Source organism: Streptomyces sp. SDr-06, assembly GCF_003324565.1.
Classification (GTDB): domain Bacteria; phylum Actinomycetota; class Actinomycetes; order Streptomycetales; family Streptomycetaceae; genus Streptomyces.
Window position 1 is genome coordinate 1 of the sequence record NZ_QOLA01000025.1, and the last position, 57,100, is coordinate 57,100.

The following is a 57,100-nucleotide window of genomic DNA, read 5'->3' on the forward strand; positions in this document are numbered from 1 at the left end:
CGTCGCGGGCCTCGCCCTCGGCGCGGCCACCGGACAGCTCACCCTCGGCATCGCCATGGCCGTCATCGGCACCGCCATGGCCTGGGGCGACCAGTGGCTCATCCTCCGCACCCTCCGCCACGCCCAGCTCAAGGCGGCCTGACCCCGCCGGGGCTACTTCCCCCGCGCCAGGATTCCCCGGTTCTCCAGGAACGTCAGCACGTGCCCGCACTCGCGACAGGCCAGCGCCATCAGGTAGCTCTTGCTCGCGAACATCTTGTCCGGCCGGAAGAACCTGGCCACGAGGTACGAACTCCCCGAGTGGCTCGTGCTCAGCTCGACAGTCTCAAGCCCCCCTTCGCACAGGGGACATGACGCCGGAGGCGCGGGCGGAAGGTGTGGTATCGCCATGGCGGGATCCTACGTACGGGCCCCTCAGGACGAGGTGACCTCCCCCAGGAACCGCGTCCACGCCACGGCCCCCACCAGCAGGACGGGCCCGTCCGGGACCTTGCTGTCCCGCACCGGAACGACCTCCCCGCACCCGTCCGCCACCTCGACGCAGTCCCCGCCCTCGTCATTGCTGTACGAGGACTTGCGCCAGGCTCCGGCGGCCACCTCGACGCAGCTCCCGCCGTCCGCGTTGCTGTACGACGACTTGCGCCAAGCGCCTTCGGCCACCTCGACGCAGCTTCCGCCCTCCGCGTTGCTGTAGGACGACTTCCGCCAGCGGGCGGTGGCCAGAGAGCGCGATATCTTCATGCTGCGTAGTCCTCCATCGCCGCCCGAATCAAGGACAGGGACGCGTCCGGCGACAATGCCACGGCCCTGCCCAGATCGTAGGTCTTCGCATAGCGGGCGACCAGGGCAGGAGCGTCCAACAGCTGGCCGGAGTGCGCGTTTTCGGTGTATACGGCCGGAGGCGCGTCAGTGAAGGACATGAGAGCGAACATGCCGTTCATCAAGGGGTGTGCTCCGGTGGCCAGCGGAAGTACCTGAACCAATACTCGATGGCGCTCGATCAACTCGACGATGTGAGCCAGCTGTTCGTACATCACCTTGCTTCCACCGACCGGTGTGCGAAGCACGATCTCGTGCAGGGTGAACCACAGCTCGGGGGACGTTGGGTTGTCCAGCAGCCGAGACCGGTCCTGGCGGGAGGTGACGTTCTTTTCGATGTCCTCCTCGGTGGCCAGCGGCCTCGCCGCTCGTGTGTAGGCCCGGGTGTAATCCGGGATCTGAAGCAACCCCGGCACGATCATCGGCGCGTACTCGCAGATCGCGGAGGCCATCGCCTCAAGCTCCGCCGCCAGGCGGAAGTACTCCGCGTGTTGCGAGGCCTGTTCCATCGCCTCGCACATGCGGGTCAGGATGCCGTCCGTGTGCAGCGCGGCATCGAGGAGCTTGGCCATCTCCTTGGTCGGGCGGCGGGTCGCGGCCTCCATTGGCCGATGTACGTGCCCGAGCAGAAGACGAGCGCGCCGAGCTCCTCCTGGGAGAGCCCCGCCGCCTCCCGCTTGCGGCGCAGTTCGGTGCCGTAGAAGGCGCGGGGTGAGTCCCACGGGTTGAGGTCCTTGGGTCGCATGCGCAACTCCCTGGTGCAGCACAGCTGTTGGACGAATCAGACGTACTGCTGACCGAGGATAGCTGCGTACAGTCACGTCACGCGCACGGAACGTGAAATCACCCGTATGGCGCCAGTCGGTGCGGCAAGCCATTACATATGCCGCATTACGGCTACTTTCCTCAGTTATGGGAGTTTCGAGTTCCGTGAAGCGGATGCTGGTCGGGCGGCCGCTGGACACCAGCAGGCTCGGTGAGACGCTGCTGCCCAAGCGGCTCGCGCTGCCGATCTTCTGCAGCGACCCGCTGTCCTCGGTCGCGTACGCCACCGAGGAGATCCTGCTCATCCTCGCGCTCGGCGGGGCCTCCCTGCTGCATCTGACCTGGTACGCGGCGGCGGCCATCGTCTTTCTGCTGGTGGTCGTGGTGGCCTCCTACCGGCAGACCTGTTACGCCTATCCGGGCGGGGGCGGCGCCTACATCGTGAGCGCCGAGAACCTCGGGCCCACCGCCGCGCTCACCGCGGCCAGCGCGCTGCTCGTCGACTACGTCCTGACCGTCGCCGTGTCCGTGGTGTCGGGCGTCGCGGCCATCACGTCCGCGATTCCGTCCCTGGCGGACCATCAAGTCGCCCTGTCCGTAGCCTTCGTGGTGGTGCTCACCGTCATGAACCTGCGCGGGGTGCGCGAGTCCGGGCGGGTCTTCGCGATCCCCACGTACGGCTTCGTGTTCGTGATCTACGTGATGTTCGTGTTCGCCGCCGTACGGCTCGCCACCGGTGCCACCATCCGGGCCGAGTCCGCAGCGCTGCCCATCCAGGCGGCGGGGACGTACGCCGGGATCGCCGTCGTGCTGCTCGCCATGCGTGCCTTCGCCTCCGGGTGTACGGCGCTGACGGGCGTGGAGGCGATCAGCAACGGCGTACCGGCGTTCCAGAAGCCGAAGAGCCGCAACGCCGCCAACACGCTCGCCGCGATGGGCCTGTTGTCGGTCACCATGTTCGCCGGGATCACCGCGCTCGCCATGGTCTACCAGGTCCATGTGGCCGCCGATCCCACGGAGTTGGGGCTGCCCGCCGGTACGGCGACGTCCACCGCGCTCGCGCAGATCGCGCGGGCCACGTTCGGGCATGTGGACATCATGTTCTACCTGGTGCAGGCCTTCACGGCGGGCGTGCTGGTGCTTGCCGCCAACACCGCGTTCAACGGCTTCCCGATGCTCGCCTCGATCCTCGCCCGCGACCGGTACGCGCCGCGCCAGCTCTACAACCGGGGCGACCGGCTCGTCTACTCCAACGGTGTCGTGCTGCTCGCGCTGGCCGCCATCGCGCTGATCGTGGCCTTCGACGCGCAGCTGACCCGGCTGATCCAGCTGTACATCATCGGCGTCTTCGTCTCGTTCACGCTGTCCCAGGCGGGGATGGTCAAGCACTGGCGCAAGGAGCTCGCCACCCCGGAGGGCCGGGAGCGGCGGCGGCACATCCACCGCTCGCTCGCCATCAACACGGTCGGCGCGACGCTGACCGGGCTCGTCCTGATCATCGTCCTGATCACCAAGTTCACCCACGGAGCCTGGCTGGTCATCATCGCGATGCCGCTGCTTTTCTTCGGCATGAAGGGCGTGCGGCGCCACTACGAGCAGGTCGCGCGGGAGGTCGCCGTCGAGCCGGACGCCAAGCCGCGCCGGCCCGCGCGCCACCACGCGTTCGTGCTGGTCTCCAGTGTGCAGGCGCCCACCCTGAAGGCGATCGGCTTCGCCCAGGCGCTGCGGCCCGACACGCTGACCGCGCTCTCCGCCGCCGCCGACGAGGACGCGGCCCTGCTGCGCGAACGGTGGGCCGCGTACGACCTGGGCGTACCGCTGACGGTCATCAACTCGCCGTACCGGGAGGTCGTCGGCCCCGTCCTCGCCCATGTGAAGGAGACGGCCGACTCGGATCCGGGCGCGATGGTGTCGGTGGTCATCCCCGAGTACATCGTGGGCCACTGGTGGGAGCAGCCGCTGCACAACCAGAACGCGCTCCGGCTCAAGGCCCGGCTGCTGTTCATGTCCGGGGTGACCGTCATCGACGTGCCCTACCGGCTCCAGTCGGCGCGCAAGGGCGAGCCCGTGAAGAGGTGAGGCGGCCTGGGGCGCGGGGCGCTGCCCGCGCGGGTCGCGCGGGGTACCCGTAGTACTTGCGAGCCACCCCCTACCTCTGGGGGCGTACCCGCCAAGTGGGCTCTCCAGCGCGACGCCGGTGATGCCCGCCGCTTCGTAACTTCCGTATCGACAACGGTCATTCACCGGTACGGAAGGGTTCCTCATGGCGTCGCGCGATCCGCATGACCGGTCTCCGGGCACCAGCAGCCACCGCTTCGGGCGGCTGCGCCGCACTCTGATCGCCGCGCTCGTGGCCGCCTCGGTGGCCGTACCGCTGTCGGGCGCGGCCCGGCCCGCGTCCGTGGCGGCCCCGGCCCCTGCCGCTCTCGGCCCGCTCTCCGTCGCGGGCCTCGACGGCCGGTACACGGCCAACCGCGGCAACATCCTGGCCGCCGAGAAGTCGGCCGAGGACCACGGCAACCACCGCCGGGCCGCGGCGCTGAGCGCGATGGCGGACCCGGGGCGCCACTTCCTCTCCTTCGACGGGCGCGACGGCGGACGCACCGCCGAGGTCTTCGGCGACCTGGCCCGCGCGCGGCGGATCGCGGTCCTGGTCCCCGGTTCGGACACCAACCTCGACCTGTACGCCCGGCTCCGCGACGGCGCGACGGCCCTGTCGAACCGGCTCGGCCCGGACACCGCCGTCATCGGCTGGATGGGGTACGAGACCCCGGCCACGGTGAGCCCGGAGATCCTCACCCCGGGCCGTGCCAACGACGCCGCACCGCAACTGACCGCATTCCTGGCCGGGTTGAGGGCGGCGAAGCCGTTCGCCCGCACCACCCTGCTCTGCCACTCGTACGGTTCGGTGGTCTGCGCCAAGGCGGCGTCCGGCGCGGAGGTGTCCGACATCGTCCTGTACGGCAGCCCCGGCACCGGCTTCGACACCGCGGCCGCCCTGCGCACCCGCGCCACCGTGTGGGCGGGGCGGGGCGGTGCGGACTGGATCGCCGACGTACCGCACACCAGCCTCCACCTCCCCTTCGTCACGGTGGGGTTCGGCACCGATCCGGTCTCGCGCCACTTCGGGGCCCACGTCTTCGACGCGGGGCGCGGCGGCCACAGCGACTACCTCAGGCCGGGCACCGCGTCGCTGGAGAACATCGCCCGGATCGTGAACGGACAGCAGCCGATCGGACCGGCGCCGGTCGGGCAGCCCCTTCGGGAGGACCGTCGTGCGTGAACTCATCCGGCGGATCGACGCCGCGACACCGGCCGACCGCGACCGTTCCGTGGACGCGCTGCGGGCCTTCGCCATCCTCGGGGTGGTGCTCGGCCACTGGCTGGTCACCGCGCTCGTCCTCGACAGCGGCACGGTGCACGCCGCCAGCCCCCTCCAGCACATGCCCCACCTGGCGCCCATCTCCTGGGCGTTCCAGACCCTGGCCGTCTTCTTCCTGGTGGGCGGGCAGGTCGCCACCACGAGCTATGCGTCCGCGCGGGCCCGGGGCACGACGTACGGGCAGTGGCTGCGGGCCCGGCTCGGCCGGCTGTTCCGTCCGGTGGCGGCGGTGCTGGTGGTGTGGCTGGTCGCGGCGGGCGGGCTGCTCGCGGCCGGTGTCGGCCTCGACACCGTGCACACCCTGATCAAACTGGTCCTGTCCCCGCTGTGGTTCCTGCTCGTCTTCGCCGCCATGACGGCGGCGACCCCGCTCGTGTCCCGGGTGCATCCGCTGTGGCCGCTCGCGGTCGTCCTGTACGTGGACGTGTACCGCTTCGGCAGTGGCGGGGAGGCGTGGGCGGGGTGGATCAACCTGCCCGCGGGGTGGCTGGTGCCGTACTGCCTGGGGGCGCTGTGGGCGCGCCGGGGTGCCGGTACGTCGCTGCGGACGACGGGGTGGGTGCTGCTGGTCGGCGGCGCGGCCGCCACCACGCTGCTCGTCCTGTTCGCGGGCTACCCCGCCTCGATGGTCGGGGTGCCGGGTGCGGCGATGTCCAACCTGAACCCGCCGACGCTGGCCGCGGTCACGTTCGGCCTCGCGCAGTGCGGCGCCGCGCTGCTGCTGCTCGGCCCGCTGCGCCGGGCGCTGCGGCGGCCCGCGCTGTGGGCGGTGGTCGCGCTGGTGAACCTGTCCGCGATGACGATCTTCCTGTGGCACCAGACGTCGATGATGGCGGTGACCTGCCTCGGCCTGCTCGCGGGTGGCCCACTGCCGGGGCTGCACACCGTGCCCGACGGCGGTACCTGGATCCTCGCCCGGCTTCTCTGGCTGCCGGTGTTCGCCCTGATGCTGACCGTGTGCTGGCTGACGTTCCGCACGTACGAACAACCCCGGCGGGGAAGGTCGCGGGTGGTGCGCGAAGGGCGTCCCGCCCGGACGGAGGAGACGCGACATGCCTAGGGTGGCCTCCGTGAAGACGGGGGGAGCCGAACACGGGCGGGGCGCGCGGCGGTTGACGGTGGCCGGGCTGCGGGCGGTGCCGCTCGCCCTGCGCCAGGATTTGCTGAGCCCGTCCGCGCCGCGACCGCGGGGCGAGCAGCAGGGCTGGCTGGTGTGGCGGCCCGCGCTCGCGGTGCCGCTGCTGCTCCTGGCGGTGTTCCTGCTGGTGGGCGGGACCGTCGAGTACTCCCGCCGCTTCCACCTCGGGATGGAGATCGGGGTGGTGCTCGCCGGGGTGCAGGCGGGGGCGCTGGTCGCCGCGATGTACCGGCCGCTGCCGGCGTGGTGGACGACGACGGCCGTGACGGTCGTGGCCGCGCTGTGGGCCGAGCCCCGGGTCGATCCGGACGCGCTCTACCCCTGGAGCGGGGTGGGGGTCGCGGTGACCGCCGGGGTGCTCCTGTTCGTCGCGCTCACGCACCGGCCCCGGGTGGCGGTCGAGACGCTGGTGATCAGCCTGGTGGCGGGCCTGCTCTGCGCGATCCTCCACACCCGGCCGCACAACTCGCCGAGCGCCGGGCTCGCGGCCGTGTCCTTCTCCATCGCCGTGGTGGTGGGGGCGGCGCTGCGCGGGCGCCGGGTGGCCCGGACGCAGCTCGTCGTCCAGGAGGAGCTCACCGCCGAGGAGCGGGCCCGGCGCACCCTGCTGGAGGAGCGCAATCGGATCGCGCGCGAGCTGCACGACGTGGTGGCCCACCACATGTCGGTCATCTCCATCCAGGCGCAGGTCGCCCCGCACCTGGTGGAGAACCCGTCCGAGGAGCTGAAGGAGAACCTCGCCGGGATACGGCAGAACGCGGTCGAGGCCCTGACCGAGCTGCGCCGGGTGCTCGGCGTGCTGCGCTCGGAGGACCCGGCGGCCGAGGGCGTCCGGCACGCCCCGCAGCCCTCCCTCGACCGCCTGGACGACCTGGTCGCCAATGTGCGGGCCGCGGGTCTCGCGGTGACCACCGACATCGTGGGCACCCGGCGCGCGCTCTCGCCCGGGGTGGAACTCTCCGCCTTCCGCATCGTGCAGGAGGCGCTGAGCAACGCGATGCGGCACGCGCCGGGGGCGGCGGTCCGGGTGGTGGTCGCCTACCAGCGGGCCGGGCTCGTCGTGCGGGTCGGCAACACCGCGCCCGACCGGCCGGTCGCCCCGTCCCCCGGCGCCGGGCACGGACTGCTCGGCATGCGGGAACGTACTGCGATGCTGGGCGGCGAACTCGCCGCCGGCGTCACCCCCGACGGCGGCTACGAAGTGACCGCCACGCTCCCGCTGAACCCGCTTCCACCGAAGGGCAGCCCATGACCATCCGTGTCCTGATAGCCGACGACCAGATGATGGTCCGTCAGGGATTTACGGTGCTGCTCAACGCGGAGCCGGACATCGAGGTGGTGGGACAGGCGGTCGACGGCCTGGACGCGGTGGCCCGCGCGGCCGAACTCGCCCCCGATGTCGTCCTGATGGACATCCGCATGCCCGAACTGGGCGGCATCGAGGCCACGCGGCGCCTCATGCGGACGGAAGGCCTTGAGGCGAAGGTGCTCGTCCTGACCACCTTCGATCTCGACGAGTACGTGTACGAGGCGCTGCGCGCGGGCGCCTCGGGGTTCTTGCTGAAGGACGCCTCGGCCGACGAACTCGCCCACGCGGTACGGGTGGTGGCGTCCGGCGAGGCCCTGCTCGCGCCGAACCTCACCAAGCGGCTGATCGCGGAATTCTCGCGGCTCACGGAGTCGGCGCCGAAGGCTCCGCTGAAGGAGCGGGTGGGGGTGCTGACGGAGCGCGAGACGGAGGTGCTCTCCCTGATCGCCCAGGGGCTGTCCAACGCCGAGATCGCGGCGCGTCTCGTGCTGGCGGAGCAGACCGTGAAGACGCACGTCAGCCGGGTGCTGGTGAAGCTCGGGCTGCGGGACCGGACGCAGGCGGCGGTGTTCGCGTACGAGTGCGGCCTGGTCCGGGCGGGGAGCTGAGCCCGGGGCCCCGCCCCGGACCCCGCCGGGGCTCCGCCCTGGGCGCCGGTCGGCCCCGCCTCGGCTGCGGACCGTGCTCGCTTCTCGCGCAGTTCCCCGCGCCCCTGGGGGTCGGTGCCGACCAGCACCGACCCCCAGGGGCGGAAGGGCCCTCTACAGCCAGCCCCCGAACCTGCGGACGTACCAGCCCTTCACCAGCTGCGTCAGCGTGCAGTACGCGAGGAGCACCCCGATCAGCCACGGGAAGTAGCTCATCGGCACCGGCACGAAGCCGATCGTCGAGGCCAGCGGGGAGAAGGGGAGGAACAGCCCCGTCGCCACCGCGAGGAGGGTCATCACCATCACCGGCCACGTCGCCCGGGACTGGAGGAAGGGGATCCTGCGCGTGCGGATCATGTGGACGATCAGGGTCTGCGACAGCAGGCCCTCGATGAACCAGCCCGACTGGAACAGCGCCTGGTTCGCCTCGGTGTTCGCGCCGAAGACGTTCCACATGATGGCGAACATCGCGATGTCGAAGACCGAGCTGATGGGCCCGATCGTCACCATGAAGCGCCCGATCCCCTTGGCGTCCCAGTTGCGCGGCTTGCGCAGGTAGTCCTCGTCCATCCGGTCCCACGGCGTGGCCAGCTGGGCGATGTCGTACACCAGGTTCTGCACCAGGAGCATGATCGCCAGCATCGGCTGGAACGGGATGAACGCCGACGCGACCAGCACCGAGAAGACGTTGCCGAAGTTCGAGGAGGCCGTCATCTTGATGTACTTGATCGTGTTGCCGAACGTCGTGCGGCCCTGCACCACGCCCTGTTCGAGCACCGTGAGGTCCTTCTCGAGCAGGATGATGTCCGCCGACTCCTTGGCGATGTCGACGGCCGTGTCCACGGAGATGCCGACGTCCGCGTCCCGCAGGGCCGCCGCGTCGTTGATGCCGTCCCCGAGGAAGCCGACCGTGTGCCCGCGGGTTTGCAGGGCGCGTACGATCCGGGCCTTCTGGACCGGGTTGACCTTCGCGAACACCGTGGTGGTGGCGGCCAGCCGGGACAGCTCCGCGTCGTCCAGGGCGTCCACCTCGGGACCCGTCACGACCGTGCCCACCTCGATGCCGACGTCCGCGCAGACCCGCGCAGCGACCAGCTCGTTGTCGCCGGTCACGACCTTGACCGCGATGCCGTTGTCGGCGAGACCGCGCAGCGCGGCGGCCGCGTCCGCCTTCGGCGGGTCGAGGAAGGCGAGGAAGCCGACCAGGGTCAGGCCGGACTCGTCCGCCACCGTGTACGTGTCGCGCGGGTCCGGCATCGTACGGGTGGCGACGGCCAGCACCCGCAGGCCCCGGCGGTTGTTGTCCTCGGCGGTGCGGGTGACGTGCCACCGCAACTGGTCGGTGAGCTCCACGCGCTCGCCCCGGTCCACCAGGTGTGTGCACAGGGCGACGACTTCCTCCACCGCACCCTTGGTGATGAGGACGTGCTCGGGCCGGCCGGCCGCGCCGGACAGGCCGTTGCGGTTGAGGACCACGGACATCCGGCGCCGGGCGAAGTCGAAGGGGATCTCGTCGACCATCGTGAACCGTGCGTCGACGACAACCTCCTCGGCCTCGTTGACGCGGTCGATGACCGCCTGGTCCATGAGGTTGCGCAGCCCGGTCTGGAAGTGGGCGTTCAGATAGCCGTACTCCAGGACCTCGCTGTCCTCGGTGCCGTGCACGTCCAGGTACCGGTCGAGGACGATGCGGTCCTCGGTGAGCGTGCCCGTCTTGTCGGTGCACAGCACGTCCATCGCGCCCAGGTTCTGGATCGCGTTGAGCCGCTTGACGACGACCTTCTTCTTCGCCATCGCGACCGCGCCGCGCGCCAGGTTCGCGGACACCACCATCGGCAGCATCTCGGGCGTCAGGCCGACCGCCACGGCGACGGCGAACAGGAACGCCTCGTCCCAGTCGCCCTTCGTGAGCCCGTTGATCGCGAACACGACCGGCACCATCACCAGCATGAACCGGATCAGCAGGAAGCTGACCCTGCGCACCCCGGTGTCGAAGTTGGTCTGCGGCCGCTCGCCGACCAGCGAGCCCGCCATCGACCCGAAGTAGGTGTCGGCGCCGGTCGCGACCACGACTCCCGTAGCCGTACCGGACGTTACGGACGTCCCCATCAGGCACAGGTTGCCCGCCTCGACGGGGTCGGCGGTCGTGCAGCGGTTCTCCTCGCCGTCGCGCACGTCCGTCTTGGCGACGGGCAGCGACTCCCCGGACAGCGCGGCCTGACTGACCATCAGGTCCTTGGCGGTGACGAGCCGCAGGTCCGCCGGGATCAGGTCGCCCGCCCCCAGCTTGACCAGGTCGCCCGGGACGACCTGCTCCATCGGGATCTCGACGGTGGTCGTCAGCGCGCCGCGCCCGGCCCGGCGCTGGACGGCGGTGGTCGTGGTGACGAGCTGCTTCAGCGCGTCGGCGGCCCGCCCGGAGCGGAACTCCTGCCAGAAGCGCAGCAGCCCGCTGATCGCGACCATCACGGAGAGGATGACGACACCGGGGTCCGCCGGGTCCTGCCAGTACATGACGGCGGCGAGGAAGACGAGTACGGCGATGAACGGGTTCGCGTACGCGCGGGCGAGCTGGGCGTACCAGCGCGGGGCCCGCTCCCGCGCGACCGTGTTGAGGCCGTACCGCTCCTGGCGGTCGAGCACCTCGGCCTGGCAGAGCCCGGCGCGGTCGACTCCGTACTCCCTGAGTACCTGGGCGGTGGGCTGTGCGGCGATGGCGCCGAGCCGCGCGCCGACGGCCCGGGTGCGGGCCTCCAGCTCGGCCGCGTGCCGCTCGCGACGGCGGCGCCGGCCCGGCGGTGCGAGCTTCTCGGGGGTGGGGGTAGGGGTGAGCGTGGTCATGACGAGACCTCCCTGGGGTCGTCAGGTCTACGGGGGTGTGTGTTCCGCGTCCGCGTGGCCGATGGAGGGCATGCGGACGTGCGGGCATGCGGGCACGCGGGCACGGCGAAGGTGCGCGCGGAGGGCGCGTGCGGTGCGGGAGAAAGCCGGTCGGTCAGCCGACGGGCAGGGCGCGGCGAGGACTTCGGTCGGGACTCATCCCGAACACCTCCTCGCTGCGGGCACGGCTCCGATGGGTCGTCGAGGACACCACGGCCGTGCGGTGGGTGCACGGGCGAGGTCCGCCCGTGCGGTGGTGGGCGCACGGCGATCACGGTCGGCCGTGCGGTGTGCGCGGCTTGGTCGGGGACGCTCGCCGTGCGCTTACTTGCGTCGATTCGAAAGTAGCATATGTGCGCGGACGCGAAAGTAGGTCGAAGGTCCCGTGGGCCCGGCCTTCCCGAGCCGCGTCCGCCGACGCGGCTCGGGAGAGGGGTCCCGGCGCCCGGTGCCGCTCGCGCCGATCTCGTCCGGGCTCAGCCGCGGCGGCGCCGCAGGAGCAGGAAGCCGCCGGCCGCGGCGCTCGCGGTGGAGACCGCGGCCAGGGCCTGGGGGGCGGCCGAGTTGCCGGACGACGCGGGCGAGGCCGCGGGGGCGGTGGCGGCCGGAGCGGTGACGGGGTCGCCGCCATGGCCGTGGTGGCTCACCGTGGAGTGGGACGTGCCTGCCGCGATCCGCTGCTCCGACGGCGCCGCGGCGGCCTTGGCGGTGCTGGCGCCGTACACCACGTCGGAGCAGCTGTAGAACGCCTCCGGGCTGTCGTCGCGCTGCCAGACCTTGTAGATGATGTGGCGTCCGGTGCGGGCGGGCAGCGTACCGGTGAAGTTGTAGTAGCCGTCCGTCGCCGTTCTGGAGGTCTGGTAGGTGGCGACCGGGGTGTCGTCCAGGTCGGACCACTTCAGGGGCTTGGTCGGGTCGAAGCCCTGCTTGGTGATGTACACCGTCATGGTGCCCGAATGCGCCGCGGTCACCCGGAACTTGAAGGGGAACTGGCCCGCCGAGACGCTGGTGGACGGCCAGTCGGTCCGGGCCCAGTCCAGCGCCCGGTACTTGTCCCGGTTCGCCGAGCAGAGCTTGCCGTCGGGGATGAGCTGGCGGGACTGGCCGTTGGCGTTGGCGATGTTCACCTCGTTCCAGTCGTACAGCGGCTGGGTTCCGGAGTCCGCCACGAGGTCCTTGCACACCTGCGACACCGGGTGCTCCGGACCCTCGGCGTAGCAGGCGGCGATCCGGCTGACCGGGTTGAACATGGCTCCGTGCGCGGAGGCGGACGTCGGGGTGAGGGTGAGGAGCGTCAGGGAGGTCGCCCCGAGGACACCCAGGGACGCTGCGGTACGCCGAGCGGACATGCGAGTGCTCCTTGATCGTGGGGAGTTCGGGGCGGCGGTGGCGAGTTGGGGGCGCGCCAAGTCGCCCTCTGGTAGCGGTACTTGAGAGACTGGCATTGGTCTGGACCAAGTCGCAAGGGGTGTGCGGGGGCTGTGTGGGGGATCGTCGGCCGGGTCGTCGGCCGGAGCGAGGGAGCGAGGGCGGTTCGGGCGGACGGCCGGTCGGGACATGCGCGGATGTCCAGCGGCCGTTCGCCCGCCTCCGGCCGGTTCACCCCCGGCTGTCCCCCGGCCCTCCGTCGAGCCTTCGCCGGTCCTGTGCCGGGCGGGACCACCACACGCCCTCGCCGTGGGTCAGGCCGGGCAGGCGGCGTTCGATCTCCGCCGCCCGGCGGGCCGCGACCGTGCCGCGCAGCAGCCAGCCCCCGGCGGCGGCCGTGCTCTCCTCGATGAGCGCGCCCAGGGAGGTCAGGTGCCCGGCCACCGGGGCGAGGGAGGCGGCCGGGATCTCCAACTCGAAGGCCAGGTACGGCTCGTAGAGCTCGGTCCCGGCGTTCCTCAGGGCCTGGTCCAGGACGATCCGGGTCAGGGCCCGGAAGTCACCCGCGGTGCTGAACACGCTGGAGAACCCGGAGCGTACGAGCGTGACCGCGCAGTCGGTGACCGCCCAGCCGAGCGGGCCCGCGCGCAGGGCTTCGTGCACGGTCTCCTCGATGGCCTGATGGAACGCGCGGGGGAGCGCGCCCAGCTCGGTCTCGTACCGGAAGGCGTTCCCGCTGCCGTACGGGGCCGCCTCGACCCGCAGCCCGATGGTCGCCCAGTGCCCGGTGGGGGCCGGACCGCGGTACATCTCCACGGCCGACTCGCCCGTCCCGGCGGGGCGTTCGGTGCACACCGTACGGCTCGGCTCGAACGCGGCGTCGATGCCGTACGTGTCGGCGAGGGTGGCGGCGATGACCTCCTTCTGCACTTCCCCGTACAGGAACACCGAGGTGGCGCCGCCCGGTTCGGTGCGGGCGCGGATCAGCGGGTCCCGCTCGGCGAGGTCCTTGAGCGCCGCGTTCAGCCGGGCGGCGGGCCCGGTGCCGGGCTCGCGGGGGTGTACGACACTCTGGAGAGTGGGGGCGGCGAAGCGCGGCGCGCGCTCGTGCGGGCGGCCGAGGTGATCGCCCACGCGGATGTCGGGCAGGCCCCGGAGTCTGCCGATGTTGCCCGCGGTCAGGCGGGCGGGGGCGCCGGGGGCCGACCCCGGTGCCGTCTCGGCCCCGATGATGTCCAGGGAGGTCGGGCGGCCGGTGTGGGTGCGGGGCCCCGTGCCGCCGGAGTCGCCGCCGGGGGAGGTGAAGATCAATGGCTGACGCGCCGTCACTTCGCCCTCGAAGAGCCGCAGATACGCGGTCTTGTGCCCGGACTCGTCGCGTTCCACGGCGAACACCGTGCCCCGGGGAGGGGTGTCCGGCGCCACGGGATCGGGGGCCGGGAGCATTGTCACCAGGGCGTCGATCAGAGCGGCGACGCCCTCGCCCCGGATGGCCGAGCCGAAGTACACCGGATGCACGAGGGCCTTCGCGGTCTGGTCGGCGAGGGCCTTGTCGAGTTCGGCTGGGGTGGGGGGCGGGCCGTCCACCACACGGGCCAGGAGTTCGTCGTCGTGTTCCGCCAGCAACTCCCCCATGCGGGCGGCGAACTGGAGGCCGCCCGGGCGGGGGTGCCGGTACGTGAGGGGGGTGGCGGTGGCCGCGCGCGTGCCCAGGTCCCGTACCGCTGTCATGGCGATGGCGTGCGGGGTCAGTGCGCGGCGGATGTCTGCGAGGAGGGTGTCCGCGCGGGCGCCGGGGCGGTCGATCTTGTTGACGAAGACCAGCGTCGGCAGGCGGATCTCGCGCAGGGTGCGCATCAGGACGCGAGTCTGTGCCTGGACGCCCTCCACGGCGGACAGGACCAGGACCGCGCCGTCCAGCACGCCGAGGGCGCGCTCCACCTCGGCGATGAAGTCGCTGTGACCCGGGGTGTCGATGAGGTTGACCTGGGTGTCGCCCACGCGGAACGAGGCGACGGCTGAGCGCACGGTGATGCCGCGCCGGCGCTCGATGGCGTCGGTGTCGGTCTGAGTGGAGCCGTCGTCCACCCTGCCGAGCCGGTCGATGGTGCCGGTGTCGAACAGGAGACGCTCGGTGAGGCTGGTCTTACCGGCGTCGACGTGGGCCAGGATGCCGATGTTCAGGGTTCGCATGAGTGCGGGGTTCTCCGAAGGGTGCCGTGAGGTGTGGGCTCTGGGCTGCTTCGAAGAGACGGCGCATCTGCTGCTCCCGCGGGGGTGGGGGTGGGGTCCGCGGGGTCAGGTTAGGGGGAGGGGGGTCGAGGGCGCGAGCCGTTTTCCCGGCGGCGGTAGGTCGGCGGAGCGGCCGGCCCAGCCCCTGGGGGCTCCGCCCCCAGCCCCCCGTTCGCGCCTTAAGGGCGCTCGTCCGCAAACTCCCCCAAGGCCTTAAGGGCCAGGGGGGACCCCCATGACGGGCTGAAGATGCGCATGCTGGCCAGCGCGGTGCTGTTAGGGGCGCGGGGAACTGCGCGAGAAGCGGGCACGGTCCGCAGACTGAAGCGGGGTTGGGGGCGCGGGGAACTGCGCGATCGGTCACGCACGGTCGGCGGGCGAAGGCGGCTTTTGGGGGCGCGGGGAACTGCGCGACAGGCCACGCACGGTCCGCGGGGGGCCGGGGGTTTGGGGGAGGGGTGGGGTGGGGCGAGGGCCCGGGACAGTAGAGTGCGGCACCAACCCCCGCACACCCCGAGGTACACGTGAACACCCACCCCGCCCCCACCCCCGACGTCACCGTCATCGGGATCGGGGCCGACGGGTGGGACGGGCTCGCGCCCGCCGCGCGGGACGCGGTCATGGGCGCCGGGGTCGTCATCGGCGGAGGGCGTCAGCTCGCGCTCGTGCCGGACGACTGCCCGGCGCAGCGGGTCGCGTGGCCCACACCGCTGCGGCCCGCCGTGCCGGGGCTACTCGAAGCCCACCGGGGCCGCCGCATCGCCGTGCTGGCCAGCGGCGACCCCATGTTCTACGGCATCGGCCGCACCCTCACCGAGCTGCTCGGCACCCCGCCGCGCATCCTGCCGCACCCCTCCTCGCTCTCGTACGCCTGCGCCCGGCTCGGCTGGGCCGTCGAGGAGACCGAGGTCGTCACCGTGGTCGGGCGGCCCCTCGCCAGGATCGCCGCCGCGCTGCACGACGGCCGCCGCCTGCTCGTGCTCAGCTCCGGCGCCGACACCCCCGCAGAGGTCGCCGCCCTGCTCCGCGACCGGGGCTTCGGGCCCAGCCGGATGCGGGTCCTGGAACAGCTGGGCTCGCAGGGCGAGCACTGCGTCGAGGGCGGCGCGGACCACTGGGACGCCCCGCCCGGCGACCCCCTCAACGTCATCGCCGTCGACTGCCGCCGCGCCCCCGACGCGCTGCGCCTGGGCGCCGTACCGGGGCTGCCCGACGCGGCGTACGAACACGACGGCCAGCTCACCAAGCGGCACGTCCGCGCCGCCACCCTCGGCGCGCTCGCGCCCGCGCCCGGCGAGCTGCTCTGGGACGTCGGCGGCGGCTCCGGCTCGATCGCCGTGGAGTGGATGCGTACGCACCCCTCCTGCCGTGCCCTCACCGTCGAGCGCGACCCCGTGCGGGCCGAGCGCATCGCCCGCAACGCCGACCGGCTCGGCGTGCCCGCGCTGCGTGTCGTCACCGGCGCAGCACCCGCGGCCCTGGCCCAACTCCCGTCCCCTGACGCCGTGTTCATCGGCGGCGGGCTCACCGCGCCCGGCCTCCTCGCGGCCTGCTGGGACGCGCTCGCACCGGGCGGGCGGCTCGTCGCCAACACCGTCACGCTCGAATCCGAGGCGCTGCTCGCCGACTGGTACCGGCGCCACGGCGGCGAACTCGTCCGGCTCGCCGTCGCGCACGCCGTGCCGGTCGGCGGCTTCACGGGATGGCGCCAGGCCATGCCGGTCACCCAGTGGGCCGTCGTCAAGTCCGCATCCGCACCCGTCAACACCCCTCCAGGAGCAGCCACATGACCGTGTACTTCATCGGCGCGGGCCCCGGCGCCGCCGACCTGATCACGGTGCGCGGCGCCCGCAGGATCGCCTCCTGCCAGGTCTGCCTGTACGCGGGCAGCCTGGTGCCGCGCGAACTCCTCGCGGAATGCCCCGAGGGCGCCCGCCTGGTGGACACCGCCCAGCTCACCCTCGACCAGATCACCGAGGAGCTGGTACGCGCCCACGAGGCCGGGCACGACGTGGCCCGGCTGCACTCGGGCGACCCGTCGGTGTTCAGCGCCGTCGCGGAGCAGATGCGGCGCCTGGACGCGGCCGGGGTGCCCTACGAGGTCGTCCCCGGGGTGCCCGCGTTCGCCGCGGCCGCCGCGGCCCTCAAACGGGAACTCACCGTGCCCACGGTCGGCCAGACCGTCATCCTGACCCGCGTCGCCCAGCGCGCCACGGCCATGCCCGAGGGCGAGGACCTCGCCACCCTGGGCCGCAGCGGCGCGCTGCTCGTGCTGCACCTGGCCGCCGGATACGTCGACCGCGTCGTCGAGGAGCTCCTGCCGCACTACGGCGCCGAGTGCCCGGCCGCCGTGGTCGCCTTCGCCTCGCGGCCCGACGAGCTGATCCTGCGCGGCACGCTGGCCGACATCGCGGGCCAGGTGAAGGAGGCGGGCGTGGTGCGCACCGCCGTCATCCTGGTGGGCCGCACGCTGGGCGCGGCCGAGTTCCGGGACAGCCACCTGTACTCGGCCGACCGGCACCGCTGCTGAGCCAAGCTCACGGCCCCGCGGGGTTGCTCCGGCCCACCACGTGGCCCGCCCGGTCGATGCAGATCACGTCCACCGCGACCGGGGCTCCCCGCAGCACCCCGAGCGCCTCGTCGCGGGCCCGCGCCGCCACCAGGTCGCCCAGCGGCACCCCGGCCGCCGTGCACAACTGGAGCGCCGCGAGGCCGGTGTTGGCCTGCTCCACCTCGGCCGCCAGCGACTCCGGCGCGCCGCCCGCGCGGGCCAGGTCGGCCAGGAACGGCTTGTCCACCTGCGAGCGGGCCGAGTGCAGGTCGAGGTGGCCCGCGGCGAGCTTGGACAGCTTGGCGAAGCCGCCGCAGATGGTGAGGCGGTCCACCGGGTGGCGGCGTACGTACTTCAGGACGGCGCCCGCGAAGTCGCCCATGTCGAGCAGGGCGTCCTCGGGCAGCCCGTACTCCGCGACCACCGTCTTCTCCGACGTCGAGCCCGTGCAGCCCGCCACATGGGTGCGGCCCGCCGCCCGGGCCACGTCCACGCCGCGCCGGATCGAGTCGATCCACGCGGAGCACGAGTACGGCACCACGATGCCGGTCGTGCCGAGGATCGACAGGCCGCCCAGGATGCCCAGGCGCGGGTTCCAGGTCGAGCGGGCGATCTCCTCGCCGTGGTCCACCGAGACGGTGATCTCCACGTCCCCGGGGGCGCCGTGCCGCCCGGCGACCAGCGCCACGTGCTCGGTCATCATCTGGCGCGGCACCGGGTTGATCGCCGGTTCGCCCACCGGCAGCGGCAGGCCGGGCAGCGTGATCGTGCCGACGCCCGCGCCCGCGCGGAAGACCACGCCCGAGCCGGGCGGCAGCAGCCGCACCGTCGAGCGGATCAGCGCGCCGTGGGTGACGTCCGGGTCGTCGCCCGCGTCCTTCACCACGGCCGCCATCGCCCGCCCGGCCGCCAGCTCCTCCGCCGCCAGCGCGAACGCGGGTGTCTGCCCGCGCGGCAGCGTGATCGTCACCGGGTCGGGGAAGTCGCCGGTCAGCAGCGCGGTGTACGCGGCCGTGGTGGCCGCCGTCGCGCAGGCGCCGGTCGTCCAGCCGGGGCGCAGACCGGTGTGCTTGAGCTGGGCGCCGCGCCCGCCCTTCGCCTCACTCACGGCCGGGGCCCCGGTCTCGCCCGCCCGCGCCCTCATCGAGCAAACTCGTGACCATCGGCCTTGCCCACGCACCACTCATGACCGTCGGCCTGACACTCGCACCACTCATGACCATCGGCCTCACTCACGAACGGAACCGGATCCTGTGCACGTCTTGATTCTGGGGGGTACGGGCGAGGCCCGTCGGCTGGCCGGGCTGCTGCACGGCGCCGAGGTCTCCGGGCTGCGCGTGACGAGTTCGCTCGCGGGGCGGGTCGCCGCGCCCCGGATGCCCGACGGGGAGGTCCGTGTCGGGGGCTTCGGCGGACCAGACGGGCTCGCCCACTGGCTGCGTACGCACGAGGTGGACGCGCTCATCGACGCCACTCATCCCTTCGCCCGGACCATCAGTTTCAACGCCGCGTCGGCCGCGGCCGCGGCCCATGTTCCCCTGCTCGCCCTGCGGCGGCCCGGCTGGGTCCCCGGTGACGGCGACCGCTGGCACCCCGCGGACTCGCTCGACGAGGCGGCCGCGCTGCTGCCCGCGCTGGGCCGCCGGGTGTTCCTCACCACCGGACGCATGGGCCTGGCCGCCTTCGCCCACCTCGACGCGCTGTGGTTCCTGATGCGCTCGGTGGACGCACCCGAGCCGCCCTGCCCGGCCCGCATGGAGGTGCTGCTCGACCGGGGCCCCTTCACCCTCGAAGGGGAGCGGGAGATCCTGCGGCGGGCCGCCATCGAGGTGCTTGTGACCAAGGACAGCGGGGGCGCCGCCACCGCGCCCAAGCTCGCCGCCGCCCGCGAGGCGGGCATCCCCGTCGTCGTGGTGCGGCGGCCGCCCGTGCCGGACGGCGTGACCGTGGCGGCCACCCCCGAGGAGGCGGCCGCCTGGGTGCGTCAGTTCTCCGGGTAGCGGCGCGGGGTCCAGACGATCTCCTCGCCGTCCCCGCGCCGTACGGTCCGGGTCTGCGAGGAGCCGATCAGCAGGATGGTGCGCATGTCGACCTCTGCCGGGTCGAGTTCGGCCAGCCGCACGATCCGGACCCGCTCGGTGGGACCGCCCACGTCGCGTGCGACCACCACCGGGGTGTCCGGCGAGCGGTGCTCCAGGAGTAGCTCGCGGGCCTTGGCGACCTGCCAGGTACGGCTCGCCGAACCGGGGTTGTAGAGCGCGAGGACCAGATCGGCGGAGGCCGCCGCGTGCAGGCGCTCCGCGATGACCTCCCAGGGCTTGAGCCGGTCGGACAGCGAGATGGTCGCGTAGTCGTGGCCGAGCGGGGCGCCCGCGCGGGCGGCGGCCGCGTTCGCGGCGGTCACCCCCGGCAGGACCCGCACGGGGACGCCGGCGTACTCCGGCTGCGAGGCGACCTCCAGGACGGCGGTGGCCATCGCGAAGATGCCCGGGTCCCCGCCCGAGACGACGGCGACCTTCCTGCCCCGCAGGGCCAGTTGGAGGGCGAACTCGGCGCGCTCGGACTCCACCTTGTTGTCCGAACCGTGCCGCCGCTGCCCGGGGCGCTCCGGCACCCGGTCCACGTACGTGGTGTAGCCGACCACGTCGTCGGCGGCGGCGAGCGCGCCCCGCGTCTCGGGGGTCAGCCACAGCGGGCCCGCCGGGCCGGTGCCGACGACCACGACCTCGCCCCGCTCGCGCACGGGCCGCGTCGCGTCGATGCGGCTGGGGAGCACCGCGACGGAGAAGTACGGCACCGACTCGGGGTCGATGTCGGCGATCCTGCCGGTGCGCTCGCCCGCCATGGTGGCGCGCTCCACGTACCGCGCCTCGTCCAGGCGCCCCGAACGCTCCAGTGCCGTACGCACCTTGGTGAAGGTGCGGCCCAGCTTCATCACCACCGCCGAGTCGGTCGCGGCGAGCCGCGCGGTGAGCTCCTCCTCCGGCAGCGTGCCGGGCAGGATCGTCAGGATCTCCTCGGCCTCCACCAGCGGCTCCCCGAGCCGGGCGGCCGCCGCGCTCACCGAGGTCACGCCGGGGATCACCTCGGTGGGATAGCGGTGCGCGAGCCGCTTGTGCATGTGCTGGTACGAGCCGTAGAACAGCGGGTCGCCCTCGGCGAGCACGGCGACCGTGCGGCCCGCGTCCAGGTGCTCGGCGAGGCGCGCCGAGGCCTCCTCGTAGAAGTCGTTCAGGGCGCCCCGGTAGCCGCCGGGGTGGTCGGTGGTCTCCACCGTGAGCGGGTAGACCAGCTTCTCCTCGATGTGGTCGGCACGGATGTGCTTCGCCGCGATCGAGCGGGCTATGGAGCGGCCGTGGCGCGCCGAGTGGTAGGCCACCACGTCGGCCTCCGCGATGGCCTCCACCGCGCGCACCGTCATCAGGGACGGATCCCCGGGCCCGAGCCCCACCCCGTACAGCCGGCCGGTGGTCGCGCCGTCCCCGGTGCCGGTGAGGGCGTCGGAGGTGCTGTCGTCCTGCTCGCTGTTCTGCTGCATCGCGCTCTCGTTCATTCCGTCTCGCTCGCGATCGCGTTGAGTGCGGCCGCGGCGATCGCGCTGCCGCCGCGCCTGCCCCGTACCACCAGGTGTTCCAGGCCCGAAGGGTGCGCGGCGAGCGCGTCCTTGGACTCGGCGGCGCCGATGAAGCCGACCGGCACGCCGATGACGGCGGCCGGACGCGGCGCGCCCTCCTCGATCATTTCGAGCAGCCGGAACAGCGCGGTGGGCGCGTTGCCGACGGCCACGACCGCGCCGTCGAGCCGGTCGCGCCACAGCTCCAGGGCGGCGGCGCTGCGCGTGGTGCCCAGCTTCGCGGCGAGCCCGGGCACCGACGGGTCGGCCAGCGTGCACAGGACCTCGTTGTCGGCGGGCAGCCGCTTGCGGGTCACACCGCTCGCCACCATCCGCGCGTCGCACAGGATCGGCGCACCCGCGCGCAGCGCCTCGCGGGCCCGGGCCACGACGCCGGGCGTGAAGCCGAGGTCGCGGGGCAGGTCCGTCATGCCGCAGGCGTGGATCATGCGGACCGCGACCTGGCTCACGTCGGCGGGCAGGCCGGTGAGGTCCGCCTCGGCGCGGATCGTGGCAAAGGACTGGCGGTAGATCTCCGCGCCGTCCTTCTCGTAGTCGAACACTGTGCTCTCGCTCATCTCGTCGTTGTCCCCGTCGCCTGCGTCCGGTCCGGCTGTGTCGTCGTCCCGTGCGGTGCGGGCAGTGGGCGGGCTGTCGTCGTACGTGCGGGTGGGGTGGCTGGGGTGGTCGTGCGGTCCGGGCCCGGCCGGGGCGCCTTCGCGTGCGGGGTCCGTGCCGTCGTCGTGCTCGGGTTCCCGCACGTCGCCGTGGTGCGTGCGGCCCTCATGGCCCCGCGCTCCGAGCGGTGGCGACCGCAGCCGCCAACCCGTCTTCCGCCACCGGTACGTGACGCTCGCGCGCGCCCCGTACCGCCACCGTGTAGTGGCCGTCGGGGGTCGCGGTCACGTCCACCCAGTCGCCGTGCGGATGCCCGCAGCGGCGCTCGCACCCCGACCAGTAGACCGGCAGGGGGCCGCGCCCCGGCAGGGCGTCCCGGCGCACATCGGCCAGCGCCTTGGCGCAGCCGGGCCGCCCGGTGCACGCCCCGACCCCGGTCCACGGCGACCCGGGGCCCGTGACGAACCCGGCGTCTTCGAGCTCTCGCAGCCGCTCGTGGGCCGCGCGCTCGTCGAACCCGGGGATCACGAACTGGCGCCACGGGGTGATCCTGACCTCGTCGCGGGGGCCGGCGAGCGCGTGCAGCGCGGGGGCGCCGACCCGGCCGAGCACGGGCGCCACGATCAGGGCGTACGTTCCGTCGGGACTCGCCACGATGCCGGGGGCCGGGGCGGCCGAGTGCGCGTCCGGGGGTGCTGCCGGGGTTGCCGGGATGCCCGCCAGGGCCAGGGCGCCCGCGAGGTCCACGGGGTGGCCCGGGGGGAGTTCGCGGACCCGCCAGGCGCCGTTGCCCGCGGCGGCGGCGGTGTCGAGGAAGGCGCGGGCGGCCGCGAGTGCCGCCCGCGGGGCGTCGCCCGCCGCCACGCGCAGGGTGCTCGGCCCGACGCGTACCAGGGCCGTGTCCCCCGCTTGTGCGAGCAAGGTCACATCGCCGCCGAGGCCCGCGACGTCGCCCCGGCCGTCGTCGAGCACGAACAGGAACCGGCCCGAGAGGGCGGCCGTCCAGTCCTGGCCGCACAGCAGCGCGTCCAGGGCGCGCACCCAGGCGGGGGTGTGCCCGTGGCCCCGGTCGTCGAGACCGGCCAGGGGGGTGGCCACGATGTTGCGGATGCGCTCGTGCTGCTCGGAGGGCAACAGGGCGGTGTGGCGCAGGAGTTCGGCGAGGCCGGTGCCGCAGGCTTCGCCGATGCCGCGCAACTCGGCGTTGCCGCGGGAGGTGATGCCGAGGTGGCCGTCCCCGTACCGCTCGGCCGCGGTGGCCAGCGCGTGTACCTGATGGTTCGTCAAGATACCGCCGGGCAGCCTGAGTCGGGCCAGTTGGCCGTCGTCGGCGGCGTGCAGGCGGAGGGCGCCGGGGCAGGCGTCGCCGCGGTCCCGTACGACGGGGTGCGGGCCGGGTTCGCGCGTGGCTTCTCCCGAGGCGTCCTCTATAGGGGGTTCGCCCTGGTGTGAGGGTGTTGTGGCGGGGGGCGGCATGGCGGCGAGCATACCCACGAGGCCGGACGGGCTGAGCTCGCCCATGCTGGCCAGCACGGTGCTGTTAGGGGCGCGGGGAACTGCGCGAGCAAGCGGGCACGGTCCGCAGGCGCCCTGGGGCTCCGCCCCAGACCCCGTATCGCGCCTTGAGGGCGCTCGTCCTCAATCGCCGGACGGGCTGAGGTTGCCTGTGCTGACCAGCACCAGTACCGGAAGGGATGCGAGCCTCCCCGCACGGTTCGCAGCCGGGGACAATCGACGCGGCCCCCCGCCGAGGGGCCACGCAGGGTCGCTACTATGCAGGCGGCGGGCCACCTGGCCCGGCACGCGCCGGCGACGGCGACAGGGGGAGGAAGCCCGGTGAGATTCCGGCGCGGTCCCGCCACTGTGAGCCCGGACCGAGCCTCGCGCCCGGCCGGGTGAGTCAGGAACTCCCCCTCCCCGACTCGGGGAGACCCATTCCGACACCACCCGGGGCGCGGACACCCCGAGGAAGGCCTGACGCCGCATGCTGCACTCGTCCGGGGAGCCCGCAGAGGACCCCCGCCCCATCCTGCTCCTGTCGACGTCCGACACCGACCTGCTGAGCGCGCGCGCGGCGAACGGCCCGGTGCCCTACCGGTTCGCCAACCCCTCCCGGCTCGCCCTGGACGACCTCCCCGCGCTGATCGACGGCGTCGGCCTCGTCGTCGTCCGCCTGCTCGGCGGCGTACGCGCCTGGCAGGACGGCCTGGACCAGCTCACCGCGAGCGGCCTGCCCGTCGTCGTGCTCACCGGTGAACAGGCCCCGGACGCCCAGCTGATGGCCGCCTCCACCGTGCCCGTCGGCATCGCCGCCGAGGCGCACGCCTACCTCGCGCACGGCGGCCCGGCCAACCTCGACCAGCTGGCCCGCTTCCTGTCCGACACCGTGCTGCTCACCGGCCACGGTTTCGAGCCGCCCGCGCCCGCCCCGTCCTGGGGCCCGCTGGAGCGTACGGCGAACCCGGGCGAGGGCCCGACCGTCGCGGTGCTCTACTACCGCGCCCACCACATGAGCGGCAACACCGCCTTCGTGGACGCCCTGTGCGGCGCGATCGAGGACGCGGGCGCCCGCGCGCTCCCGCTGTACGTGTCCTCGCTGCGCTCCCCCGAGCCCGAGCTCATCGAGGAGCTGGGCGCCGCCGACGCCATCGTGACCACCGTCCTGGCGGCGGGCGGCACCAAGCCCGCCACCGCGTCGGCGGGCGGCGACGACGAGTCGTGGGACGCGGGCGCGCTCAGCGGCCTGGACGTGCCGATCCTCCAGGCGCTCTGCCTCACCGGCTCACGCAGCGCCTGGGAGGAGAACGACGAGGGCGTCTCGCCGCTCGACGCGGCCAGCCAGATCGCGGTGCCCGAGTTCGACGGCCGCCTCATCACCGTCCCGTTCTCCTTCAAGGAGATCGACGAGGACGGGCTCCCCGCCTACGTCGCCGACGCCGAGCGCGCCGCCCGCGTCGCCGGGATCGCCGTACGCCACGCGAAGCTCAAGCACATCCCGGCCGCCGACAAGCGGCTCGCGCTGGTGCTGTCCGCGTACCCCACCAAGCACTCCCGCATCGGCAACGCGGTCGGCCTCGACACCCCCGCGAGCGCCGTCGCGCTGCTGCGCCGACTGCGCGCCGAGGGCTACGACTTCGGGCACGAGGACGAGATCCCGGGCCTGGTCTCCGGCGACGGCGACGAGCTGATCCGCGCCCTGATCGACGCGGGCGGCCACGACCAGGACTGGCTCACCGAGGAGCAGCTGGCCGCCAACCCGGTCCGCATCCCGGCCGCCGACTACCGGCGCTGGTACGCGACGCTGCCCGAGGAGCTGCGCACCGAGGTCGAGGAGCACTGGGGGCCGCCGCCCGGCGAGATGTTCCTGGACCGCAGCCGCAACCCCGAGGGCGACATCGTGCTCGCGGCCCTGCGCCGCGGCAATCTGCTGATCCTCATCCAGCCGCCGCGCGGCTTCGGCGAGAACCCGATCGCGATCTACCACGACCCCGATCTGCCGCCCTCGCACCACTACCTGGCCGCCTACCGCTGGATCGCGGCCCCGGCCGCCGACGGCGGGTTCGGTGCCGACGCGATGATCCACCTCGGCAAGCACGGCAACCTGGAGTGGCTGCCCGGCAAGAACGCGGGCCTGTCCGCCGCCTGCGGCCCGGACGCCGCCCTCGGCGACATCCCGCTCATCTACCCGTTCCTGGTCAACGACCCGGGCGAGGGCACCCAGGCCAAGCGCCGGGTGCACGCCACGCTCATCGACCACCTGGTGCCGCCGATGGCCCGCGCCGACTCCTACGGCGACATCGCGCGCCTGGAGCAACTCCTTGACGAGCACGCCCAGATCGCGTCCATGGACCCGGCCAAGCTGCCCGCGATCCGCGCGCAGATCTGGACGCTGATCCAGGCCGCGAAGCTCGACCACGACCTGGGGCTCGAAGACCGGCCCGAGGACGAGGGTTTCGACGAGTTCATCATGCATCTCGACGGCTGGCTCTGCGAGATCAAGGACGTCCAGATCCGCGACGGACTGCACGTGCTCGGCAACGCCCCGGCCGGCGCCGACCGCGTCAACCTGGCCCTCGCCATCCTGCGCGCCCGCCAGATCTGGGGCGGCACCACCGCCCTGCCCGGTCTGCGCGAGGCGCTCGGCCTGGACGAGTCCGCCGCCACCCGCACCTCAGCCGACGAGGCCGAGGAGCAGGCCCGCGCGCTGGTGCAGTTGATGGACGACGCCGGCTGGGACCTCGCGGCGATCCCCGCCGACCAGCCCCAACAGGTGCGCGCCATCCTGGAGTTCGCGGCCCGCGAGGTCGTGCCGCGCCTCGCCGCGACCACCGCCGAGCTCGACCACACCGTGCACGCCCTGAACGGCGGCTTCGTCCCGGCCGGTCCCTCGGGCTCGCCGCTGCGCGGCCTGGTCAACGTCCTGCCGACCGGCCGCAACTTCTACTCGGTCGACCCCAAGGCCGTCCCCTCCCGGCTCGCCTGGGAGACCGGGCAGGCGCTCGCCGAGTCCCTCGCCGACCGCTACCGCACCGACAACGGCGACTGGCCGACCTCGGTCGGGCTCTCGCTGTGGGGTACGAGCGCGATGCGCACGGCGGGCGACGACGTCGCCGAGGCGATGGCGCTGCTCGGCGTGCGCCCGGTCTGGGACGACGCCTCGCGCCGGGTCACCGGCCTGGAGCCGATCCCGCTCGACGAGCTCGGCCGCCCCCGCATCGACGTGACCCTGCGCATCTCGGGCTTCTTCCGCGACGCCTTCCCGCACACCATCGGGCTGCTCGACGACGCGGTGCGGCTGGCCGCGTCCCTGGACGAGCCCGCCGACCAGAACTTCGTACGCGCCCACACGCAGGCCGACCTCGCGGAGCACGGCGACGAACGCCGGGCCACCACCCGCATCTTCGGCTCTCGCCCCGGCACCTACGGCGCGGGCCTGCTCCAGCTCATCGACTCCCGCGACTGGCGCACCGACGCCGACCTCGCCGAGGTCTACACGGTGTGGGGCGGCTACGCGTACGGCCGCGAGCTGGACGGCCGCCCGGCCCGGGATGAGATGGAGACGGCGTACAAGCGGATCGCGGTCGCGGCGAAGAACACCGACACCCGCGAACACGACATCGCCGACTCGGACGACTACTTCCAGTACCACGGCGGCATGGTGGCGACCGTCCGCGCGCTGCGCGGCACCGCCCCCGAGGCGTACATCGGCGACTCGACGCGTCCGGAGACGGTCAAGACGCGCACCCTGGTCGAGGAGACCAGCCGCGTCTTCCGGGCCCGGGTGGTGAACCCCAAGTGGATCGAGGCGATGCGCCGCCACGGCTACAAGGGCGCCTTCGAACTCGCCGCCACCGTGGACTACCTGTTCGGCTACGACGCCACCACGGGCGTGGTCGCCGACTGGATGTACGACAAGCTGACCGAGACGTACGTCCTCGACCCGGCCAACCGAGCCTTCCTCCAGGAGGCCAACCCCTGGGCGCTGCACGGCATCGCGGAGCGGCTCCTGGAGGCCGAGTCGCGCGGCATGTGGGCCAAGCCCGACCCGGCGGTCCTCGAAGCGCTCCGCCAGGTGTACCTGGAGACCGAGGGCGACTTGGAGGACGAGGGCTGAGCCCCTGCTGCGGACGGCGGGCCCGGGTTTTCCACCCGGGCCCGCCGCCGTGAGCCGGTCCTGAGCGGGCTCGCCGACGTGCTGGTGCGCCACAAGCGCCGCGCTCAGCTCCGCGTGCCGAAGTCCTGGGTCCACCAGGGCCCGCCGGACCCGTAGTGGACGCCGATGCCGATCTCCTTGAACGCGCAGTTCAGGATGTTCGCGCGGTGGCCGGGGCTGTGCATCCAGGAGTCCATGACGGCGGCCGCGTCGGCCTGGCCCCGCGCGATGTTCTCGCCGTACGTGCTCCACTGGTACCCGGCGGCGGTGATCCGCTCGCCGGGGCCCGCGCCGCTCGGGTCGGTGTGGTCGAAGAAGTTCTGCGCGGCCATGTTCTCGGAGTGCTTGAGCGCGGCGCTGTACAGCTGCGAGTTGGTGGTAAGGGCCGAGCAACCGGCCTTGGCGCGCTCGGAGTTGACGAGGGCGAGCACATCCTGGACGGCGGCGGGCTCGCCCGTGTCGGCGCCCGGGGTCGCGCGCCTGGCGGTGGCGCTGGGCTTCGGCGTCGCGGGGTGGCTGGACGGTTTGGCCGGGGGCGTCGACTTCTTGGCGCTCGGGCTCGGTGAACTGCTCGGCCTGGCAGGGGAGTTGGAGGCTGAGGGGCTCGGCGGCACGGGCTTGGTGCCGATGCCGTCGGCCGCGGCGTCCGTGGTGGTGGCGGGGGCGTCCGCGACCGTGCGCGAGGCTTCCTGGCCGGAATCGGTGAGGAAGTGGAAGGCGCCGCCGAGGGCGCCGACCGTGGCGATGCCCGCGATGAGGGCGCCGGCCCGGCGCCGACGGCGTGCCCGCTGGTCGCGCCGGTCGCGCCGGGAGGCGGGGGCGCGGCCCTTGCGGTGGGCGGCGCGGGCGCCGCGCGGGGCGGCGTGGGGGAGGGGCTGGGTCGAGACGCCGGCGGCCGGGGCGTCCGTGGCGAGGGCGGCGGGCCGGAGCGACGGTCCGGCTCCGTGCAGCACGGCGAGCAGCCCGGCGGTGGTGGCCGCGACGGGGACGAGGGCGAGTCCGACGAGGAGGCCCTCGGCGGGTATGAGCCCGCTCCAGTGCCCGGTGCACACCGCGCAGGTGCGGGCGTGCCGGGCGATGCGCTTGCGCCACAGGGCGGAGGGCACGCCGTCCCAGGACAGGGCGAGCCCGGACAGCTCGCCGCAGCGCTCGATCCCGGCGAGCGCGCGGACCACGACCCGGGCGGTCTCCAGCTGGCCCTTCATGCGCTGGACGCGTACGGCGGCGTGCTCGGCCGACAGGTCCAGCGCCGAGGCGACCTCGCCCCGGGTGAGCACACCGGCCGCCTCCAGCCACCACAGCGAGAGCAGCGCCCGGTCGTCGGGCTCCAGCCAGCGGGTGGCCTCGGTGACCTCCTTGCGCTGCCCGGACAGGCCGAGCCGCACGATGGTGAGGTCCACGAAGTCGGCGCCGGGGTCGGCCACGTCGTGGACGTCGTGGAGCGCGCTGTCGACGGGGGTACGGCGGTGGCCCTGCCAGTACCGGCGGATCTCGTTCATGGTGACGGCGACCAGCCAGGAGCGGAACGCCTCCGGGTCGCGCAGCGAGCCGAGGCCGTCGAGCATCCGCAGCAGGCTCTCCTGCACCACGTCGTCGACGTCGGCGTGCCCGTGCAGCGCCCGGCCGACGATGTTGTACACGAGCGGCAGATATCCGGCGACGAGCTCGTCCCGCGCCCGCTGATCCCCGTCCCGGGCCGCGACGACCACCGCGGCTGCCTGTTCACTGATCACGCCTCGTCCACTCTCCCGGAGCACCGAACCTAACTGACCCGACAGAGAGGAGAACAGTCCGGCCGTGCCCGGATAACAGAAAACGGATGACGGATATCGACTGTCCACTGACAGATTCCGGCTGGTGGGAAGGGCTTTGGCGGCAGGGGTGTGGGCCTCGTCACTTCTGGGCGCCGGGTCCGGGGACACAGGGTCGCGGAAGCCCGGAAACTCCGTGCGGCGGGTGTATCGTGCGCACCACCTCTCTCACGAAATGTACTGTTTTGTACGATGACTTGAGTGACCCCAGCGTGCGTCGCCGCACCCTCCTCGCCGGCCTCCCCGTCGCCTTCGCGCTGACCGGATGCGACGAGGCGCCCCCGCGTGAGCGGCGCCCCGAGCGGGGCGCGCCCGCCGGGCCCGTCCGGCAGGGCGGGGTGACCGACCCCCAGCCCCAGCACGCGCTCGTCCTCTCCTACGACCTCACCCCGGGCACCCGTGGGGCCCCCGGGAGGGACGCGGTGCGGCGGCTGCTCGCGCGGTGGAGCGAGTCGCTCACCGGGCTCGAACCGGGCACCACCGCGACCGTCGGCATCGGACCCGCCCTGCCGCAGCGGATCGGCGTCGGCGCCCCGGAAGGACTGCGCGAGCTGCCCGCGTTCGACGGGGAGCACCTCGACGCGGGGGCCGGTGGCGGCGAGATCGGGGTGCAGATCTGCGCGCGCGAGGCCAAGGCGTGCGAGCGGGTCGCCGGGCTGCTCGCGGGCGCGGGCGCCGGGGTGCTCCGGCCGCGCTGGCGCCAGGCGGGCTTCCTGCCGCCCGAACTGCCCGGCCCCCAGTCCGGCCCCTTCACCGCCCGGCGCGAGGGCGAGACCCCGCGCAACCTGCTCGGCTTCAAGGACGGCACGGCCAACCCCTCCGCCGAGGAGAGCGAGCGCTGGGTGTGGCTGCCCGGGCCCGGCCCGTACGCCGACGGCACCTTCCTCGTCGTACGCCGGGTGCGGCTGCGGGTCGAGGAGTTCGGCCGGCTGCCCGTCGCCCGGCAGGAGCAGATCATCGGGCGCCGCAAACGCGGGGGCGAGCCGCTGGAGGGCGGCGCCGAGCACGACGACGTCGACGTGGACGCGCGGACCCCCGAGGGCGGCTACGTCCTGCCCGCGGACGCCCACGTGCGGCTCACGAATCCGCGCCTCGACGACGGTGCCCGCATGCTGCGGCGCGGCTACTCCTACGAGAACAGCCCCGGTGACCGGGGGCTGCTCTTCCTGGCCTACATGAAGGATCCCTCGCTCTTCGTGCGGGTGCAGCAGCGGTTGGTGGCGGGGGATGCGCTCAGCTCCTTCGCGGAGCACTACGGTTCTGCCCTCTTCTACGTCCTCCCCGGCCCCCGCCCGGACCGCCCCCTGGGCAGCATGGTCCTGTAACCCCCTCCCTTTACGCAGTTCCCCGCGCCCCTCAAACCCCCTCCGACCTGCGGACCGTGCCTGCTTGCTCGCGCAGTTCCCCGCGCCCCTCAACCCCCCTTCGATCTGCGGACCGTGGCCGCTTCTCGCGCAGTTCCCCGCGCCCCTGAAGGGCGCCCAGCGTTGGCATCTTCAGCCCGTCATGGGGGTCCCCCCTGGCCCTTAAGGCCTTGGGGGAGTTTGAGGACGAGCGCCCTTTAGGCGCGATACGGGGTCTGGGGCGGAGCCCCAGGGGGTTACTCGGGGCCGGGGTAGTGGCAGGCGACCTCGCGGGGGTCGCCCGGCGTCGGCACGCGCAGGACCGGCGCCTCCACCCCGCACCGCGCCCGCGCCCGCCCGCACCGGGGGTGGAACGCACACCCCGGCGGCGGCGCGGCCGGACTGGGAGGGTCGCCCAGGAGCGTGATCCGCTCGCGGGCCCGCTCGGCCGCCGGATCGGGCAGCGGCACGGCGGACAGGAGGGCCTGGGTGTAGGGGTGGGCCGGCGCCGCGTACACCCGCTCCTTCGCCCCCACCTCGACCACCCGCCCCAGGTACATCACCGCCACCCGGTCGCAGACCCGCTTCACCACCGACAGGTCGTGCGCGATGAAGAGATAGGCCAGGCCGAGCTCCTTCTGGAGGCGTTCCATCAGGTTGACGATCTGGGCCTGGACGGAGACGTCGAGCGCGGAGACCGGCTCGTCGGCGACGACCAGCTTCGGGTCCAGGGCCAGCGCGCGGGCGATCCCGATGCGCTGGGCCTGGCCGCCGGAGAACTCGTGCGGATAGCGGTCGATGTGCTCGGGGATCAGCCCCACCAGGTCCATCAGCTCCACGGCCCGCGCCCGCGCCGCCGACTCCGGTACGCCGTGCGCCAGCAGCGGGTCCGCGATGATGCGGGCCACCGTCTGGCGCGGGTTGAGGGAGGAGTGCGGGTCCTGGAAGACCATCTGGAGGTCCTTGCGCACCGGCCGCAGCTCGCGCCGGTTCAGACGGCTGATGTCGCGGCCCTCGTACGCGATCGTCCCCGAGGTCGGCTCCAGGAGCCGCACGATCATGCGGCCGGTGGTCGACTTGCCGCAGCCGGACTCGCCGACCAGGCCCAGCGTCTCGCCCGCCGCCACGTCGAAGCTCACGCCGTCGACCGCCCGCACGGGCGCGGAACGGCCGCGCCTGCCCGGGAAGTGCATCCTCAAGTCCCGGACCGACAGCAGGGGTTGGTCTGTCGCAGTGCTCATGACGCTACGCCTTCGTACGCGGGGAGGTGGCAGGCGACCGGGTGGCCCTCGGGGCCGCCCAGCAGGGGGCGTTCGCTCTCGCAGCGCTCGCGCTGGGCGCTGCTCGCGAGGGCCGCACGTGGGCAGCGGGGGGCGAACGCGCAGCCCGGGGAGGGGGTGAGCAGGGAGGGCGTGCTGCCCGGGATGGCGCGCAAGGGCGCGTCGTCGCCGTCGTCGAGGCGGGGCAGCGAGTCGAGCAGGCCGCGCGTGTAGGGGTGGGCGGGCATCGCGAACAGGGCGTCCACCGGCGCCTGTTCGGCCGCCCGGCCGCCGTACATCACCAGGACCTCGTGGGCCACCCGGGCCACCACCCCCAGGTCGTGGGTGATCATCACGACGGCCAGGCCCCGCTCCTCCTGAAGCCGGGCGAGCAGTTCCAGGATCTGGGCCTGGACGGTGACGTCGAGCGCGGTGGTGGGCTCGTCCGCGATGAGCAGCTCCGGTTCGCACGCCAGCGCCATGGCGATCATCGCCCGCTGGCGCATGCCGCCGGAGAACTGGTGCGGGTACTCGCCCGCCCGGCGGCCGGGTTCAGGGATGCCGACCTCGGCGAGCATCTCCACCGCCCGCCTGCGGGCCTCGGCGCGGCGGGAGTTGAAGTGGACGCGGTGGTGCTCGGCGATCTGCTCGCCGACCGTGTAGTACGGGTGCAGGCTGGAGAGCGGGTCCTGGAAGATCATCGCGATGCGCCGGCCGCGCACCCGGTTCAGGGCACGTTCGGGCAGGCCCACCAGCTCCTGGCCGTCGAGGGCGATGGAGCCGGTGACCTCGGCGCCGGTGTGCAGGCCGAGGACGGCCATCGAGGTGACGGACTTGCCGGAGCCGGACTCGCCGACGATGCCGAGGGTGCGGCCCCGGTGGACGTCGAAGGAGAGCGTGTCGACGGCCCGCACGGGGCCGCGCGCGGTGGCGAAGGTGACGCTCAAGTCCCGTACGGACAGAAGCGGTTGGGCATGGGGCGGTGGAGTCATCAGAGCCTCACTCGCGGGTCGACGACCGCGTACAGGAGGTCGACGGCCAGGTTGGCCACGACGATGAAGGCGGCGGCGAGCAGGGTCACGCCGAGGATGACGGGCTGGTCGCCGGTGGACAGGGCGCCGTAGAAGAGCCGTCCGACGCCGGGCAGCCCGAAGATGGACTCGGTGATGACCGCACCCGCGAGCAGCCCGCCCAGGTCCATGCCGAACAGGGTGAGGACCGGGGTCATCGCGGAGCGCAGCCCGTGTTTGACGACGACCGTGCGGCGCGGCAGGCCCTTGGCGCGGGCGGTGCGGATGTAGGGCTCCGCCATCGTCTCGATCATCGAACTTCGGCTCTGGCGCGCGTACATGGCGGCGTACAGGAAGGCGAGGGCGATCCAGGGGAGCAGCAGGTTGGAGGCCCAGTGCAGGGGGTCGGAGGTGAGGGAGACGTACTGCGGGTAGGGCAGGAGCCCGGCCACCCGGATCAGTCCGTAGATCAGCATCACCGAGGTGAAGTAGACCGGCAGGGAGGCGGCGGCGACCGCGCCCACCATCAGGGCCCGGTCGGTGAGGGTGTCCTTGCGCAGTGCGGCGGTGACTCCGGCGGACAGGCCGAGCAGCAGCCAGAGCAGGGCCGCGCCCACGGCGAGGGAGGCCGAGACCGGCAGCCGGTCCATGAGCAGCGCCCACACGGACTCGCTGTTCTCGTACGAGTAGCCCAGGCACGGGAAGTCGCAGTGCAGGGCGTACTGGCCGGTGCCCATGGTGCGGCCGGTGAAGATCCCGGAGGCGAAGTCCCAGAACTGGCGCCACAGCGGCCGGTCCAGGCCCATGTGGGCGCGGATGGCCTCCAGGCGTTCGGTGCTGCACGACTTGCCGCAGGCGGCGGCCGCCGGGTCGGAGGGCAGGACGTAGAAGATGGTGAAGGTGACGGCGGCGATCGCGATGAGCACCCCGATCACTCCGAGCACCCGGCGGGCGAGGTAGCGGGTCATGTGCGGCTCCCCCTCGGGTCGAGGACGTCGCGCAGCGCGTCGCCGAGCAGGGTGAAGGCGAGCACGGTCAGGAACAGGCAGGCGCTCGGGATGACGAAGTACATCGGGTCGGTGTCGTAGAACGACACGCTCTCGGCGATCATCTGGCCCCAGGACGGGGTGGGCGGGCGCACGCCCACGCCGAGGTAGCTGAGCGCGGCCTCGGTGGCGATCATGCCGGGGACGACGAGCGTGGTGTACGCGATGACGGGTCCGGCCACCCCGGGCAGGATGTCGCGGGTCAGGATGCGCCAGGGGCCGGAGCCGCCGACGCGGGCGGCGTCCACGTACTCGCGGTGTTTGAGCGAGAGGGTCTGGCCGCGCACCACCCGGGCGATGCCGGGCCAGCCGAACAGGCCGATGACGGCGGTCATCAGCAGGATGCGGTTGACGTCCTTGGCCACCGACATCATCGCGATCATGAAGATGAGGGAGGGGAAGGACATGGTGAGGTCCATCAGGCGGGAGAGCACCGTGTCGGTGCGGCCCCCGAAGTAGCCGGCCGCGATCCCGGCGGCGGTGCCCGCGACCACGACGACGGCGGTCGCGGTCAGGGCGATGAGCAGGGAGACCTGGGCGCCGTGGACGACGCGGGAGAACAGGTCGCGGCCGGTGACGGGTTCGACGCCGAGCCAGTGGTCGGCGGAGATCCCGCCGAGCGGGCCCAGCGGCCGGCCGCCGAGGTAGGGATCGATGGCGCTCTTGTCGAACGCGTCGGGCGCCCAGCCGCACAGCGCGCTGAGCAGTGGGGCACCCGCCGCCATGAGGAGGAACAGGACGACGACGCCGAGGGAGATCCGCACGGAGGTGCGGCGGCGCAGCTCCGCGCGGGCCAGTCGCCAGGGCCCGCGGCCGGGGGCCGCCGCGGGCGTGCCGGCGGGGGTCTTCACCGAGGTGGTCATGGTCGGGCGGTCCTCAGTTCCCGCTCTTGGCGGGGTTCTTGAGCCCGATGGTGGCGTAGTCGAGCTGGCCCTCGAAGGACGTGTGGCCGTAGCCGCCCGCGATGTTGGTGCCGAGCACCAGCGGCCAGCGCCGGACCAGGACGGGGACGGCGGGGGCCTTGGCGAGGATCTCGCCGTCGAGTCGCTGCCAGGCCTGGGCCGCGGCCTGGGCGTCGGGCATCGCGGAGATCTCGTCGATGCGCTTCATGGTCGCGTCGTCGCGGAAGAGCGAGTGGTTGCCCTGGTTGCCCTTGTCCTTGATGGAGCGCCCGTCGAAGACGAACGGCAGGAACGTGGAGCCGGACGGGTAGTCGGGGCACCAGCCCGAGTACACGATGTCCGTACGGTTCTTGGTGTCGCCGATGGTGGCGTAGAACGCGGACGGGTCGACGGTCTCGATGGTGACCTTGATCCCGGCCTTGGCGAGCGACTCCTGGATGGCCTCGGCGCGGCCCTTGTCGCCGGTGGAGACGGTCATGCTGGTCTCGAACCCGCCCGCCTTGCCCGCCTCCTTGAGCAGTTCCTTCGCCTTGGCGACGTCACCGGTGGCGGGGATCTTGAGGGTGTCGGGCTGCTTGCCGCCGAAGAGGCCCGCCGGCATGTACGCGCTGGACAGGTCGTTGAACGCGGGGCCGCCCGACGAGGTGAGCACCGCGTCCTTGTCGAGCGCGTACATCACCGCCCGGCGCACCAGCACATCGGTGAACGGGGCCCGCCCGGTGTCCATCTGGACCATGTCGGTGCAGTTGCTGGACTCGGCGACGAGGCGGGAGCGCACCTCGGCGTTCGGCAGCACCTTCGACGCGCTCTCGGGGCGCAGCGCCCCCCAGGAGACCGCGGAGGCGTCCGTGCCCTGGGCGGCGATCAGGCGGTCGTCGATCTGGGTGCCCTTGAGCCCCATCGTCACCACGATGCGGTCCGGGTAGGCCTTGCGGACCGGGTCGGTCGAGGCGTCCCAGTGGGTGTTGCGCACCAGGGTCAGCTGCTTGTTGCGGTCGTAGGACTCGATCTTGTACGGGCCGGACGAGAAGGGTCTGTTGTCGTACTTGGGGCCGGTGTCCTTGGCCTGGGGGACGGGCGCGAACGTGGGCATGGCGGCGGCGTTGGGGAACTCGGCGAAGGGCTTGCGCAGGTCGAAGACGATCGTGTGGTCGTCGGGGACCCTGATCGAGTCGAGGTGCCTGCCCTGGGCGGGGCCCTGGTAGCCCTCGGCGCCGGTGAGGTAGCGGGCCGCGTAGTCGGCGCCGCCGGGCAGGTCGGGGGAGAAGGAGCGTTCCACGTTGTACTTGACGTCCTGCGCGGTGATCGGTGTGCCGTCCTCGTAGGCGAGCCCGGGTCTGAGGTGGAAGGTCCAGGTGCGGGCCCCGTTGGAGGCGGTGCCGAGGTCGGTCGCGAGGTCGGGCACCAGCTCGCCGCCCGCGGTGCCCGGGGCCGCCCGGTAGGTCACCAGGGTGCGGTAGAGCAGCCGGGTGCCGAAGTCCATGTCGGTCATGACCCAGTTGCGGGCCGGATCGAGGTGGGTGAAGTCCTGGTTGGACAGGACGGTGAGGGTGCCGCCCTTGACCGGGGTGCCACCGATCACCTTGCCCACGTTCTCGACGGCGGGGTTCTTGGCGCCCGACTGGCCCGCGCTCGGGTGCTTCGCCCCGGAACAGCCGGTCGCGCCGAGGGTGAGCGTCGCCGTGAGGGCCACGGCGAGGGCGGTGCAGGTGCGCTTGTTCATCAGTGGTCACTCCGTGAACAGTTCGGACAGCCCCGGGAGGCTGGAATGTGACCCGTAACATAGTAATGTGAAATTGCACTGACAAGGTGTCGGGAACTCTTTTATCCGCCCTTGGCCGTACGGGGCCCACGGGGGAGGCCCCGTACGGCAGTTGGTCGCGGAGGCGTCTTGGCAGGGCTGGTGCCATGTGAAATATTACTGAGGTGTCCATGAGATCCATGCGCAGCACCTCGGACGTCGTCGTCGTGGGGGCCGGGGTCGTGGGGGCCGCCTGCGCCTACTATGCGGCCCGCGCCGGCCTCGCCGTCACCGTGCTCGACCGCGGGCCGGTGGCGGGCGGCACGACGGGATCGGGCGAGGGCAACCTCCTCGTCTCCGACAAGGAACCGGGGCCCGAGCTCGAACTCGCCCTGCATTCGAGCGGGTTGTGGGCCGAGCTCGCCGAACTGCTGCCCCGCGGGGTGGAGTACGAGCCCAAGGGGGGTCTCGTCGTCGCCTCCGACGAGACGGGAATGGCCGCGCTGCGCACCTTCGCGGCGGGCCAGGAGAAGGCGGGCGTGACCGTACGCGACGTGGCGGCCGACCGGCTGCACGACCTGGAGCCGCATCTGGCGCAGGGTCTCGCGGGCGGCGTCCACTATCCCCAGGACGCCCAGGTCATGCCCGCCCTCGCCGCCGCCCACCTGCTGCGCGCCTCCGGCGCCGAGGTACGGCTCGGCGAGGAGGTCACCGGCCTGCTCACCGGGCCCGGCGGCGCGGTGCGCGGGGTGCGGACCGCCACCGGGGTGCTGCACGCGCCGTACGTGGTGAACGCGGCGGGCCCCTGGGGCGGCGAACTGGCGCGGCTGGCCGGGGTGTTGCTGCCGGTGCTGCCCCGGCGCGGCTTCGTCCTGGTCACCGAACCCCTGCCGCGCGTGGTGCGGCACAAGGTGTACGCGGCGGACTACATCGCCGACGTGGCCAGCGGCTCGGCCGCGCTCCAGACCTCGCTGGTGATCGAGGGCACCCGCGCGGGCCCGGTCCTGATCGGGGCGAGCCGTGAGCGGGTGGGCTTCGACCGGGGCCTGTCCGTCGAGGCCCTGCGCCGCCTCGCGGCCGGGGCGACCTCCCTGTTCCCGGTCCTCGCCGACGTGCGGACCATCCGTACGTACGCGGGCTTCCGGCCCTATCTGCCGGACCACCTCCCGGCGATCGGGCCCGACCCGCGCGTGCCCGGTCTGCTGCACGCGTGCGGCCACGAGGGGGCGGGGATCGGGCTCGCCCCGGCGACGGGCCGGATCATCGCGGACTGCCTGGCCGGGGTCCGACCCGCCCTCGACATCGGCCCGTTCGACCCGTCCCGGTTCGACACCGGGGCCGAGGGATCGCATCCCGGCCCCCACCGGACGCACCGCTAGGAACGCCCGTACCGCCAGGAACGTCCGTACCACCAGGAACATCCGCACCGCCAGGAAGGGAGGCCCTTGGTGGCCCGAAACCCGCTCGAACTGGCCGGGGCCCGCCCCGGGCCCGCCTTCGAGATCACCGTCGACGGGCGCCCCGTGCCCGCGCTGCCCGGCCAGTCCGTCGCGGCGGCCCTGTGGGGCGCGGGCATACTCGCCTGGCGCACCACCCGCGTGGGAGGCCGCCCGCGCGGGGCGTTCTGCGGCATCGGGCAGTGCTTCGAGTGTCTCGCGGTGATCAACGGGGTGCCGAATCGGCGGGCCTGCCTCGTGCCCGCGGGGCCCGGGGACGCGGTCACCACGCAGGGGGGGCATGGTCGTGCCGACCTCGCCGTCTGAACCCGCCGGGGCCGGGCCTTCCGCCTCGGAGGGCGCCGGGGCTCCGCCCCAGGCCCCGCACGCCGGGACCCCGGCGCCTGCGGCGGCCCGGGAGTCCGCTCGTGGTTCGGCTGGTGGGCCGGTCGCGCAGTTCGCCGCGCCACTGGGGGGTGGTGAGGGTGTTGGGGGTGTGTGCGTGCCGGGGCGGGGTTCGGCTGGGGACCGTTCTGGGCTTGTTGCCCAGACCCCCGCGGCCCCTGGGGGTGGGCGTGGGTCGGTGCTGACGTATGACCTTGCTGTGGTGGGGGGTGGGGCCGCTGGGCTTGCGGGGGCGGTCACCGCGGCTGAACTCGGGTTGCGGGTGGTCCTGTTGGACCTCTCCGCGCGGGTCGGCGGGCAGTTCTACCGGCAGCCCGCGTCCGCGCTGCGCGCCCGGCGGCCCGAGGCGCTGCACCACGACTGGGCGGCCTTCGCCGATCTCCGGGCGCGCCTGGCGACCAGCGGGGTCACGCATCTCGCGGGGCACCACGTCTGGACGGTGGAGCGCGGGGGCGACACCGACTGGACGGTCCATGCCGTGACCGGTGCCGACGGGGGCGACGAGCATCCGGTACGGGTCCGGGCGCGGGCCGTGCTGCTCGCGACCGGTGCGTACGAGCGCCAACTCCCCTTTCCCGGCTGGACGTTGCCGGGCGTGGTCGGGGCCGGGGGTGCGCAGGCCATGCTCAAGGCCGGTCTCGTGCTGCCCGGGAAGCGGGTGGTGGTCGCGGGGAGCGGGCCGCTGCTGCTGGCCGTCGCCTCCTCGCTCGCCGGGGCGGGGGCCGAGGTCCCGGCCGTGGTCGAGGCGTCCGGATACCTCGGGTACGCCCGGCGCCCCGGCGCGCTCGCGGCCAACCCGCGCAAGCTCGCCGAGGCGGCCGTGCACGGGGCGGCGCTGCTGCGGCACCGGGTGGCGCTGCGCACCCGCAGCGCGGTGACCGAGGTGCACGGCGCCGCACGCGTGGAGGCGGTCACCGTCACGCGGCTTGACGAGCGGTGGCGGCCGATTCCGGGCACGGGCCGCGAGATCGCCTGCGACGCGCTGGCCGTCGGCCACGGCCTGGTCCCCGGGATCGAGCTGGCCACCTCCCTCGGCTGTGCCACCCGCCGCACCCCCGACCACACCCTCGCCCTCGCCCTGGACCACCGCCTGGAGACCTCCGTACGCGGGCTCTGGGGCGCAGGCGAACCCGGCGGCGTCGGCGGCGCCCAACTCGCCCGCGCGGAAGGGGAGTTGGCGGCGCGCGCGATCGCGGGCCGACTCGGCGGGAACCCCGGACCGGGTGGGCGCGTGCGGCAGTTGCGGTTGCGCCGCACCCGGCTGCGCGCCTTCGCCGAAGCCATGGCGGCCGCGCACGCGCCGGGCCCGGGGTGGACCGAGTGGCTGACCGACGAGACCGAGGTGTGCCGCTGCGAGGAGGTGACGGCGGGCCGCATCCGCGGGGCCGTCGAGGAGGGCGCCCGGGACGCGCGCACGGTCAAACTGTTCACCCGGGCCGGCATGGGCTGGTGCCAGGGCCGGACGTGCGGGGCGGCGGTGTCCTGTCTGGCGGGCGGCGCCGAACCACCCGCAGAGCGGCGGCCGTTCGCGACGCCGGTCCCGCTCGGAGCGCTGGCCGCCCTCGCCCCCGAGGTCCCGCCGGAGCAGAACGATTCGCAAAAGTAACGTGACATTGTACTCTGGGTCTCCGCTCGGTACGGAGGAACAGCAGCATGGGTCACCTGAAGCAGAGCAAGGTCATCACCACCACCGAGCGACTGCGCGACCAGGTCGCCCACGCGCTGCGGGCCGCGCTGATCTCCGGCGAACTCCGCCCCGGTCAGGTCTACTCGGCGCCCGGCCTCGCCGAGGACTTCGGCATCTCCGCGACCCCCGTACGCGAAGCGATGCTCGACCTCGCGCGCGAGGGCCTGGTGGAGCCGGTGCGCAACAAGGGGTTCCGGGTGACCGAGGTCAACGAGCGCGACCTCGACCAGTACACCGAGATCAGGGCGCTGATCGAGGTCCCCATGGTCGGCCGGATCACCCGCACCGCGGACCGGGCCGACCTGGAGGCGCTGCGGCCGGTCGCCGAGGAGATCGTGCGCGCGGCCCGCGACCACGACCTCATCGGGTACCTGGAGGCGGACCGGCGCTTCCACCTCTCCCTGCTCGCCCTGGGCGGCAACGAGCGCCTGGTGGAGACGGTCGGCGATCTGCGCAAGCGGTCCCGGCTGTACGGGCTGACCGCGCTCGACCAGCGCGACGAGCTGATCCCGTCCGCCGAGGAGCACGTCGAGCTCCTCGATCTGATGCTGGCGGGCGACGCCCGGGGCGCCGAGAAGTGCATGACCCGGCACCTGGGCCACGTCCGCTCCTTGTGGGCGAGGAGCGAGGCCGCCGAGCCCAAGCCGAAGCGCCGCCTCGGCGCGGGGCGCTGAACGCGTAGGCCCTACGCGCCGGTCGGGCCGGTCCGCCGGACCGGTATCCACAGGGCGGCGTCGATCGTGTCGCCCACGGCGGACGGCGGCGTGCGCAGGATCTCCGGACCCGGCCTGCTCTCGTACGGGTTGGACGGGAACCACTCCGTGAACACGTCCCGCCACAGGTGCTGGAGCGCCTCGGGGAACGGCCCGGTGTTCTCGAAGACGGCCCAGGTGCCCGCGGGCACCTGGAGCGAGTCGAGGCCCTCGGGCGGCTCCGTTCGGGTCAACACGGCGTACCAGTAGTCCAGTTCGGTGCCCTCGGCCCGGCTCGGGTCGAGGTCGGCGCAGGCCGAGACGATGCCCCGGGGTTCCTGGTCGGACAGCGGGTGGATGCGCGGAGCCGTCTCCTGCCCGACGCTCCGGACGAACGCGGCGATCGCCGGGTTGACCCCCGCGTGCACGACCGGAACCCGTGCCTTCCTCCCGACCAGCTGGAACGCGTCCTTCTCCACGATCCGGTACCGCATGGTGGTGCTCCCTTCGACGACGAGGCGGAAGGACATCCGGGGCTGCGAGCGCAGGGCGGCGCCGGTCCGCCGGGCCTCGCCGGGGCCGACGCCGTGCAGGGCACGGAACGCCCGCGCGAACGCCTCCCCCGACGTGTAGCCGTAGCGGACCGCGACGTCGAGCAGGGTGCGCTGACCCGCGAGCACCTCGGCGCCCGCGACGGTCAGCCGCCTGCGCCGCACGTACTCCGACAGCGGCATTCCGGCCAGGGCGGAGAACAGGCGCCGGAAGTGGTACTCCGAGGTCGTCGCGATGCGGGCGAGTTCGGCGACGTCGATCTCCTCGGTCAGCCGGTCCTCGATGTGCCCCATGGCCCGATTGAGCCGCTCCAGCATCTCCCGGCCCCCTTCCTTCCTTACGCGCTCCACGCCAGGAGCGGCGTACTCCGGCCGACCCGACATTCTGTGCCCCTGCCTGTCGGGTGGCCCTCCGATCCGCGGACCGCGCCCGCCCTTCGCGCAGTTCCCCGCGCCCCTCAAACCCCCTTCGATCTGCGGACCGTGCCCGCTCTTCGCGCAGTTCCCCGCGCCCCTCAAACCCCCTTCGATCTGCGGACCGTGCCCGCTCTTCGCGCAGTTCCCCGCGCCCCTCAACCCCTTTCGATCTGCGGACCGCGCCCGCCCTTCGCGCAGTTCCCCGCGCCCCTGTCGGGCGCCCAGCGTTGGCATCTTCAGCCCGTCCGGCGATTGAGGACGAGCGCCCTTGAGGCGCGAACGGGGGTCTGGGGGCGGAGCCCCCAGGAGCCCTTCAACCCCCGGAGGGTTTCGGGAAGGGGCGGGGTGGGGCGACTCCCGGGGTCCGGGGCGGAGCCCCAGGGGGTGGGCGGGGGTGCCGGAACCGGACCGTGGGGGCGCGCAGGGCGGCGCGCTGACTAGTCTGCTCGGGTGACCACCGAGTTGACCCTGCTGCCCCGCGTCGCCTACCGCGGCCAAGAGGTGACCGCCCCCAGACTGCGCGGCCTCCTCGCCCTGCTCGCCGAGGACTTGAGGGCGGGCTGCAGCACCGGGCGCCTCGTGGAGGGGCTGTGGCCCGAGGAGCTGCCGGAACGCCCGGGCAAGGCGGTCCAGGTACTGGTCTCGCGGGTGCGCTCGCAGCTCGGCCCGGACGTGATCGCCAGCACCCCGGCCGGCTACCGGCTCGCCCTCGCCGAGGACCAGGTCGACAGCTCGGCCCTGCTGCTGCACGCGGCGGCGAGCGAGGCCCGGGCCCGGGCGGGTGAGCCCGGCGAGGCACTGGCCGAGGCCGAGGCGGGCCTCGCCCTGTGGGACGGCGTCGTGGACGCCGGGGCCGGTGCGGACCTGCACGACCCGGTCGCCGCGCTGCGCCTCGCCCGCGCCGGCGCGTACCGCACGCTCACCCGGTGCAGGGCGCTCGCGCTCGCCCGGGTGGGCCGCCGGGCCGACGCGGTCCGGCCGCTGGCCCAGCTGGCCCGCGAACTGCCGCGCGACGAGGAGGTGCTGGCGGAGCTGCTGCGCTGCGAGGCCGCCACGGCGGGCCCCGCCGCCGCCCTCACCCGGTACGACACCTACCGCAGGGCGCTCCGCAACGAACTCGGCGCCGATCCCGGCTCCGAACTGACCGCGCTGCACCAGGAGTTGCTGCGCGGCGAGGCCCCCCTGGTGCGGCACGGCGTGCTGCACGAGCCGAACCCGCTGCTCGGAAGGGACGCCGACCTCGCCGCGGTCGGCGGGCTGCTGCGTACCGCGCGGGTCGCCACCATCGTGGGCCCCGGTGGTCTCGGCAAGACCCGGCTCGCCCACGCGGTCGCGCGCGAGGCGGAGCAGCGGATCGTGCACTTCGTGCCGCTGGCCGGTGTGACCCTCGACGACGACGTGGCCGCCGAGGTCGCCTCGGTGCTCGGCGCCAGCGCGGTGCGGTCGGTTCCGGGGCCCGCGGGGCTGGTCGCCGGGATCGCCGGAGCGCTCGGCCCGGGACCCGCGCTGCTCGTCCTCGACAACTGCGAGCACGTCATCCGGGGCGCCGCCGAGCTGGTGCGGGCCCTGGTGTCGAGGACGAAGGAGCTGCGCGTCCTGGCCACCAGCCGGGCGCCGCTCGGCCTGACCTCGGAGTCCGTGTACGCGCTGCCGGAGCTGGGCCTCGTATCCACCGTCGAGCTGTTCCGCCAGCGGGCCCGGGCCGCCCGGCCGGACGCCGAGCTGCCCGAGCGGACCGTGGAGGAGCTGTGCCGCCAGCTGGACGGCCTGCCGCTGGCGGTCGAGCTGGCCGCGGCGCGGGTCCGGGTGCTGTCCGTGCCCGAGATCGCCGGGCGGCTGCGGGACCGGTTCGCGCTGCTGCGCGGCGGCGGCCGTGACGTGCCCGAGCGCCACCGCACCCTGCGGGCCGTGGTCGAGTGGAGCTGGAACCTCCTGGAGCCCGAGGCGCAGGCCGCGCTGCGGGTCCTGTCGGTGTTCCCCGGCGGCTTCACCGAGGCCGCGGCGGAGCACGTCCTGGGCGACGAGGACGCGCTGTTCCTCCTGGAGCAGCTCGCCGACCAGTCGCTGATCAAGGCGGCCGACACCGCGTCCGGGGTGCGCTTCCACATGCTGGAGGCGGTACGGGAGTTCAGCGCCGCGCGGCGTGCGGACGCGGCCGAGGAGGAGGCGGTCACGGACCGGTTCCTGGCCTGGGCGCGGGACTTCGGGCGGGCCCACAACGACGCCCTGTTCAGCCCGGACTCGCTGTCGTCCTGGGAGTTCGCACGGAGCGAGCAGGACAACCTGGTACTGGCCCTGCGGCATGCGCTCGCCCGCGACGACGGCCCGGCCCTCGCGGGCCTCACCGCGGTGCTCGCCTCCCTGTGGGCCACCGACTCCAACTACAGCCGCCTGGTGGGCATCGCCGCCGACACCGCGGGGCCGCTCTCCCACTTCCGCCCGGGTCCCGATGACGTCGAGTCGGTCCGGAGCGCGTCCGTGGTGTGCACCCTGAGCCTGTTCATGGGCTACGGGCCGCACGCCGTACGGCAGTTGGTCACCCTGCGCAGGCTGCCGCCCGCCGAGCCGGACACCCTGCTGCGCGCGCTCGACGTGGTGCTGCGGGCGCTTCCCGAGGCGCACCCGCCGCACTACACGCGCCTGCTGGAGCTGTGCGCGTCGGAGAACGCGCTGCTCGCGGGCGTCGCCGAGTGCATCGCCAGCTATGTGTGGGAGTACGAGCGGGAGGTGGACCGGGCCCTCGAATCGGCCCGGCGCGGCATCGGCGCCCTGATCACGCTGGGCAATCCGGCCACCGCGATGCTGGGCCACGGCCGCATCAGCGAGCTGTGCCTGCAGACCGAGCGGGGCGAGGAGGCGTACCGGCATCTGCTGGCCACCGTGGAGGTCCTGGACAGGGTCGGCGAGCGGGCCGAGGCGGCCGGCTGGCACGACATGACCGGGGTGCGCTGGGGGCTCGTCCTGGCGTGTCTGCAGCGCGGCGAGATCGAGGAGGCGGAGCGCTGGCTGGAGATGGCCTCCCTGGAGCTGGTGCCCGAGTCGACCCGGGTCTTCAGCCCGGAGATCGGGTCGCGCGCGGAGATCGCCCTGTCGCGGGGCCTGACCGAGCTCGGGCTCGGTCTGTGGCGGCAGGCGGTCGGGCAGCTGCGCCAGGTCGAGGCGCTCTACCCGGAGGACCCGTTCGTGGAGGCGTGGTCCCAGCAGATCCAGGCCACGGCGGTGGCCGCGCACGCCCGGTACGGCAGGCTCGAACCGGTCGCGGACCTGGTGGCCCGGCTGCGGACGCGTGCCCTGGAGCTGACCGAGCGGCCGGGTGTCGAGGGCAGTCCCGCCGAGCTGCCGGTGTCCGGCACGGTGCTGCTGGCCGTGGGCCTCGCCGAGCTCGCGCGGGGCAACACCGCGGCCGTACGCCTCGTCGCGATAGCCGAACGGCTGCGTGTGCACCGCGAGTTCCCGACGATGTCGACCGCGGTCGCCCGGCAGGCCGCCGAGGACGCCGACGGGGCGGCGTACGCCGACGCGGTGTCGGAGTACGCCGCCCTGGGGCGCGACGATCTTGAGGCGGCCGCCGCGCTGGTGCTGCGCGGCATCAGCGCTGCGGGTCTTGGTTGAACTTGGCCTTCGCCCAGAAGTAGCCGAGCACCGTGAGGCCGACGGCCCAGGCGATGGCGAGCCATCCGTTGTTGCCGATCTCCGTGCCGAGCAGCAGACCGCGCAGGGTCTCGATGGCCGGGGTGAAGGGCTGGTACTGGGCGATCGGCTGGAACCAGCCCGGCATCGAGTGCAGCGGCACGAACGCGCTGGACAGCAGCGGCAGCAGGATGAGCGGCATCGCGTTGTTGCTCGCGGCCTCGGCGTTCGGGCTGATCAGGCCCATGCCGACGGCGATCCAGGTGAGCGAGAGGGCGAAGAGCACGAGCAGCCCGAACGCCGCGAACCAGTCCAGGACGGTGGCGCCGGTGGAGCGGAAGCCGATGGCCACGCCGACCGTGCCGACGACCACGACACTGAGGATCGACTGGAGCACGCTGCCGATGACATGCCCGACGATCACCGAGCCGCGGTGGATCGCCATGGTGCGGAAGCGGGCGATGATGCCCTCGGTCATGTCGTTGGAGACGGAGATCGCGGTGCCCACCACGGTGCTGCCGATGGTCATCAGGAGCAGACCGGGGACGATGTAGGCGATGTACCTGGCCCGGTCGGGTCCGCCGCCGCCGATGCCCATGCTCATGGTGTCGCCGAAGATGTAGACGAAGAGCAGCAGCAGCATGACGGGCGTGAGCAGCAGGTTCAGGGTGAGCGACGGGTAGCGCCGGGCGTGCAGCAGGTTGCGGCGCAGCATGGTGGCGGAGTCGCGGACGGCGAGGGACAGGGAGCTCATCGGACGTTCTCCTTCTGGGCGCCGGCGGCGGCCGGTACGGGGGTGTCGGTGTGGCTGGTCAGGGCGAAGAACACGTCGTCGAGGTCCGGGGTGTGCACGGTCAGCTCGTCCGCCTCGATGGCGGCGGAGTCCAGCCAGTCGAGGATGGCGCGCAGCTCGCGCTGGGTGCCGTCGCTCGGGATCTGCAACGACAGCGACTCGTCGTCGCGGGTGGCGTCGCGCAGGGCGAGGGCCGCGCTCTCGTAGGAGCGGGGCTCGGCGAACCGGAGCAGCACGTGACCGCCGGGGACCAGGCGCTTCAGCTCCTTGGCGGTGCCCTGGGCGACCAGCCTGCCGCCGTTCAACACCGCGATCCGGTCCGCGAGTTGGTCGGCCTCCTCCAGGTACTGGGTGGTGAGGAAGACGGTCACACCGCCCGCGACGAGGCCGCGGATGATGTTCCACATGTTGTGCCGGCTGCGCGGGTCGAGACCGGTGGTCGGCTCGTCCAGGAAGATGATCCGGGGGTTGCCGACCAGCGTCATGGCGATGTCCAGGCGGCGCTTCATGCCGCCGGAGTAGGTGGAGGCGGGCTTCTTCGCCGCCTCGGTCAGGTCGAAGCGTTCCAGGAGCTCGGCGGCGACCCGGCGCCCCTCGCGGCGCGAGAGGTGGTGCAGGTCGGCCATGAGCAGCATGTTCTCCTCGCCGGTGATCAGGCCGTCGACGGCGGAGAACTGCCCGGTGACCCCGATCGCGGCGCGGACCGCCTGCGCCTCGGTGGCCAGGTCGTGCCCGCCGACCCGCAGCTGTCCGGCGTCGGGGCTGATCAGCGTGGAGAGGATCTGTACGGCGGTGGTCTTGCCCGCGCCGTTCGGGCCGAGCAGCGAGAAGACGGTGCCCGCCGGGACGGACAGGTCGATGCCGTCGAGGACCGTCTTGTCCCCGTAGGACTTGCGAAGCCCGGTGACTTCGATCGCGAGGTCGTTCGTCGTTTTCGTCATGCCGCAGAGCTTGCGGCCGGGCGGGTTCAACGCGGTTTCAGGCGGGTTTCAGGGGCCCGGGGGGCCTGAAGGCCGAGAGATGCCGAAGGGCCCGCCGGGTGCGCCCCGGCGGGCCCTTCCGCTGGTCAACCGCTCATGGGCGTACGTGAGTCGGCGGCTCGGCGGAGGCTGCCGTCGCGATCGCGGGCGGGGGCGTGAGGACCCGTTCCGCGAGGTGTCCGAAGACAAGACCGAAGGCGGTCCACAGGGTCAGCTGGATGGCGAGGGCCGCGAGGCGGAACTGCCACAGCAGGGTCGCGGAGAAGTCCTTGGGCACCTCGTCGACGGCCGGAAGGAAGCCGTAGGCGAGGCCGGTGACCAGCACGAAGAAGGCGCCGGCGGCGATGGTGGCGTTCCAGTTGCCCAGGCGTGGCGCGAGGCGCCTGCCGAGGACCACGGTGGCGATGGCGAGCAGCACGCCGAGCGCCATCATCAGGAAGTACAGCAGGGTCCGTCTGCCGATGGTGTCGGGTTCGCCGACGGACGGCGGGTTGGCCGGGTACTTCAGGAACGGCACCAGGTAGACCGCGATCAGCGCGGCGGACGACAGCAGCAGGGCGGTCGCCCGGGGGCCGAAGCGGCCGATCCGGCCGAGCGCGAAGCAGAAGGCGAGCGCCGCGATGCCGCCGAAGGCGACCCCGTAGACGAGTACTCCGGTGGCCAGGCCGCCGGTGGACTGAAGGGTGCGGCTGACGGCTGCCATGCCGTGTTCGTGGGTGTGGGCGTCCTCGTAGGCGATGGCGGCGTCCACCCGCGGCTCGCCGAGGAGGTAGGCGACGGCGAGCGCGAGCAGCCCGGCGGCGAGGCCGGCGAGCATGCCGCGCACGAGGAGGCCCCGTACGGTCGCGGAGTTCATGGGGCGGCCCGCTGCCGCTCAGTGGCAGGGGAAGCCGAGCAGGTGCCGGCCGTCGTGCACCCACTCGTGCACGTTCGCGCCGGAGACGAGGGAGGTGGCGCCCTGCTCGGCGCCGATGAAGTAGAGCAGGACCAGCATCAGGATGCCGAAGAAGACCGCCCAGGGGGCGATCGCGCCGATCGGCAGCTTCGCGGGTACGGTGGTGGGCGTGCTGGTCGGCTGGACGGCGTACTGCGCCATGGCAGGACCTCCTGGGGGAACTCGCGTCCCGGCTTGGTGGTGCACTGGACGACGGCTACGGGTCTGACTCGCCCGTCCCTTCCCCGCGGGGCCGGTTGGTGCCGGGCATACAGTGGCGCGACCGTGCCGGAGTCCCACCGGCTTCCGTCCTGCCGTCGTCATCAACGACGAGAAGGTAGCGCGATGCGGGAAAGGGGCCAAGGGCGCACGGAGGCCCCAGGGGCGCGCGGCTGTCAACTTGCCCTGCTGCCGCCCGACTTGAGCCCCGCTAGAAGGAAGCGCCATGACCGTGAGATTGCTGCTGATCTCCCCGCCCGCCGGACGGGCACTGCGCGAGGCGCGCTTCGACGACGGGACCCCGCTGGCCCCCGCCGACCTGACCCGGGCCCGCGAGGCGGCCCCCGAACTCCCCCCGTACGAGCGTCTGTTGACCGCCCCTTCGGCTCGCTGCCGCCAGACGGCCGGGGTGTTCGGCCGGGACGCGGTGGAGGTGCCCGAGCTGGCTGGTCTGGACGCGGGCCGCTGGCGGGGGAGGCCCCTGGCCGAGGTGAGCGCCGCGGAGCCGGATGCGGTGGCCGCGTGGCTGAGCGACCCGGCGGCGGCTCCGCACGGCGGCGAATCGGTACGGGAGTTGTGCGCGAGGGTGACCGGATGGCTGGAGTCCGCCGGGGGCGGACGCACCCTGGCGGTGGTGGAGCCCGAGATCGTACGGGCCCTGGTGCTCACCGCCCTGAACGCGCCCGGGTCGGCGTTCTGGCGCATCGACGTCCCGCCCCTGACCGCGACGGAGCTGACCGGCCGGGCGGGCCGCTGGAACGTACGGGTGGGCCGGGCCCTGTGACACGGGTGCGGCCGGGCCCGGGGTGACCGGACCGGTCAGACGGAGAGGGAGATCTCGGTCGACTTGATCAGCGCGACGACCGGGGTGCCGGAGGTGAGCGCGAGGTCGGCGACGGCGTCCTTGGTGATCGCGGCGGTCAGCTCGCCGCCCCGGACGTCGACCTTGACGGAGGCCATGGCGCCGCCGGTGGCGATGTCGGCGACGGTGCCCGGGATCTGGTTGCGGATGGACAGGCCCTCGACCGGGCCGGTGGCGAGCGAGACCTCGGTGGACTTGACCAGTGCCGTGACCGCGGACCCCTCGGCGAGGCCGAGCTCCTTGACGGCCTCCAGGGTGATCGCGGCCGTGACGACCTGGCCGCCGTTGAGCCGGACCTTGACGGTCGCCATGACCTCGCCGGGAGTGATGGCGGTGACGGTTCCGGCGATCTGGTTGCGGATGCTCAGGCTCATGGAGAAACGCCTCACGTAGGGGACAGCGATTTGTCAGGCTTTGACCTGCACCATGCCCCACGCTATCGGCGCCAGAAGCCCCCGTCCCGAAGGCCGTCGCATCCGCGAGCCTCGCCCGACAGCGGGGCTGGCAGATCCGGGAAAACAAACAACCCCCAGGCCGTGGACCTGGGGGTTCATAAAAAAATGGAGCGAGTGACGGGAATCGAACCCGCGCTCTAAGCTTGGGAAGCTTATGTTCTACCATTAAACTACACTCGCGTGATCGTTCCCCATGGGGAAGCGGTCGTCGCTCACTCTACCCCATGCTCGGCCCCCGGTGGATTCACCGGGGGCCGTCGTGCTGTCGAGGGTCGGGATCCCGGTGCGGGCGGGGGGAGTTGGGGCGTACCGTGAAGGGCGTGCGCGCGGTCGGAGTGCCGCGTGGATCGCCGTCCTGTTCATCCCCTAATGTGGTGGTTTCTCCGTCCATGCTTGTTGGGGAAGGGACTTGAGCGACTTGATGGACTCGTTGGAGCGCACTGTCGTCCGTTGCGCCGGAGGGCATGTCTTCGCCACGGATTCGTTTCCGATGCAGCAGCTCGGCACCGAGCGGATCGGGCCCGGCCGGCTGATCCGCTGTCCCCGGTGCGCGCGGCTGCGTCATGCCGTGCCGGTGCTGGTCGAACAGCGGTAGGGCCGGGCCGGTAGCGGCGGTGGACCACAGGCGCGCGGAGCCGTCCGATTGCGGACGGGCCGCGCGCCTTGCGTATCCTCGGGACGTGCTTCTCTCAGACAAGGACATCCGGGCCGAGATCGACTCCGGGCGGGTACGGATCGATCCCTACGACGAATCCATGGTGCAGCCGTCGAGCATCGACGTGCGCCTCGACCGCTTCTTCCGGGTGTTCGAGAACCACCGCTACCCGCACATCGACCCCGCCATCGAGCAGGCGGACCTGACGCGGCTCGTCGAGCCGGACGGGGACGAGGCGTTCATCCTGCACCCCGGGGAGTTCGTGCTCGCGTCGACGTACGAGGTCATCTCGCTCCCCGACGACCTCGCCAGCCGTCTGGAGGGCAAGAGCTCGCTCGGCCGGCTCGGGCTCGTCACGCACTCCACCGCCGGGTTCATCGACCCCGGCTTCTCCGGCCACGTGACCCTCGAACTCTCCAACGTCGCCACGCTGCCGATCAAGCTGTGGCCGGGGATGAAGATCGGGCAGCTGTGCCTGTTCCGGCTGAGCTCGTCCGCCGAGGAGCCCTACGGGTCCGAGCGGTACGGATCCCGCTACCAGGGCCAGCGCGGGCCGACCGCCTCGCGGTCCTTCCTCAATTTCCATCGGACCCAGGTGTGAGCATGAACGACCAGAACGACGTGCGCGAGAACCTCACCTACGAGAAGTTCGGCGGCGCGATCCGCGAGCTCGCGCAGACCATCGCCGACGACGGCTACGAGCCGGACATCGTGGTGTCCATCGCGCGCGGCGGCGTCTTCGTCGCCGGAGGGCTCGCCTACGCCCTCGACTGCAAGAACATCCACCTGGTGAACGTCGAGTTCTACACGGGCGTGGGCACCACGCTGGAAATGCCGGTCATGCTGGCGCCCGTGCCCAACGCCATCGACTTCTCCGGCAAGAAGGTGCTGATCACGGACGACGTGGCCGACACCGGCAAGACGCTGAAGCTGGTGCACGACTTCTGCCTCGACCACGTCGCCGAGGTCCGCAGCGCCGTGATCTACGAGAAGTCCCACTCCCTCGTGAAGTGCGAGTACGTGTGGAAGCGCACCGACGAGTGGATCAACTTCCCGTGGTCGGTCGAGCCGCCCGTCGTGCGGCGCGAGGGCCAGGTCCTCGACGCCTGATCGGCGGCGCGGGAACGGCGAAGGGCCCCGCCGGGTCGCGACCCGGCGGGGCCCTTGCGCGTGCGTACGGCTAGATCGTGCCCAGCTTGATCAGCGAGAGCAGGGCGATCAGCTGGATCGCGGAGGCGCCCAGCGCCTTCGGCCAGGGCAGGTCGTGGGACTTGCTCACCATCGAGGTGAACAGCGCACCCGCCGCCAGCCAGGTCGCCCAGCCGAGGACCTGGACCACGCTGTTGTTCCCGCCCAGGAACAGGGCCAGGAGCAGGCGCGGCGCGTCCGTCAGGGACATGATCAGCATCGAGAGGCCCACCGTCGGCTGCCACGCGCCGTCGCCGCCGAGCTGGCGGGCCAGGGTGTGGGTGACCGCGCCGAGGATCAGCCCGCCGAGCACGAAGACGACGCCGGTTATGAGGACCACCGGGGCCGCCTTGGACAGCGCGGTGCTGATGACGTCCTCGCGGGCCTTGTCGAAGCCGAAGATCGCCAGCATCCCGTAGAGGAACGTGACGATCAGCGCCGGGCCCCACACCGGGTAGTCCCGCATCTGCCAGAAGGTCGGGCCCGGCCGCGTCACGATGCCGGACAGGAGCTCCTTCCAGTGCAGCCGGGGCCCGCTGGGCGGGGCCGTGACCGCGCCCGCCCGGTAGGTCGCGCCGTCGCCGTACGGGTCCTCGCCGACACTGAACGCCTGGGTGTGGCCCGGGTTGTTCGCGTACGGGTCCTGGGCGGGGGCGTAGCCCTGCGGCTGGCCCTGGCCCTGGTAGTACGGGTCGCCGAAGTACTCCGGCTCGTCCTGCTGCGGATAGGGCTGCCGGTACTGCGGCTGCCCGCCGTACTGCGGCTGTCCCTGCCCGTAACCCTGCGGTCCCTGCTGTGCGTGCCCCTGCCCATGCCCGTACTGCGGCTGCTGCCGACTGTCCGGCCATTGCTGTGCCGACGCCTGCTGCTGCCCTTGTCGTTGCGGTTGCCGCGGGCGGCGGTTGTTGTCCCGGCCGCCGCGTCCGATCCTGAATCCAGCCACGAATCGAACGTACCTGTTCCGCCGGTACGCCAACCGGGGGCGGCCGGAACCGGGCGCCTTTGCGGCTGAGCTGTGACATCCCCTAGGGGATCCCGGAGCCGTCGCCTCCGCGACTGCCCTTCGGCGGGCCGGCCGCCCTGGCGCAACGGAAAGCGGCCGGTTCCGCCCTCGGGCAGAACCGGCCGCTTTCCGTGCGCGGGAGAACCGGCGTTACTTCACCGGCTCCGGCTCCGGCTCGTTCTCCGCCTCGGCGGTGCCGGCCGGGTCCACCGGGGTCTTCACCGAGTCGAGGAGCAGCTGCGCCACATCCACGACCTGGAGGTTCTCCTTGGGCTTGACGCCCGTGGCGGAGCCACTTTCGGATGCAGCCTTCTTGCCGTTGACGGAGTCCGTCAGCATGACGAGGCAGAACGGGCAGGCCGTCGAGACGATGTCCGGGTTGAGGGACAGGGCCTCGTCGACGCGCTCGTTGTTGATGCGCTTGCCGATCCGCTCCTCCATCCACATGCGCGCACCACCGGCGCCGCAGCAGAAGCCGCGCTCCTTGTGGCGGTGCATCTCCTGCTGGCGCAGGCCCGGGACGGCCGACATGATCTCGCGCGGGGGCGTGTAGACCTTGTTGTGACGGCCCAGGTAGCACGGGTCGTGATACGTGATCAGGCCGTCGACCGGGGTGACCGGGACCAGCTTGCCCTCGTCGATGAGGTGCTGGAGCAGCTGCGTGTGGTGGATGACCTCGAACTCGCCGCCCAGCTGCGGGTACTCGTTCGCGATCGTGTTGAAGCAGTGCGGGCAGGTCGCGACGATCTTCTTCGCGGACTTCGGCTTCTTCGTCGCCGGGTCCTCGTCATCCTCGCCGTACGCCATGTTCAGCATGGCCACGTTCTCCTGGCCGAGCTGCTGGAACAGCGGCTCGTTGCCCAGGCGGCGGGCGGAGTCACCGGTGCACTTCTCGTCGCCGCCCATGATCGCGAACTTGACGCCCGCCATGTGCAGCAGTTCCGCGAAGGCCTTGGTGGTCTTCTTCGCCCGGTCCTCCAGGGCGCCCGCGCAGCCGACCCAGTACAGGTAGTCGACCTCGGTGAGGTCCTCGATGTCCTGGCCGACGATCGGGACCTCGAAGTCGACCTCCTTGGTCCACTCGACGCGCTGCTTCTTGGCGAGACCCCAGGGGTTGCCCTTCTTCTCCAGGTTCTTGAGCATCGTGCCCGCCTCGGACGGGAACGCGGACTCGATCATCACCTGGTAGCGGCGCATGTCGACGATGTGGTCGATGTGCTCGATGTCGACCGGGCACTGCTCGACACAGGCGCCGCACGTGGTGCAGGACCACAGGACGTCGGGGTCGATGACGCCGTTCTCTTCGAGGGTGCCGATCAGGGGGCGCTCGGCCTCCGCGAGGGCGGCCGCCGGGACGTTCGCCAGCTGCTCCTCGGTCGCCTTCTCGTTGCCCTCCATGTCCTTGCCGCCGCCCGCGAGCAGGTACGGGGCCTTGGCGTGCGCGTGGTCGCGCAGGGACATGATCAGGAGCTTGGGGGAGAGCGGCTTGCCCGTGTTCCAGGCGGGGCACTGCGACTGGCAGCGCCCGCACTCGGTGCAGGTGGAGAAGTCGAGGATGCCCTTCCAGGAGAAGTGCTCGATCTGCGAGACGCCGTAGACGTCGTCCTCGCCCGGGTCCTCGAAGTCGACCGGCTTGCCGCCCGACGCCATCGGCTGGAGCGCGCCGAGGGCGACACTGCCGTCCGCCTCGCGCTTGAAGAAGATGTTCGGGAAGGCCAGGAAGCGGTGCCAGGCCACGCCCATGTCGGTCTTGAGCGCGACGGTGATCATCCAGATGAAGGACGTCGCGATCTTCAGGCCCGCGAAGAAGTACGTGAGGTTCTGCAGCGTGGACAGGTCCATGCCGCGGAACCAGGCGACGACCGGGTACGAGATGAAGAACGAGGCCTCGTAGCCGTCCACGTGGTGCTGGGCGCCCTCCAGGGCGTGCAGCGTGAAGATGCAGATGCCGACGATGAGGATGACGGCTTCGACGAAGTACGCCTGGCCCGTGTTGGAGCCCGAGAACCTGGACTTGCGGTCCGGGCGGCCCGGCCGGTTCAGCTGCCGGATGACGATGAGCGTCAGGATGCCGAGCGTGGTCATCGTGCCGAGGAACTCGACGAAGACGTTGTACGGCGCCCAGTCGCCGATGACCGGCAGGATCCAGTCGGCCTTGAAGAGCTGGCCGATGGCGTTGACGATCGTCAGGAGCAGCGAGAAGAAGCCCACGGCCACGAACCAGTGCGCGACGCCGACGATGCCCCACTTGTTCATGCGGGTGTGGCCGAGGAACTCCTTCACCACGGTGACCGCACGCCGGTAGGGATCGGCCGTGCGGGTGCCGGCGGGCACGGGCTGGCCGAGCCGCACGAAGCGGTAGATCTGCACGAGGGCACGGCCGAACAGCGCTACGCCGACCGCGATTAGGACCAGCGACACGATGATCGCGGCGAGTTGCATGAGGGGGCTCCTCGGGCCTGCGAGGTGGGGTACGGGGGACGGGCTCGAACGGATTACTAAGCAGTAACTTACCCAGTCCACCTGAGCGTACCCACTTCTACCGCCGCACTGTAGCCGCGCAGGCGGTGATCTGTGTCGCTCAGCGTGCCCTTGGTCGGCGCCGGATATCCATCGTGTTATTCACCACATATGCGGACATAACAAACTAACTTGTTGTCCGCCACGACGATCGAACCGAATGGGCGTCCCCATGACAGCTCCCGCCACGTACCTCGTCACCGGTGGTGCCGGATTCATCGGCTCGCACCTCGCCGATGCGCTGCTCGGCCAGGGCCACACCGTGCTCGTGCTCGACGACCTGTCCACCGGAGCCCGCGCCAACCTCGCCGCCGCCTGGTCCGATCCGAGGCTGCGCTTCGTGCGCGGCTCGGTCCTCGACGAGCGCCTGGCCGACGAACTCACCGCCCGCTGCGACACCGTGGTCCACCTCGCGCCGGTGACGGGAGCCATCGGCGCCGCCGCCCTGAGACACGGCCGCCGGCTCCTCATCGCGGCGGCCGACGGCCGGGGCGAGGCGGACGCGGGCGCCACCGTCGTACGCCACGGCGACACCGTCGGTCCGCGCCAGTCGCCCGGGCACGCCACCCTCCTGACCCGGCTCGTGCGCCGGGCGGTCGCGGGCGAGCCGCTGGTGGTGCACGGCGACGCCGCCCGCACCTGCCGCTTCCTCGACGTCGCGGACGCCGTCGAGGCGCTGCTCGCCCTGCTCGGCCACCCCGGCGCCCCGGGCGCGGAGTTCGACATCGCGGGCGGCGAGGAGATCACCGTGATGGCGCTGGCCGAGCGCACGCTGGCCCGCGCCGGCGGCGCCTCGCCCATCCGCCACTTCCCCTACGTCGTCGACCGCGTGCCGTACGGGGGGAAGGCGGCGGCCCGGCCGCTCGACGCGACGCGGCTGCGCGAACTGACCGGCTGGCGGCCCGCCCGCGGCATCGACGACATCCTGGACGCGGCGATCGGGCGGGCCCGCGGCGCCGCCCCCGTCGTGCTGCCCGGACTCCGAGCGCCCGCCGCGTCGTCGGCCGGGCAGCACCACGGCTGAGGGGGCGGCCGACATGCTGCACGGGCTCGCGGCCGCCACGGCGGCCCTCGTACTGACCGCCCTGCTCGCCGCCCTGGTCCGCACCCTGATGCTGCGGTTCGGCCGGGCCCGCAGGGGCGACACCACCCCGCACCTGGGCGGCATCGCGGTCGCGCTCGCCACGCTGGGCGTGGCCTGCGCGGGACCGCTGCTCGGCGTCGCCGAACTCGGCCCGGGTGTCGCGCCGCTGCTGGCCGCGGCCGGCGCGGTCGCACTGCTCGGCCTGATCGGCGACCTGCGGCCGCTGGGCGTACGGGTGCGGCTCGTGGCGGAGGCGGCCGCCGCGACCGCGGTGGTCGCGCTGGCCGGGCTGTCGCCGGGCGCGGGCGCGCTCGCGGTGCTGTGGATCGTGTTCGTCACCAACGCCTTCCAGCTCCTGGACAACTCCGACGGCGCGATGGGCGCGGTCGCCGCCGTCACCGCGCTCGGCCTCGCGGTGTGCGCCATCGCCGAGGGGCGCCCCGGACACGGGCTCCTCCTGAGCGTGCTCGCCGCCGCCCTCACCGGGTTCCTGCTGCACAACTGGCACCCGGCCCGCATCCACCTCGGCGACTGCGGCGCGCTCTTCACCGGATTCCTGCTCGCCGCGTCCGCCGTGACCGTGCACGCCGGGGAGCCCGGTGAGCGGACCACCGCCGAGCTCTTCATGCTCACCCTGGTCGTCCTCACCGACACCCTGCTCGTGCTCGTCTCACGGCGCCGCGCGGGCCGCCCGCTGACGCGCGGCGGCGGCGACCACATCGCGCACCGGCTGCGGGGGCTCGGCCTCACCATCCAGGGTTCGGCCGTCGTCCTCGGTGTCGTGTCGCTGGCCGGCACCCTCATCGGGCTCCAGGTCCACGACGGGCGCGTCGCCCCGGTCGCGGTGCTGCCGCTGGCCCTCGTCGTACCGGTCGCGGTCGTGCTGCTCCTGCGGGTGCCGGTGTACGGGCCCGCCGCGCGCCGCCGCACCCCGCACGCCCGCACCCCGCAGGAGAGCGCCACCGCCTCCGTCGACCTCGCGGGGGGCCGGGGATGAACCCCTTTCCCACAGGGAGCGGCAGCCACGTGATCACCACCCTCCTGCGCCGGCTGCGCCGCGCGGTGCGCCGCCTCGGTGTCGACGTGGTGCGCCACCGCCCCGGCGGCCACGAACTGGTCAGGCTGCTCGCCCGGTACGAGATCGACCTCGTCCTCGACGTCGGGGCGCACCGCGGCGACTTCGGCACCCTGCTGCGCGAGGCGGGCTACCGGGGCCGCATCGTCTCCTTCGAGCCCTTGCGCGAGCCCCGCGCCGAACTGCGCCACCGCGCCGCGCTCGACGACACCTGGAGCGTGCTGCCGTACGCGCTCGGCGACCGCACCGGCACCGCGCCCCTCAACATCTCCGGCAACGCGGGCCCCGCCAGCTCCTTCCTGCCGATGCTGCCCCGCCACCGCGCGGCGGCCCCGCGCACCGCGTACACCGGCGACGTCATCGTGGAGACCCGGCGCCTGGACGAGGTGTGGGAACAGGTCACCGCCCCCGGCGAGCGGGTCTTCCT

Annotated in this window: 48 protein-coding genes, 1 tRNA gene and 2 riboswitches (1 of these 51 cut by a window edge); of the genes, 23 read left to right on the forward strand and 26 right to left on the reverse strand. The window is 72.9% G+C overall.

Translation table 11 applies throughout. The features are described from left to right. Positions 1-153: 153 nt before the first annotated feature. The 4 genes from DT019_RS40835 to DT019_RS40955 all read right to left on the reverse strand — a co-directional run bounded on the left by DT019_RS40835 (position 154) and on the right by DT019_RS40955 (position 1,564). Positions 154-282, reverse strand: coding sequence for a hypothetical protein (locus DT019_RS40835; RefSeq protein ID WP_262985357.1), 129 nt, complete (start codon positions 280-282; stop codon positions 154-156). 132 nt (positions 283-414) lie between these two features. Then, the gene (locus DT019_RS32995) at positions 415-741 is read right to left on the reverse strand and encodes a DUF397 domain-containing protein (protein ID WP_114040658.1); all 327 of its coding nucleotides are present in this window, start codon (positions 739-741) and stop codon (positions 415-417) included. Further along, positions 738-1,391 carry a DUF5753 domain-containing protein gene (locus DT019_RS33000; RefSeq protein ID WP_317617833.1) on the reverse strand — a complete coding sequence of 218 codons (654 nt, stop codon included), beginning with the start codon at positions 1,389-1,391 and terminating at the stop codon, positions 738-740. The genes DT019_RS32995 and DT019_RS33000 overlap by 4 nt, the downstream gene beginning before the upstream one ends. Next, positions 1,346-1,564, reverse strand: coding sequence for a helix-turn-helix transcriptional regulator (locus tag DT019_RS40955; RefSeq protein WP_317617835.1), 219 nt, complete (start codon positions 1,562-1,564; stop codon positions 1,346-1,348). Before DT019_RS40955 ends, DT019_RS33000 begins: the two co-directional genes overlap by 46 nt. Before the next feature lie 194 nt (positions 1,565-1,758). Between DT019_RS40955 and DT019_RS33005 the strand changes: the two genes are divergently transcribed. The 5 genes from DT019_RS33005 (at position 1,759) to DT019_RS33025 (ending at position 8,021) form a co-directional block, all read left to right on the forward strand. Further along, positions 1,759-3,663 carry an APC family permease gene (locus tag DT019_RS33005; RefSeq protein ID WP_189390150.1) on the forward strand — a complete coding sequence of 635 codons (1,905 nt, stop codon included), beginning with the start codon at positions 1,759-1,761 and terminating at the stop codon, positions 3,661-3,663. Between the two features lie 184 nt (positions 3,664-3,847). After that, positions 3,848-4,867 (forward strand): alpha/beta hydrolase, encoded by a 1,020-nt coding sequence (locus DT019_RS33010; protein ID WP_114040660.1) that lies wholly within the window; start codon positions 3,848-3,850, stop codon positions 4,865-4,867. Continuing rightward, positions 4,860-6,026 carry an acyltransferase family protein gene (locus tag DT019_RS33015; RefSeq protein WP_114040661.1) on the forward strand — a complete coding sequence of 389 codons (1,167 nt, stop codon included), beginning with the start codon at positions 4,860-4,862 and terminating at the stop codon, positions 6,024-6,026. The genes DT019_RS33010 and DT019_RS33015 overlap by 8 nt, the downstream gene beginning before the upstream one ends. A gap of 10 nt (positions 6,027-6,036) precedes the next feature. Then, on the forward strand, positions 6,037-7,356 hold the full coding sequence (locus DT019_RS33020) for a sensor histidine kinase (protein ID WP_411292761.1): 1,320 nt from the start codon (positions 6,037-6,039) through the stop codon (positions 7,354-7,356). Beyond that, positions 7,353-8,021 (forward strand): response regulator, encoded by a 669-nt coding sequence (locus tag DT019_RS33025; RefSeq protein ID WP_114040663.1) that lies wholly within the window; start codon positions 7,353-7,355, stop codon positions 8,019-8,021. Before DT019_RS33020 ends, DT019_RS33025 begins: the two co-directional genes overlap by 4 nt. A 153-nt stretch (positions 8,022-8,174) precedes the next feature. Here the strand turns inward: DT019_RS33025 and mgtA are convergent, their stop codons facing one another. The 3 genes from mgtA to DT019_RS33040 all read right to left on the reverse strand — a co-directional run bounded on the left by mgtA (position 8,175) and on the right by DT019_RS33040 (position 14,501). After that, complete coding sequence (mgtA, locus tag DT019_RS33030) at positions 8,175-10,901, reverse strand: magnesium-translocating P-type ATPase (protein ID WP_114040664.1); 2,727 nt, start codon at positions 10,899-10,901, stop codon at positions 8,175-8,177. A 515-nt stretch (positions 10,902-11,416) separates the two neighbouring features. Further along, positions 11,417-12,289, reverse strand: coding sequence for a lytic polysaccharide monooxygenase (locus DT019_RS33035; RefSeq protein WP_114040665.1), 873 nt, complete (start codon positions 12,287-12,289; stop codon positions 11,417-11,419). A 250-nt stretch (positions 12,290-12,539) separates the two neighbouring features. Continuing rightward, a complete protein-coding gene (locus DT019_RS33040; RefSeq protein WP_114040666.1) occupies positions 12,540-14,501 on the reverse strand; it encodes an elongation factor G in 1,962 nt (653 codons plus the stop codon). 563 nt (positions 14,502-15,064) lie between these two features. Here DT019_RS33040 and cbiE point away from each other — a divergent pair. Both cbiE and cobM read left to right on the forward strand, forming a co-directional pair. After that, positions 15,065-16,330 carry a precorrin-6y C5,15-methyltransferase (decarboxylating) subunit CbiE gene (gene cbiE / locus DT019_RS33045; protein ID WP_114040667.1) on the forward strand — a complete coding sequence of 422 codons (1,266 nt, stop codon included), beginning with the start codon at positions 15,065-15,067 and terminating at the stop codon, positions 16,328-16,330. After that, complete coding sequence (cobM, locus tag DT019_RS33050; protein WP_114040668.1) at positions 16,327-17,070, forward strand: precorrin-4 C(11)-methyltransferase; 744 nt, start codon at positions 16,327-16,329, stop codon at positions 17,068-17,070. Before cbiE ends, cobM begins: the two co-directional genes overlap by 4 nt. Before the next feature lie 7 nt (positions 17,071-17,077). Here the strand turns inward: cobM and DT019_RS33055 are convergent, their stop codons facing one another. Next, a complete protein-coding gene (locus DT019_RS33055) occupies positions 17,078-18,235 on the reverse strand; it encodes a cobalt-precorrin-5B (C(1))-methyltransferase (protein ID WP_114040669.1) in 1,158 nt (385 codons plus the stop codon). A 109-nt stretch (positions 18,236-18,344) separates the two neighbouring features. Here DT019_RS33055 and DT019_RS33060 point away from each other — a divergent pair, with 109 nt between their 5' ends. Next, positions 18,345-19,091: a cobalt-precorrin-6A reductase gene (locus DT019_RS33060; RefSeq protein WP_114040670.1), complete on the forward strand. Its 747-nt coding sequence runs from the start codon at positions 18,345-18,347 to the stop codon at positions 19,089-19,091. Here the strand turns inward: DT019_RS33060 and cobJ are convergent. The 3 genes from cobJ to DT019_RS33075 form a co-directional block, all read right to left on the reverse strand. Then, positions 19,076-20,512 carry a precorrin-3B C(17)-methyltransferase gene (gene cobJ / locus DT019_RS33065; protein WP_411292762.1) on the reverse strand — a complete coding sequence of 479 codons (1,437 nt, stop codon included), beginning with the start codon at positions 20,510-20,512 and terminating at the stop codon, positions 19,076-19,078. The genes DT019_RS33060 and cobJ overlap by 16 nt on opposite strands. 128 nt (positions 20,513-20,640) lie before the next feature. Further along, positions 20,641-21,282 (reverse strand): precorrin-8X methylmutase, encoded by a 642-nt coding sequence (locus tag DT019_RS33070; protein WP_114040727.1) that lies wholly within the window; start codon positions 21,280-21,282, stop codon positions 20,641-20,643. A 205-nt stretch (positions 21,283-21,487) separates the two neighbouring features. Then, the gene (locus tag DT019_RS33075; RefSeq protein WP_317617836.1) at positions 21,488-22,609 is read right to left on the reverse strand and encodes a cobalamin biosynthesis protein CobG; all 1,122 of its coding nucleotides are present in this window, start codon (positions 22,607-22,609) and stop codon (positions 21,488-21,490) included. Here DT019_RS33075 and DT019_RS40960 point away from each other — a divergent pair. Next, positions 22,598-22,774: a hypothetical protein gene (locus tag DT019_RS40960; protein WP_317617837.1), complete on the forward strand. Its 177-nt coding sequence runs from the start codon at positions 22,598-22,600 to the stop codon at positions 22,772-22,774. The genes DT019_RS33075 and DT019_RS40960 overlap by 12 nt on opposite strands. 373 nt (positions 22,775-23,147) lie before the next feature. After that, a riboswitch (cobalamin riboswitch) is annotated at positions 23,148-23,232 on the forward strand. A 74-nt stretch (positions 23,233-23,306) separates the two neighbouring features. Then, complete coding sequence (gene cobN, locus DT019_RS33080) at positions 23,307-26,936, forward strand: cobaltochelatase subunit CobN (RefSeq protein WP_114040672.1); 3,630 nt, start codon at positions 23,307-23,309, stop codon at positions 26,934-26,936. A gap of 104 nt (positions 26,937-27,040) precedes the next feature. Here the strand turns inward: cobN and DT019_RS33085 are convergent, their stop codons facing one another. Then, complete coding sequence (locus tag DT019_RS33085; protein ID WP_114040673.1) at positions 27,041-28,708, reverse strand: sigma-70 family RNA polymerase sigma factor; 1,668 nt, start codon at positions 28,706-28,708, stop codon at positions 27,041-27,043. 275 nt (positions 28,709-28,983) lie between these two features. Between DT019_RS33085 and DT019_RS33090 the strand changes: the two genes are divergently transcribed. Next, the gene (locus tag DT019_RS33090; RefSeq protein WP_189390140.1) at positions 28,984-30,111 is read left to right on the forward strand and encodes a Dyp-type peroxidase; all 1,128 of its coding nucleotides are present in this window, start codon (positions 28,984-28,986) and stop codon (positions 30,109-30,111) included. 275 nt (positions 30,112-30,386) lie between these two features. Here DT019_RS33090 and DT019_RS33095 read toward each other — a convergent pair whose 3' ends face one another. From DT019_RS33095 to DT019_RS33115, 5 genes are read right to left on the reverse strand one after another with little or no spacing between them, the layout of a single operon-like run. After that, the gene (locus DT019_RS33095; RefSeq protein ID WP_114040675.1) at positions 30,387-31,370 is read right to left on the reverse strand and encodes an ABC transporter ATP-binding protein; all 984 of its coding nucleotides are present in this window, start codon (positions 31,368-31,370) and stop codon (positions 30,387-30,389) included. After that, on the reverse strand, positions 31,367-32,380 hold the full coding sequence (locus tag DT019_RS33100) for an ABC transporter ATP-binding protein (RefSeq protein ID WP_114040676.1): 1,014 nt from the start codon (positions 32,378-32,380) through the stop codon (positions 31,367-31,369). Before DT019_RS33100 ends, DT019_RS33095 begins: the two co-directional genes overlap by 4 nt. Then, on the reverse strand, positions 32,380-33,366 hold the full coding sequence (locus DT019_RS33105) for an ABC transporter permease (protein ID WP_114040677.1): 987 nt from the start codon (positions 33,364-33,366) through the stop codon (positions 32,380-32,382). Before DT019_RS33105 ends, DT019_RS33100 begins: the two co-directional genes overlap by 1 nt. Further along, on the reverse strand, positions 33,363-34,307 hold the full coding sequence (locus DT019_RS33110) for an ABC transporter permease (RefSeq protein WP_114040678.1): 945 nt from the start codon (positions 34,305-34,307) through the stop codon (positions 33,363-33,365). The genes DT019_RS33105 and DT019_RS33110 overlap by 4 nt, the downstream gene beginning before the upstream one ends. A 13-nt stretch (positions 34,308-34,320) precedes the next feature. Beyond that, positions 34,321-36,069, reverse strand: coding sequence for an ABC transporter substrate-binding protein (locus DT019_RS33115; protein WP_114040679.1), 1,749 nt, complete (start codon positions 36,067-36,069; stop codon positions 34,321-34,323). 218 nt (positions 36,070-36,287) lie between these two features. Between DT019_RS33115 and DT019_RS33120 the strand changes: the two genes are divergently transcribed. The 4 genes from DT019_RS33120 (at position 36,288) to DT019_RS33135 (ending at position 40,289) form a co-directional block, all read left to right on the forward strand. After that, positions 36,288-37,466 (forward strand): NAD(P)/FAD-dependent oxidoreductase, encoded by a 1,179-nt coding sequence (locus DT019_RS33120; protein WP_114040680.1) that lies wholly within the window; start codon positions 36,288-36,290, stop codon positions 37,464-37,466. Between the two features lie 69 nt (positions 37,467-37,535). Continuing rightward, on the forward strand, positions 37,536-37,850 hold the full coding sequence (locus tag DT019_RS33125) for a (2Fe-2S)-binding protein (protein ID WP_114040729.1): 315 nt from the start codon (positions 37,536-37,538) through the stop codon (positions 37,848-37,850). A 256-nt stretch (positions 37,851-38,106) separates the two neighbouring features. After that, positions 38,107-39,534, forward strand: coding sequence for an NAD(P)/FAD-dependent oxidoreductase (locus tag DT019_RS33130; RefSeq protein WP_223279876.1), 1,428 nt, complete (start codon positions 38,107-38,109; stop codon positions 39,532-39,534). Between the two features lie 47 nt (positions 39,535-39,581). Beyond that, positions 39,582-40,289 carry a GntR family transcriptional regulator gene (locus DT019_RS33135; protein WP_114040682.1) on the forward strand — a complete coding sequence of 236 codons (708 nt, stop codon included), beginning with the start codon at positions 39,582-39,584 and terminating at the stop codon, positions 40,287-40,289. 11 nt (positions 40,290-40,300) lie between these two features. On the opposite strand, the gene DT019_RS33140 is transcribed toward DT019_RS33135, so the two are convergent. Continuing rightward, positions 40,301-41,176: an AraC family transcriptional regulator gene (locus DT019_RS33140; RefSeq protein ID WP_114040683.1), complete on the reverse strand. Its 876-nt coding sequence runs from the start codon at positions 41,174-41,176 to the stop codon at positions 40,301-40,303. Positions 41,177-41,725: 549 nt separating this feature from the next. Here DT019_RS33140 and DT019_RS33145 point away from each other — a divergent pair. After that, entirely contained in the window at positions 41,726-44,887 is a 3,162-nt protein-coding gene (locus DT019_RS33145; protein WP_114040684.1) for an ATP-binding protein, read from the forward strand. Here the strand turns inward: DT019_RS33145 and DT019_RS33150 are convergent. The 4 genes from DT019_RS33150 to DT019_RS33165 all read right to left on the reverse strand — a co-directional run bounded on the left by DT019_RS33150 (position 44,865) and on the right by DT019_RS33165 (position 47,774). Beyond that, positions 44,865-45,659 (reverse strand): ABC transporter permease, encoded by a 795-nt coding sequence (locus DT019_RS33150; RefSeq protein ID WP_114040685.1) that lies wholly within the window; start codon positions 45,657-45,659, stop codon positions 44,865-44,867. The two genes, DT019_RS33145 and DT019_RS33150, sit on opposite strands and share 23 nt — an antisense overlap. Further along, on the reverse strand, positions 45,656-46,639 hold the full coding sequence (locus DT019_RS33155; RefSeq protein WP_114040730.1) for an ABC transporter ATP-binding protein: 984 nt from the start codon (positions 46,637-46,639) through the stop codon (positions 45,656-45,658). Before DT019_RS33155 ends, DT019_RS33150 begins: the two co-directional genes overlap by 4 nt. 133 nt (positions 46,640-46,772) lie before the next feature. After that, complete coding sequence (locus tag DT019_RS33160; protein WP_114040686.1) at positions 46,773-47,534, reverse strand: CbtA family protein; 762 nt, start codon at positions 47,532-47,534, stop codon at positions 46,773-46,775. Positions 47,535-47,552: 18 nt separating this feature from the next. Then, entirely contained in the window at positions 47,553-47,774 is a 222-nt protein-coding gene (locus DT019_RS33165; RefSeq protein WP_114040687.1) for a CbtB domain-containing protein, read from the reverse strand. Between the two features lie 61 nt (positions 47,775-47,835). Further along, positions 47,836-47,920: riboswitch (cobalamin riboswitch) on the reverse strand. 137 nt (positions 47,921-48,057) lie between these two features. Here DT019_RS33165 and DT019_RS33170 point away from each other — a divergent pair. Beyond that, the gene (locus DT019_RS33170) at positions 48,058-48,615 is read left to right on the forward strand and encodes a histidine phosphatase family protein (RefSeq protein WP_114040688.1); all 558 of its coding nucleotides are present in this window, start codon (positions 48,058-48,060) and stop codon (positions 48,613-48,615) included. Between the two features lie 35 nt (positions 48,616-48,650). Here DT019_RS33170 and DT019_RS33175 read toward each other — a convergent pair whose 3' ends face one another. Together DT019_RS33175 and DT019_RS33180 are read right to left on the reverse strand one after the other, a co-directional pair. After that, positions 48,651-49,067: a molybdopterin-binding protein gene (locus DT019_RS33175; RefSeq protein WP_114040689.1), complete on the reverse strand. Its 417-nt coding sequence runs from the start codon at positions 49,065-49,067 to the stop codon at positions 48,651-48,653. Between the two features lie 187 nt (positions 49,068-49,254). Beyond that, a tRNA-Gly gene (locus DT019_RS33180) sits at positions 49,255-49,328 on the reverse strand. 229 nt (positions 49,329-49,557) lie between these two features. Between DT019_RS33180 and DT019_RS33185 the strand changes: the two genes are divergently transcribed. The 3 genes from DT019_RS33185 to DT019_RS33195 all read left to right on the forward strand — a co-directional run bounded on the left by DT019_RS33185 (position 49,558) and on the right by DT019_RS33195 (position 50,913). After that, positions 49,558-49,743, forward strand: a complete 186-nt coding sequence (locus DT019_RS33185) for a hypothetical protein (protein ID WP_114040690.1) — start codon at positions 49,558-49,560, stop codon at positions 49,741-49,743. 85 nt (positions 49,744-49,828) lie between these two features. Further along, the gene (gene dcd / locus DT019_RS33190) at positions 49,829-50,404 is read left to right on the forward strand and encodes a dCTP deaminase (protein ID WP_114040691.1); all 576 of its coding nucleotides are present in this window, start codon (positions 49,829-49,831) and stop codon (positions 50,402-50,404) included. 2 nt (positions 50,405-50,406) lie between these two features. Continuing rightward, positions 50,407-50,913, forward strand: a complete 507-nt coding sequence (locus DT019_RS33195) for a phosphoribosyltransferase (RefSeq protein ID WP_114040692.1) — start codon at positions 50,407-50,409, stop codon at positions 50,911-50,913. 70 nt (positions 50,914-50,983) lie between these two features. On the opposite strand, the gene DT019_RS33200 is transcribed toward DT019_RS33195, so the two are convergent. After that, complete coding sequence (locus DT019_RS33200) at positions 50,984-51,934, reverse strand: Yip1 family protein (RefSeq protein WP_114040693.1); 951 nt, start codon at positions 51,932-51,934, stop codon at positions 50,984-50,986. 210 nt (positions 51,935-52,144) lie between these two features. Then, complete coding sequence (locus DT019_RS33205; protein WP_114040694.1) at positions 52,145-54,436, reverse strand: (Fe-S)-binding protein; 2,292 nt, start codon at positions 54,434-54,436, stop codon at positions 52,145-52,147. Positions 54,437-54,686: 250 nt separating this feature from the next. Between DT019_RS33205 and DT019_RS33210 the strand changes: the two genes are divergently transcribed. The 3 genes in view from DT019_RS33210 to DT019_RS33220 are tightly spaced (at most 29 nt apart) and all read left to right on the forward strand, a layout consistent with a single transcriptional unit that may run on beyond the window. After that, positions 54,687-55,538: an NAD-dependent epimerase/dehydratase family protein gene (locus DT019_RS33210; RefSeq protein ID WP_223279877.1), complete on the forward strand. Its 852-nt coding sequence runs from the start codon at positions 54,687-54,689 to the stop codon at positions 55,536-55,538. 13 nt (positions 55,539-55,551) lie between these two features. Further along, complete coding sequence (locus tag DT019_RS33215; RefSeq protein WP_114040696.1) at positions 55,552-56,595, forward strand: MraY family glycosyltransferase; 1,044 nt, start codon at positions 55,552-55,554, stop codon at positions 56,593-56,595. A 29-nt stretch (positions 56,596-56,624) separates the two neighbouring features. Beyond that, positions 56,625-57,100, forward strand: partial view of an FkbM family methyltransferase gene (locus tag DT019_RS33220; protein ID WP_189390142.1) — the 5' portion only. Its footprint extends 304 nt past the window's final position; 476 of the gene's 780 nt are visible here — the first part of the coding sequence; the start codon lies at positions 56,625-56,627; its stop codon lies beyond the right edge, outside the window.

Bases quoted from the DNA above. Each gene is read 5' to 3' on its own strand.
- DT019_RS33150 (WP_114040685.1), bottom strand. From the start codon at position 45,659: ATGAGCTCCCTGTCCCTCGCCGTCCGCGACTCCGCCACCATGCTGCGC.
- DT019_RS33140 (WP_114040683.1), bottom strand. From the start codon at position 41,176: ATGCTGGAGCGGCTCAATCGGGCCATGGGGCACATCGAGGACCGGCTG.
- DT019_RS33000 (WP_317617833.1), bottom strand. From the start codon at position 1,391: ATGGCCAAGCTCCTCGATGCCGCGCTGCACACGGACGGCATCCTGACC.
- DT019_RS33135 (WP_114040682.1), top strand. From the start codon at position 39,582: ATGGGTCACCTGAAGCAGAGCAAGGTCATCACCACCACCGAGCGACTG.
- DT019_RS33010 (WP_114040660.1), top strand. From the start codon at position 3,848: ATGGCGTCGCGCGATCCGCATGACCGGTCTCCGGGCACCAGCAGCCAC.
- DT019_RS33205 (WP_114040694.1), bottom strand. From the start codon at position 54,436: ATGCAACTCGCCGCGATCATCGTGTCGCTGGTCCTAATCGCGGTCGGC.
- DT019_RS33110 (WP_114040678.1), bottom strand. From the start codon at position 34,307: ATGACCACCTCGGTGAAGACCCCCGCCGGCACGCCCGCGGCGGCCCCC.
- DT019_RS33115 (WP_114040679.1), bottom strand. From the start codon at position 36,069: ATGAACAAGCGCACCTGCACCGCCCTCGCCGTGGCCCTCACGGCGACG.
- DT019_RS33105 (WP_114040677.1), bottom strand. From the start codon at position 33,366: ATGACCCGCTACCTCGCCCGCCGGGTGCTCGGAGTGATCGGGGTGCTC.
- DT019_RS33215 (WP_114040696.1), top strand. From the start codon at position 55,552: ATGCTGCACGGGCTCGCGGCCGCCACGGCGGCCCTCGTACTGACCGCC.
- cobJ (WP_411292762.1), bottom strand. From the start codon at position 20,512: ATGACGGTGCGCGCGGTGGAGGCCATCGCGGAGGCCGACGTGGTGGCC.
- DT019_RS33120 (WP_114040680.1), top strand. From the start codon at position 36,288: ATGCGCAGCACCTCGGACGTCGTCGTCGTGGGGGCCGGGGTCGTGGGG.
- DT019_RS33100 (WP_114040676.1), bottom strand. From the start codon at position 32,380: ATGACTCCACCGCCCCATGCCCAACCGCTTCTGTCCGTACGGGACTTG.
- DT019_RS33175 (WP_114040689.1), bottom strand. From the start codon at position 49,067: ATGAGCCTGAGCATCCGCAACCAGATCGCCGGAACCGTCACCGCCATC.
- DT019_RS33170 (WP_114040688.1), top strand. From the start codon at position 48,058: ATGACCGTGAGATTGCTGCTGATCTCCCCGCCCGCCGGACGGGCACTG.
- mgtA (WP_114040664.1), bottom strand. From the start codon at position 10,901: ATGACCACGCTCACCCCTACCCCCACCCCCGAGAAGCTCGCACCGCCG.
- DT019_RS33035 (WP_114040665.1), bottom strand. From the start codon at position 12,289: ATGTCCGCTCGGCGTACCGCAGCGTCCCTGGGTGTCCTCGGGGCGACC.
- DT019_RS33055 (WP_114040669.1), bottom strand. From the start codon at position 18,235: ATGAGGGCGCGGGCGGGCGAGACCGGGGCCCCGGCCGTGAGTGAGGCG.
- DT019_RS32995 (WP_114040658.1), bottom strand. From the start codon at position 741: ATGAAGATATCGCGCTCTCTGGCCACCGCCCGCTGGCGGAAGTCGTCC.
- DT019_RS33160 (WP_114040686.1), bottom strand. From the start codon at position 47,534: ATGAACTCCGCGACCGTACGGGGCCTCCTCGTGCGCGGCATGCTCGCC.
- cobM (WP_114040668.1), top strand. From the start codon at position 16,327: ATGACCGTGTACTTCATCGGCGCGGGCCCCGGCGCCGCCGACCTGATC.
- DT019_RS33210 (WP_223279877.1), top strand. From the start codon at position 54,687: ATGACAGCTCCCGCCACGTACCTCGTCACCGGTGGTGCCGGATTCATC.
- DT019_RS33070 (WP_114040727.1), bottom strand. From the start codon at position 21,282: ATGAGCGAGAGCACAGTGTTCGACTACGAGAAGGACGGCGCGGAGATC.
- DT019_RS33005 (WP_189390150.1), top strand. From the start codon at position 1,759: ATGCTGGTCGGGCGGCCGCTGGACACCAGCAGGCTCGGTGAGACGCTG.
- DT019_RS33155 (WP_114040730.1), bottom strand. From the start codon at position 46,639: ATGACGAAAACGACGAACGACCTCGCGATCGAAGTCACCGGGCTTCGC.
- DT019_RS40960 (WP_317617837.1), top strand. From the start codon at position 22,598: ATGGTTCGTCAAGATACCGCCGGGCAGCCTGAGTCGGGCCAGTTGGCC.
- DT019_RS33025 (WP_114040663.1), top strand. From the start codon at position 7,353: ATGACCATCCGTGTCCTGATAGCCGACGACCAGATGATGGTCCGTCAG.
- DT019_RS33040 (WP_114040666.1), bottom strand. From the start codon at position 14,501: ATGCGAACCCTGAACATCGGCATCCTGGCCCACGTCGACGCCGGTAAG.
- cobN (WP_114040672.1), top strand. From the start codon at position 23,307: ATGCTGCACTCGTCCGGGGAGCCCGCAGAGGACCCCCGCCCCATCCTG.
- DT019_RS33095 (WP_114040675.1), bottom strand. From the start codon at position 31,370: ATGAGCACTGCGACAGACCAACCCCTGCTGTCGGTCCGGGACTTGAGG.
- DT019_RS33195 (WP_114040692.1), top strand. From the start codon at position 50,407: ATGAACGACCAGAACGACGTGCGCGAGAACCTCACCTACGAGAAGTTC.
- DT019_RS40955 (WP_317617835.1), bottom strand. From the start codon at position 1,564: ATGCGACCCAAGGACCTCAACCCGTGGGACTCACCCCGCGCCTTCTAC.
- DT019_RS33165 (WP_114040687.1), bottom strand. From the start codon at position 47,774: ATGGCGCAGTACGCCGTCCAGCCGACCAGCACGCCCACCACCGTACCC.